This window comes from Pseudomonas rossensis, from assembly GCF_039888995.1.
Classification (GTDB): Bacteria; Pseudomonadota; Gammaproteobacteria; order Pseudomonadales; family Pseudomonadaceae; genus Aquipseudomonas; species Aquipseudomonas rossensis.
Map to the genome: position 1 here is coordinate 1 of NZ_JBBWCB010000009.1, position 55,217 is coordinate 55,217.

The 55,217-nt window shown below is 57.3% G+C and carries 56 protein-coding genes, 4 tRNA genes and 4 pseudogenes (1 of these 64 running past the window's edge); 43 read left to right on the forward strand and 21 right to left on the reverse strand.

What is annotated here, in order from left to right; translation table 11 throughout:
- Positions 1–242 precede the first annotated feature (242 nt).
- The 23 genes and pseudogenes from WLY71_RS04600 to WLY71_RS04710 all read left to right on the forward strand — a co-directional run bounded on the left by WLY71_RS04600 (position 243) and on the right by WLY71_RS04710 (position 25,329).
- Positions 243–803 (forward strand): CvpA family protein, encoded by a 561-nt coding sequence (locus WLY71_RS04600; protein ID WP_074875247.1) that lies wholly within the window; start codon positions 243–245, stop codon positions 801–803.
- A 41-nt stretch (positions 804–844) separates the two neighbouring features.
- Positions 845–2,350 carry an amidophosphoribosyltransferase gene (purF, locus tag WLY71_RS04605; protein ID WP_007905939.1) on the forward strand — a complete coding sequence of 502 codons (1,506 nt, stop codon included), beginning with the start codon at positions 845–847 and terminating at the stop codon, positions 2,348–2,350.
- Between the two features lie 64 nt (positions 2,351–2,414).
- Complete coding sequence (locus WLY71_RS04610) at positions 2,415–3,626, forward strand: O-succinylhomoserine sulfhydrylase (RefSeq protein ID WP_056744410.1); 1,212 nt, start codon at positions 2,415–2,417, stop codon at positions 3,624–3,626.
- Positions 3,623–4,399 carry an SDR family oxidoreductase gene (locus WLY71_RS04615; RefSeq protein ID WP_347802665.1) on the forward strand — a complete coding sequence of 259 codons (777 nt, stop codon included), beginning with the start codon at positions 3,623–3,625 and terminating at the stop codon, positions 4,397–4,399. Before WLY71_RS04610 ends, WLY71_RS04615 begins: the two co-directional genes overlap by 4 nt.
- Before the next feature lie 228 nt (positions 4,400–4,627).
- Positions 4,628–4,703 (forward strand) — tRNA-Val (locus tag WLY71_RS04620).
- Positions 4,704–4,758: 55 nt separating this feature from the next.
- Positions 4,759–4,835: transfer RNA gene (locus WLY71_RS04625), tRNA-Asp, on the forward strand.
- Positions 4,836–4,928: 93 nt separating this feature from the next.
- Positions 4,929–5,005, forward strand: a tRNA-Asp gene (locus WLY71_RS04630).
- Between the two features lie 380 nt (positions 5,006–5,385).
- The gene (locus tag WLY71_RS04635; protein WP_347802666.1) at positions 5,386–5,895 is read left to right on the forward strand and encodes a sigma-70 family RNA polymerase sigma factor; all 510 of its coding nucleotides are present in this window, start codon (positions 5,386–5,388) and stop codon (positions 5,893–5,895) included.
- Positions 5,892–6,841 (forward strand): annotated as a pseudogene (locus WLY71_RS04640) (FecR domain-containing protein). The gene WLY71_RS04635 and the pseudogene WLY71_RS04640 overlap by 4 nt, the downstream one beginning before the upstream one ends.
- Before the next feature lie 67 nt (positions 6,842–6,908).
- On the forward strand, positions 6,909–9,332 hold the full coding sequence (locus tag WLY71_RS04645) for a TonB-dependent siderophore receptor (RefSeq protein ID WP_347802667.1): 2,424 nt from the start codon (positions 6,909–6,911) through the stop codon (positions 9,330–9,332).
- 355 nt (positions 9,333–9,687) lie between these two features.
- Positions 9,688–11,064 carry a diaminobutyrate--2-oxoglutarate transaminase gene (locus tag WLY71_RS04650; RefSeq protein WP_347802668.1) on the forward strand — a complete coding sequence of 459 codons (1,377 nt, stop codon included), beginning with the start codon at positions 9,688–9,690 and terminating at the stop codon, positions 11,062–11,064.
- Between the two features lie 213 nt (positions 11,065–11,277).
- Entirely contained in the window at positions 11,278–13,062 is a 1,785-nt protein-coding gene (locus WLY71_RS04655; protein ID WP_347802669.1) for an IucA/IucC family protein, read from the forward strand.
- Positions 13,055–14,266 (forward strand): type III PLP-dependent enzyme, encoded by a 1,212-nt coding sequence (locus tag WLY71_RS04660; protein ID WP_347802670.1) that lies wholly within the window; start codon positions 13,055–13,057, stop codon positions 14,264–14,266. Before WLY71_RS04655 ends, WLY71_RS04660 begins: the two co-directional genes overlap by 8 nt.
- The gene (locus WLY71_RS04665) at positions 14,263–15,690 is read left to right on the forward strand and encodes a DHA2 family efflux MFS transporter permease subunit (protein WP_347802720.1); all 1,428 of its coding nucleotides are present in this window, start codon (positions 14,263–14,265) and stop codon (positions 15,688–15,690) included. The genes WLY71_RS04660 and WLY71_RS04665 overlap by 4 nt, the downstream gene beginning before the upstream one ends.
- Before the next feature lie 19 nt (positions 15,691–15,709).
- Positions 15,710–17,581 (forward strand): IucA/IucC family protein, encoded by a 1,872-nt coding sequence (locus WLY71_RS04670; RefSeq protein ID WP_347802671.1) that lies wholly within the window; start codon positions 15,710–15,712, stop codon positions 17,579–17,581.
- Complete coding sequence (locus WLY71_RS04675) at positions 17,575–18,348, forward strand: HpcH/HpaI aldolase family protein (RefSeq protein ID WP_347802672.1); 774 nt, start codon at positions 17,575–17,577, stop codon at positions 18,346–18,348. The genes WLY71_RS04670 and WLY71_RS04675 overlap by 7 nt, the downstream gene beginning before the upstream one ends.
- Positions 18,349–18,352: 4 nt before the next feature.
- A complete protein-coding gene (locus tag WLY71_RS04680) occupies positions 18,353–20,200 on the forward strand; it encodes an IucA/IucC family protein (protein ID WP_347802673.1) in 1,848 nt (615 codons plus the stop codon).
- Positions 20,190–21,113, forward strand: a complete 924-nt coding sequence (locus WLY71_RS04685; RefSeq protein WP_347802674.1) for an ABC transporter substrate-binding protein — start codon at positions 20,190–20,192, stop codon at positions 21,111–21,113. The genes WLY71_RS04680 and WLY71_RS04685 overlap by 11 nt, the downstream gene beginning before the upstream one ends.
- The gene (locus WLY71_RS04690) at positions 21,110–22,099 is read left to right on the forward strand and encodes a FecCD family ABC transporter permease (RefSeq protein WP_347802675.1); all 990 of its coding nucleotides are present in this window, start codon (positions 21,110–21,112) and stop codon (positions 22,097–22,099) included. Before WLY71_RS04685 ends, WLY71_RS04690 begins: the two co-directional genes overlap by 4 nt.
- The gene (locus WLY71_RS04695) at positions 22,092–23,123 is read left to right on the forward strand and encodes a FecCD family ABC transporter permease (protein ID WP_347802676.1); all 1,032 of its coding nucleotides are present in this window, start codon (positions 22,092–22,094) and stop codon (positions 23,121–23,123) included. The genes WLY71_RS04690 and WLY71_RS04695 overlap by 8 nt, the downstream gene beginning before the upstream one ends.
- Positions 23,124–23,135: 12 nt before the next feature.
- A complete protein-coding gene (locus tag WLY71_RS04700) occupies positions 23,136–23,927 on the forward strand; it encodes an ABC transporter ATP-binding protein (RefSeq protein ID WP_347802677.1) in 792 nt (263 codons plus the stop codon).
- A complete protein-coding gene (locus WLY71_RS04705) occupies positions 23,924–24,706 on the forward strand; it encodes an IucA/IucC family C-terminal-domain containing protein (RefSeq protein WP_347802678.1) in 783 nt (260 codons plus the stop codon). Before WLY71_RS04700 ends, WLY71_RS04705 begins: the two co-directional genes overlap by 4 nt.
- Positions 24,697–25,329 carry an RraA family protein gene (locus WLY71_RS04710; RefSeq protein ID WP_347802721.1) on the forward strand — a complete coding sequence of 211 codons (633 nt, stop codon included), beginning with the start codon at positions 24,697–24,699 and terminating at the stop codon, positions 25,327–25,329. The genes WLY71_RS04705 and WLY71_RS04710 overlap by 10 nt, the downstream gene beginning before the upstream one ends.
- A 61-nt stretch (positions 25,330–25,390) precedes the next feature.
- Here the strand turns inward: WLY71_RS04710 and WLY71_RS04715 are convergent, their stop codons facing one another.
- Positions 25,391–26,674, reverse strand: a complete 1,284-nt coding sequence (locus tag WLY71_RS04715; RefSeq protein WP_347802679.1) for an NAD(P)/FAD-dependent oxidoreductase — start codon at positions 26,672–26,674, stop codon at positions 25,391–25,393.
- Positions 26,675–26,857: 183 nt separating this feature from the next.
- On the opposite strand from WLY71_RS04715, the gene WLY71_RS04720 reads away from it, so the two are divergent.
- From WLY71_RS04720 to WLY71_RS04730, 3 genes and pseudogenes are all read left to right on the forward strand, one after another.
- Positions 26,858–26,934 (forward strand) — tRNA-Val (locus WLY71_RS04720).
- Between the two features lie 245 nt (positions 26,935–27,179).
- A complete protein-coding gene (locus tag WLY71_RS04725) occupies positions 27,180–27,470 on the forward strand; it encodes a hypothetical protein (protein WP_347802680.1) in 291 nt (96 codons plus the stop codon).
- Between the two features lie 857 nt (positions 27,471–28,327).
- Positions 28,328–28,444 (forward strand): annotated as a pseudogene (locus WLY71_RS04730) (IS3 family transposase); the annotation flags it as partial.
- A gap of 29 nt (positions 28,445–28,473) precedes the next feature.
- Here WLY71_RS04730 and WLY71_RS04735 read toward each other — a convergent pair.
- A complete protein-coding gene (locus tag WLY71_RS04735) occupies positions 28,474–28,692 on the reverse strand; it encodes a hypothetical protein (protein WP_347802681.1) in 219 nt (72 codons plus the stop codon).
- A 176-nt stretch (positions 28,693–28,868) separates the two neighbouring features.
- On the opposite strand from WLY71_RS04735, the gene WLY71_RS04740 reads away from it, so the two are divergent.
- Positions 28,869–29,573, forward strand: a complete 705-nt coding sequence (locus WLY71_RS04740) for a hypothetical protein (RefSeq protein WP_347802682.1) — start codon at positions 28,869–28,871, stop codon at positions 29,571–29,573.
- A 387-nt stretch (positions 29,574–29,960) separates the two neighbouring features.
- Here the strand turns inward: WLY71_RS04740 and WLY71_RS04745 are convergent, their stop codons facing one another.
- The 11 genes from WLY71_RS04745 to WLY71_RS04790 all read right to left on the reverse strand — a co-directional run bounded on the left by WLY71_RS04745 (position 29,961) and on the right by WLY71_RS04790 (position 39,201).
- On the reverse strand, positions 29,961–30,674 hold the full coding sequence (locus tag WLY71_RS04745) for a recombinase family protein (protein ID WP_347802683.1): 714 nt from the start codon (positions 30,672–30,674) through the stop codon (positions 29,961–29,963).
- Positions 30,675–31,173: 499 nt separating this feature from the next.
- Positions 31,174–31,656 (reverse strand): hypothetical protein, encoded by a 483-nt coding sequence (locus WLY71_RS04750; RefSeq protein WP_347802684.1) that lies wholly within the window; start codon positions 31,654–31,656, stop codon positions 31,174–31,176.
- Positions 31,657–32,254: 598 nt separating this feature from the next.
- Complete coding sequence (locus WLY71_RS04755) at positions 32,255–32,803, reverse strand: hypothetical protein (RefSeq protein WP_347802685.1); 549 nt, start codon at positions 32,801–32,803, stop codon at positions 32,255–32,257.
- Positions 32,804–32,819: 16 nt separating this feature from the next.
- The gene (locus WLY71_RS04760) at positions 32,820–33,206 is read right to left on the reverse strand and encodes a hypothetical protein (protein WP_347802686.1); all 387 of its coding nucleotides are present in this window, start codon (positions 33,204–33,206) and stop codon (positions 32,820–32,822) included.
- A gap of 1,338 nt (positions 33,207–34,544) precedes the next feature.
- Positions 34,545–35,435, reverse strand: coding sequence for a helix-turn-helix transcriptional regulator (locus WLY71_RS04765; protein ID WP_347802687.1), 891 nt, complete (start codon positions 35,433–35,435; stop codon positions 34,545–34,547).
- A gap of 242 nt (positions 35,436–35,677) precedes the next feature.
- Positions 35,678–36,037: a deaminase gene (locus WLY71_RS31255; protein WP_425589910.1), complete on the reverse strand. Its 360-nt coding sequence runs from the start codon at positions 36,035–36,037 to the stop codon at positions 35,678–35,680.
- Complete coding sequence (locus tag WLY71_RS04770; protein ID WP_347802688.1) at positions 36,034–36,390, reverse strand: hypothetical protein; 357 nt, start codon at positions 36,388–36,390, stop codon at positions 36,034–36,036. Before WLY71_RS04770 ends, WLY71_RS31255 begins: the two co-directional genes overlap by 4 nt.
- A 121-nt stretch (positions 36,391–36,511) precedes the next feature.
- Positions 36,512–36,664 (reverse strand): hypothetical protein, encoded by a 153-nt coding sequence (locus tag WLY71_RS04775; protein WP_347802689.1) that lies wholly within the window; start codon positions 36,662–36,664, stop codon positions 36,512–36,514.
- Positions 36,665–36,669: 5 nt separating this feature from the next.
- Positions 36,670–37,761: a Rha family transcriptional regulator gene (locus tag WLY71_RS04780; RefSeq protein ID WP_347802690.1), complete on the reverse strand. Its 1,092-nt coding sequence runs from the start codon at positions 37,759–37,761 to the stop codon at positions 36,670–36,672.
- Positions 37,762–37,819: 58 nt separating this feature from the next.
- A complete protein-coding gene (locus WLY71_RS04785; protein ID WP_347802691.1) occupies positions 37,820–38,122 on the reverse strand; it encodes a hypothetical protein in 303 nt (100 codons plus the stop codon).
- A gap of 122 nt (positions 38,123–38,244) precedes the next feature.
- A complete protein-coding gene (locus WLY71_RS04790) occupies positions 38,245–39,201 on the reverse strand; it encodes a tyrosine-type recombinase/integrase (protein WP_347802692.1) in 957 nt (318 codons plus the stop codon).
- Positions 39,202–39,666: 465 nt separating this feature from the next.
- Here WLY71_RS04790 and WLY71_RS31260 point away from each other — a divergent pair, with 465 nt between their 5' ends.
- Both WLY71_RS31260 and WLY71_RS04800 read left to right on the forward strand, forming a co-directional pair.
- Positions 39,667–39,927 carry a hypothetical protein gene (locus WLY71_RS31260; protein ID WP_425589911.1) on the forward strand — a complete coding sequence of 87 codons (261 nt, stop codon included), beginning with the start codon at positions 39,667–39,669 and terminating at the stop codon, positions 39,925–39,927.
- A gap of 152 nt (positions 39,928–40,079) precedes the next feature.
- Positions 40,080–40,274, forward strand: coding sequence for a hypothetical protein (locus tag WLY71_RS04800; RefSeq protein ID WP_111452631.1), 195 nt, complete (start codon positions 40,080–40,082; stop codon positions 40,272–40,274).
- A gap of 66 nt (positions 40,275–40,340) precedes the next feature.
- Here the strand turns inward: WLY71_RS04800 and WLY71_RS04805 are convergent.
- A pseudogene (locus WLY71_RS04805) lies at positions 40,341–40,433 on the reverse strand (carbonic anhydrase); the annotation flags it as partial.
- A 1-nt stretch (position 40,434) separates the two neighbouring features.
- On the opposite strand from WLY71_RS04805, the pseudogene WLY71_RS04810 reads away from it, so the two are divergent.
- A pseudogene (locus WLY71_RS04810) lies at positions 40,435–40,539 on the forward strand (DUF6124 family protein); the annotation flags it as partial.
- 131 nt (positions 40,540–40,670) lie between these two features.
- Here WLY71_RS04810 and WLY71_RS04815 read toward each other — a convergent pair.
- Positions 40,671–40,883, reverse strand: coding sequence for a hypothetical protein (locus WLY71_RS04815; RefSeq protein WP_033061943.1), 213 nt, complete (start codon positions 40,881–40,883; stop codon positions 40,671–40,673).
- Between the two features lie 305 nt (positions 40,884–41,188).
- Here WLY71_RS04815 and WLY71_RS04820 point away from each other — a divergent pair, with 305 nt between their 5' ends.
- Positions 41,189–41,644 carry a DUF2214 family protein gene (locus WLY71_RS04820; RefSeq protein WP_347802694.1) on the forward strand — a complete coding sequence of 152 codons (456 nt, stop codon included), beginning with the start codon at positions 41,189–41,191 and terminating at the stop codon, positions 41,642–41,644.
- Between the two features lie 180 nt (positions 41,645–41,824).
- Here the strand turns inward: WLY71_RS04820 and csrA are convergent, their stop codons facing one another.
- Positions 41,825–42,019: a carbon storage regulator CsrA gene (gene csrA / locus WLY71_RS04825; protein WP_007938114.1), complete on the reverse strand. Its 195-nt coding sequence runs from the start codon at positions 42,017–42,019 to the stop codon at positions 41,825–41,827.
- A gap of 250 nt (positions 42,020–42,269) precedes the next feature.
- Here csrA and WLY71_RS04830 point away from each other — a divergent pair, with 250 nt between their 5' ends.
- The gene (locus WLY71_RS04830) at positions 42,270–42,635 is read left to right on the forward strand and encodes an SPOR domain-containing protein (protein ID WP_347802695.1); all 366 of its coding nucleotides are present in this window, start codon (positions 42,270–42,272) and stop codon (positions 42,633–42,635) included.
- A gap of 105 nt (positions 42,636–42,740) precedes the next feature.
- On the forward strand, positions 42,741–43,652 hold the full coding sequence (locus WLY71_RS04835) for a siderophore-interacting protein (protein ID WP_347802696.1): 912 nt from the start codon (positions 42,741–42,743) through the stop codon (positions 43,650–43,652).
- A 56-nt stretch (positions 43,653–43,708) separates the two neighbouring features.
- Here the strand turns inward: WLY71_RS04835 and WLY71_RS04840 are convergent, their stop codons facing one another.
- From WLY71_RS04840 to WLY71_RS04850, 3 genes are all read right to left on the reverse strand, one after another.
- Positions 43,709–44,398, reverse strand: coding sequence for an endonuclease (locus tag WLY71_RS04840; protein ID WP_347802697.1), 690 nt, complete (start codon positions 44,396–44,398; stop codon positions 43,709–43,711).
- A 4-nt stretch (positions 44,399–44,402) separates the two neighbouring features.
- Complete coding sequence (locus WLY71_RS04845) at positions 44,403–44,693, reverse strand: DUF1654 domain-containing protein (protein ID WP_095128572.1); 291 nt, start codon at positions 44,691–44,693, stop codon at positions 44,403–44,405.
- A 173-nt stretch (positions 44,694–44,866) separates the two neighbouring features.
- Positions 44,867–45,955, reverse strand: coding sequence for an asparaginase (locus WLY71_RS04850; protein ID WP_347802698.1), 1,089 nt, complete (start codon positions 45,953–45,955; stop codon positions 44,867–44,869).
- Between the two features lie 349 nt (positions 45,956–46,304).
- Between WLY71_RS04850 and WLY71_RS04855 the strand changes: the two genes are divergently transcribed.
- From WLY71_RS04855 to WLY71_RS04890, 8 genes are all read left to right on the forward strand, one after another.
- Complete coding sequence (locus WLY71_RS04855; protein WP_347802699.1) at positions 46,305–46,766, forward strand: hypothetical protein; 462 nt, start codon at positions 46,305–46,307, stop codon at positions 46,764–46,766.
- Positions 46,767–46,962: 196 nt separating this feature from the next.
- On the forward strand, positions 46,963–47,919 hold the full coding sequence (locus WLY71_RS04860) for a sugar ABC transporter substrate-binding protein (protein ID WP_347802700.1): 957 nt from the start codon (positions 46,963–46,965) through the stop codon (positions 47,917–47,919).
- A gap of 56 nt (positions 47,920–47,975) precedes the next feature.
- Entirely contained in the window at positions 47,976–49,529 is a 1,554-nt protein-coding gene (locus WLY71_RS04865) for a sugar ABC transporter ATP-binding protein (RefSeq protein ID WP_347802701.1), read from the forward strand.
- The gene (locus tag WLY71_RS04870; RefSeq protein WP_008145645.1) at positions 49,526–50,503 is read left to right on the forward strand and encodes an ABC transporter permease; all 978 of its coding nucleotides are present in this window, start codon (positions 49,526–49,528) and stop codon (positions 50,501–50,503) included. Before WLY71_RS04865 ends, WLY71_RS04870 begins: the two co-directional genes overlap by 4 nt.
- A gap of 3 nt (positions 50,504–50,506) precedes the next feature.
- Positions 50,507–51,526 carry a LacI family DNA-binding transcriptional regulator gene (locus WLY71_RS04875; protein ID WP_347802702.1) on the forward strand — a complete coding sequence of 340 codons (1,020 nt, stop codon included), beginning with the start codon at positions 50,507–50,509 and terminating at the stop codon, positions 51,524–51,526.
- A 57-nt stretch (positions 51,527–51,583) separates the two neighbouring features.
- The gene (rbsK, locus tag WLY71_RS04880; RefSeq protein ID WP_347802703.1) at positions 51,584–52,501 is read left to right on the forward strand and encodes a ribokinase; all 918 of its coding nucleotides are present in this window, start codon (positions 51,584–51,586) and stop codon (positions 52,499–52,501) included.
- Positions 52,498–52,902 (forward strand): D-ribose pyranase, encoded by a 405-nt coding sequence (gene rbsD, locus WLY71_RS04885; protein ID WP_140679595.1) that lies wholly within the window; start codon positions 52,498–52,500, stop codon positions 52,900–52,902. The genes rbsK and rbsD overlap by 4 nt, the downstream gene beginning before the upstream one ends.
- Before the next feature lie 43 nt (positions 52,903–52,945).
- Positions 52,946–53,974 carry a nucleoside hydrolase gene (locus WLY71_RS04890; protein ID WP_347802704.1) on the forward strand — a complete coding sequence of 343 codons (1,029 nt, stop codon included), beginning with the start codon at positions 52,946–52,948 and terminating at the stop codon, positions 53,972–53,974.
- 38 nt (positions 53,975–54,012) lie between these two features.
- Here the strand turns inward: WLY71_RS04890 and WLY71_RS04895 are convergent, their stop codons facing one another.
- A complete protein-coding gene (locus WLY71_RS04895) occupies positions 54,013–54,219 on the reverse strand; it encodes a hypothetical protein (RefSeq protein ID WP_282483146.1) in 207 nt (68 codons plus the stop codon).
- Between the two features lie 132 nt (positions 54,220–54,351).
- Between WLY71_RS04895 and WLY71_RS04900 the strand changes: the two genes are divergently transcribed.
- Both WLY71_RS04900 and WLY71_RS04905 read left to right on the forward strand, forming a co-directional pair.
- Positions 54,352–54,657 carry a hypothetical protein gene (locus tag WLY71_RS04900; protein WP_008145652.1) on the forward strand — a complete coding sequence of 102 codons (306 nt, stop codon included), beginning with the start codon at positions 54,352–54,354 and terminating at the stop codon, positions 54,655–54,657.
- 166 nt (positions 54,658–54,823) lie between these two features.
- A complete protein-coding gene (locus WLY71_RS04905; RefSeq protein WP_347802705.1) occupies positions 54,824–55,144 on the forward strand; it encodes an I78 family peptidase inhibitor in 321 nt (106 codons plus the stop codon).
- A 72-nt stretch (positions 55,145–55,216) separates the two neighbouring features.
- On the opposite strand, the gene WLY71_RS04910 is transcribed toward WLY71_RS04905, so the two are convergent.
- Position 55,217, reverse strand: a 1-nt sliver of a protein-coding gene (locus tag WLY71_RS04910; RefSeq protein WP_007905882.1) for a cold-shock protein. It continues 212 nt past the right edge of the window; just 1 of its 213 coding nucleotides falls inside the window; its start codon lies off the right edge, out of view; only part of the stop codon is in view: it crosses the right edge, with 1 base visible at position 55,217.

The window sequence follows — 55,217 nt, forward strand, 5'->3', positions numbered from 1 at the left end:
GGGATTGATCAATCGAAGTATGCTTTTTCATGGACTCGCCCTCGCTGTCGTTGGCTGATTAGACTGCCACCGTGGCGCATTGACGCCTCGGCTTGGGCGAGTCCATCCAATTACAGGGGCGGGTGCAGCTTCGATAGGGGCTAAAACTATCGCCTCGATTTGGAATGCACTGACAATCGCAGCTTACCGATAGCCATGCGCTCTGCTAAAATGCGCCGCCTTATCCGTCTGTAGGCTGCACTGTGCCATTTACCTGGGTTGATTGGGCGATCGTTGCAATCGTCGCCATCTCCGCATTGATCAGTCTGAGCCGCGGCTTCGTCAAAGAAGCACTATCGCTGGTGACCTGGATCATTGCAGGAGTCGTCGCCTGGATGTTCGGTGGTTCATTGTCCGAGTACCTCGCCGGATACATCCAAACGCCGTCGGCTCGTGTGATCACGGGCTGTGCCATCATGTTTGTCGCCACGTTAATCGTAGGCGCAATGATCAATTATCTTATCGGCGAATTGGTTCGCGTCACCGGGTTGTCCGGGACCGATCGATTTCTCGGCATGGCCTTCGGCGCCGCGCGTGGCGTGTTGCTGGTGGTCGTGGCGGTCGGGCTGTTGAGCCTGGGGCCGGTACAGCAGGACGGGTGGTGGCAAGAGTCACAGCTCGTGCCAAAATTTCTATTGGTCGCAGACTGGTCTAAAAACCTGATTCTTGGGTGGAGCAGTCAGTGGCTTGCCAGCGGTATCAGCGTACCCGCTGAGATACCGTTCAAGGAACACCTCTTGCCGATGGCCAAAACGCCTCAGTAAGTGTTGTTCAGTTCAGATCCATTAAGTAGGGGTTGCGTCGCATGTGTGGCATCGTCGGTATCGTCGGTAAGTCGAACGTCAATCAGGCGCTGTATGACGCGCTAACCGTCCTCCAGCACCGCGGCCAGGACGCTGCCGGTATCGTGACCAGCCATGATGGCCGGTTATTCCTGCGCAAGGACAATGGCCTGGTGCGTGACGTGTTCCATCAACGTCACATGCAGCGCCTGGTCGGCCACATGGGTATTGGCCATGTGCGTTACCCGACCGCGGGCAGTTCGACCTCGGCCGAAGCCCAGCCGTTTTACGTCAACTCGCCTTACGGCATCACCCTGGCGCACAACGGTAACCTGACCAATGTTGAACAGCTGGCCAAGGAGATTTACGAATCTGACCTGCGCCACGTCAACACCAACTCCGATTCGGAAGTGCTGCTCAACGTGTTCGCTCACGAACTGGCCCAGCGCGGCAAGTTGCAGCCAACCGAAGAAGACGTGTTCGCGGCTGTTACTGACGTGCATAACCGTTGCGTCGGTGGTTACGCGGTTGTGGCGATGGTGACCGGTTACGGCATCGTCGGTTTCCGCGACCCGCACGGCATCCGTCCGATCGTCTTCGGTCAGCGTCACACCGACGAAGGCGTCGAGTACATGATCGCTTCCGAAAGCGTTTCCCTGGACGTACTCGGTTTCACCCTGATTCGCGACCTGGCTCCGGGCGAAGCGGTCTACATCACTGAAGACGGCAAGCTGCACACCCGTCAGTGTGCGACCAACCCGTCCCTGACCCCGTGCATCTTCGAACACGTCTATCTGGCGCGTCCGGACTCGATCATCGACGGCGTTTCGGTCTATAAAGCACGCCTGCGCATGGGTGAGAAACTCGCCGAGAAGATTCTGCGCGAGCGTCCGGATCACGACATCGACGTGGTCATCCCGATTCCGGACACCAGCCGCACCGCGGCCCTGGAGTTGGCGAACCACTTGGGCGTCAAGTTCCGCGAAGGCTTCGTGAAGAACCGCTACATCGGCCGGACCTTCATCATGCCGGGCCAGGCTGCACGGAAAAAATCCGTACGCCAGAAGCTCAACGCCATCGAGCTGGAATTCCGCGGCAAAAACGTGATGCTGGTGGATGACTCCATCGTTCGCGGCACCACTTGCAAGCAGATCATCCAGATGGCTCGCGAAGCCGGCGCCAAAAACGTCTACTTCTGCTCCGCGGCACCGGCCGTTCGTTACCCGAACGTCTACGGCATCGACATGCCGAGCGCTCACGAGCTGATCGCGCATAACCGTTCGACCCAGGACGTGGCTGATCTGATCGGCGCTGACTGGTTGATCTATCAGGACCTGCCTGACTTGATCGAAGCGGTCGGTGGCGGCAAGATCAAGATCGAGAAGTTCGATTGCGCGGTGTTCGACGGCCAGTACGTCACCGGCGACGTCGACGAGGCTTACCTGAACAAGATCGAGCAGGCGCGTAACGATGCCTCCAAGGTCAAGACGCAGGCAGTCAGTGCGATCATTGATCTGTATAACAACTGAGTAACTACCGGCCCTGAGGGGCCGGTTTTGTATCTACCAAACGAGCAAGGCAAGGAGTGACAGCATGAGTCAGGATTGGGATGCCGGTCGGCTGGACAGCGATCTCGAAGGCGTAGCGTTCGACACCCTGGCCGTTCGCGCCGGTCAGCACCGCACGCCGGAAGGCGAACACGGTGATCCGATGTTCTTCACTTCCAGCTACGTATTCCGTACCGCCGCCGACGCGGCCGCACGTTTTGCCGGTGAAGTGCCGGGTAACGTTTACTCGCGCTACACCAACCCGACCGTGCGTGCGTTCGAAGAGCGCATTGCCGCGCTGGAAAGCGCCGAACAAGCTGTGGCCACGGCGACCGGCATGGCCGCGATCATGGCGGTGGTGATGAGCCTGTGCAGCGCCGGCGATCACGTGCTGGTATCGCGCAGCGTATTCGGTTCGACCATCAGTCTGTTCGAGAAGTACTTCAAACGCTTTGGCATTGAAGTCGATTACGTGCCTCTGGCGGACTTGTCCGGCTGGGATGCGGCGATCAAGGCCAACACTAAATTGCTGTTCGTCGAATCGCCATCCAACCCGCTGGCTGAACTGGTGGACATCGCCGAGCTGTCGAAAATCGCTCACGCCAAAGGCGCGATGCTGGTGGTCGACAACTGCTTCTGCACCCCGGCGTTGCAGCAACCGCTGAAGATGGGTGCGGACATCGTCGTGCACTCGGCGACCAAGTTCATCGACGGCCAGGGCCGTTGCATGGGCGGTGTTGTGGCCGGTCGCAGCGAACAGATGAAAGAAGTCGTCGGTTTCCTGCGGACTGCCGGGCCGACCCTGAGCCCGTTCAACGCCTGGATCTTCCTCAAGGGCCTGGAAACGCTGAGCCTGCGCATGAAGGCTCACTGCGCCAATGCCCAGCAACTGGCCGAATGGCTGGAGCAGCAGGAAGGCATCGAGAAAGTCCATTACGCCGGTCTCAAAAGCCATCCGCAGCACGCGTTGGCCCTGCGTCAGCAGAAAGGCTTTGGAGCGGTCGTGAGTTTCGAGGTCAAGGGCGGCAAAGAGGGCGCCTGGCGCTTTATCGATGCGACCCGCCTGATTTCCATCACAGCCAACCTGGGTGACAGCAAAACCACCATTACGCACCCAAGCACCACCTCTCACGGCCGTCTGGCTCCGCAAGAGCGTGAAGCAGCGGGCATTCGTGACAGCCTGATCCGCATCGCGGTCGGTCTGGAAGACGTGGCCGACCTGCAAGCCGATCTGGCGCGCGGGTTGGCTGCCTTGTGATCGAGTTGTCCACGCCAAGCACTGGCACCAACGGCCGCGTTGCACTGGTCACGGGTGCTGCGCGGGGCATTGGTCTGGGGATCTCGGCCTGGCTGATCAGCGAAGGCTGGCAGGTGGTGCTGATTGATCTTGATCGAGTACGCGGTTCGAAAGTGGCGAAGGTGCTCGGCGATAACGCCTGGTTCATCGCCATGGACGTCGCGAACGAAGGGCAGGTGGCGTTGGGCGTCGCCGAAGTGCTGGGGCAGTTCGGGCGCCTGGATGCGCTGGTGTGCAACGCGGCGGTTGCCGATCCGCACAACATCACCCTTGAAAGCCTTGATCTGGCGTACTGGAATCGGGTGCTGGCGGTGAATCTCAGTGGGCCGATGCTGTTGGCCAAGCACTGTGCGCCGTACCTGCGTGCTCACAGCGGCGCGATCGTCAACCTGGCCTCGACCCGCGCCGGGCAGTCGGAACCCGACACCGAGGCTTATGCGGCGAGCAAGGGCGGCCTGTTGGCCCTGACTCATGCCTTGGCGATCAGCCTCGGGCCGGAAATCCGCGTCAATGCGGTCAGCCCCGGCTGGATCGATGCGCGAGATCCCTCCGCACGTCGTGCCGAACCTCTGACCGAGGCCGATCATGCCCAGCATCCGGCGGGCAGGGTAGGGACGGTCGAGGACGTGGCGGCGATGGTCGCCTGGCTGTTGTCGAAGAACGCCGGTTTTGTCACGGGCCAGGAGTTCGTGGTCGATGGCGGCATGACCAAGAAGATGATTTACAGCGAGTGATCCGCATAGGCGCACACATGTATTGAATGTGCCGCCGCCTTCGCGAGCAAGCTCGCTCCCACATTGAAACGCAATCCACCGTGGGAGCGAGCTTGCTCGCGAAAGCGGTCCGACTGTTGCTGATGCTGTTGCGAATGACACGATTTTGTCTTTTTCCGAAAAACTTCAATCCTGCTATTGACTTAGCTTCGGTACCTGCGTAAATTTCGCGGCCTCGGAGATGCAAACGGGTGATTAGCTCAGCTGGGAGAGCGTCTGCCTTACAAGCAGAATGTCGGCGGTTCGATCCCGTCATCACCCACCACTTCCGAGAGTCTTGCGAAAGCAAGATGGAAGCTTTTAAAAGCCTCCACCGACGCGCAGCGGTAGTTCAGTCGGTTAGAATACCGGCCTGTCACGCCGGGGGTCGCGGGTTCGAGTCCCGTCCGCTGCGCCATATTTTCCGAGTCAGAGTTTATTCTGGTTCGAGATTGAAAGCCTCGAAGCTTTCAGTCAGACGAGTTACTTGGACGCAAGTCCAAAGCGATACGCAGCGGTAGTTCAGTCGGTTAGAATACCGGCCTGTCACGCCGGGGGTCGCGGGTTCGAGTCCCGTCCGCTGCGCCATATCTGCCTCAAGGCCCACTGAACGCCTTGGAGCTACGAAGTAAGCCGCTGGCTGCTTCGAGTCGATAGCAAAGACCCTGGTCGAAAGACCGGGGTTTTTTGTGCCTGCGATTTGGCTTTTCATGTTTGACCCGTAACCACGGGCATTCGTGTCTGCCGGCCAAATGCGGCCGTGTGTCGAATTCTTACTCCTCTCGACGATTTCCCTCAATAACGCTCGGCCCTGATTAACCGGTGGCTGCGTGGCAGAAACACCTGTCTTTCATTTGCGTATTCAAGTTTTTCCTGGGAGCAAAACGCACAAAGCGCTTGGTTTGAAGTCTCAACACTAATTAGAATGAGTCGCATTTAAAATATTTCTTCGCGCAGGGTTCCTTTAGATGAGTGATGCAGCGATGCCGGCGGCGCAAACCTTCCACGACCTGTACCGCGACCATCGTGGCTGGCTCGAAAGCTGGCTGAGGCGACGCATGAACAATGGCCATGATGCGGCGGACTTGGGCCAGGATACGTTCGTGCGTTTACTCGCCAGCTCCCAGCACATCGCTGACCTGCAAGAACCCCGCGCCTATCTGGCGACAGTCGGCAAGCGGCTGCTGACCAACTTCTATAAGCGCCGCAGCCTGGAGCAGGCCTACCTCAGTGCGCTGGCGCTGCTGCCTGAGGACTGCGTGCCGTCTCCCGAGCAACGTTGGTTGCTGCTGGAAACCCTGCAAGCCCTGGACGAATTGCTCGATGGATTGCCGACCGCGGTGCGACGGGCGTTTCTCTGGAGTCAGCTGGAGGGCTTGGGTTATCACGAGATCGCCGAACGCCTGCAAGTCTCGGAGCGGACGATCAAGCGCTACATGGCGCAAGCCTATGAACATTGCCTGCTGGTGGAAATGTGATCGGTTCGGCACCTTCGGCTGAAGCCCGGCAAGTTGTTCGGGCTGCCGCTCAATGGCTGGCACTCATGGAGTCAGGCGCTGCCAACGAGCGCGATCGTGCCAATCTGCAGCACTGGCGTGACAGCCATCCCAGTCACGAACAGGCCTGGCAGAAAGCCCAACTCTTGCGCCAACGCTTTGCCGACCTGCCGTCAGCACTGGCCATGGCCAGCCTGGATCGGCCGCAGACGAGTCGGCGCACGGTGCTCAAGCGCGCCGTGGGGGCAGTGGCGCTGGTGCCAACCGCCTGGCTGATCAGCCGGCAGCTACCTCTGGATGTCTGGCGCGCTGACCTGCGAACGGCGACCGGGAGGGCAAAAAAGTCCAGTTGGCCGATGGCAGCTTGCTGCAATTGAACACCGCGAGTGCCGTCGATATCGACCTGAAGAACCGACGGCTGACACTTGTGGAAGGCGAAATAGCGCTGAATGTGCCCGGGACCTTGCCGCTGACGATCCAGACGCACTTCGGGCAAGTGGTCGTCAGCCAGAGCGAAGTGTGCGTTCGTCAGGGCCAGACGGGTTGCAAGGTGTCAGTGCTTAAAGGCGCGGTGCAGTTGCAGCCTTTGCGCGGGCCGGTCTTTTCGTTGCGCGCAGGCCAGCAAGTCAGCCTTCAGGCAATGGGTGCCGGACGCGTCGAACCTTTCGATGTGCTTGCGCCAGGCTGGCGCGACGGCGTGTTGATGGCGCAGAACCAGCCCCTGGGCGATTTTCTGCGCGAACTCAGCACCTATCGTCCTGGATTGTTGCGCTGGGAGCCGGAGCTCGAATCACTGCGCGTCACCGGCAGTTTCCGTCTGGAAGACACCGATCGCATTCTGACGTTGCTGGCGGCCAGCCTGCCGCTGGAGGTGCATAGGCGGACCCGCTACTGGGGTACGTTGCTGCCGCGCAAAAATAGTGTTTGAGGTGTGTCCCCTTTTTTCGCGTCGCTTGTCATTCAAGGTAAGTGAAACGAAATCAGAGAGATTCTCAATGCCCGTAGTGATGCCCTGCAGTACGCGTCTGGGTTCTTCCAGGCTGCGCCCGTTGTTGCACTTGAGTCTGTTGCTGAGTCTGAGTGCCTGTCCGTTGTTCATCACTGCCGGTTGGGCCGAAGACGCGCCTCGACGCAGTTATCAGGTGCCAGCAGGAAGCCTCAGTGCAGCGCTGACCCGTTTCGCCGGGCTGGCCGGGGTCAATCTGTCAGTAGACCCGGCATTGGTGGGCAGTCGCACCAGCCCTGGACTTTCCGGCGAATACGCGGTCGAGGAGGGCTTTGCCCGACTGTTGCAGGGTTCCGGTCTGCAACTGCAGCCGGTGGGCGAAGAGGCGTACATCCTGACGCCGGCGCCAGAAGGCAGCAGCCTGCAACTGGGCGCCACCTCGATTCTCGGTGCCATTGACCCGGTGGAGGGCGATCCGTATGCCGGCGGCCAGGTCGCGCGCCGCGGGTCGCAAGGCTTGCTGGGCTCGAAAGACTTTATGGAAACGCCGTTCAGCATGACCACCTACACCAGTGAGGTGGTCAAAAACCAGCAGGCGCGTACCTTGGGCGACCTGATCGCCAACGATCCTTCGGTTCGCGCCACCAACCCGGCGGGTGGGCGCTATGAGCAGTTCACCATTCGAGGGTTGAGCCTGTTCAACAGTGATGTTGCCTACAACGGCCTCTACGGCGTCCTGCCGACCTATACGATCGACATGGAGATGGCCGACCGCGTCGACGTCCTCAAAGGTCCGAGCCAGCTCATCAACGGCATCTCGCCGCGGGGCAGCGTGGGTGGCGGGATCAACGTGGTGCCCAAGCGCGCGACCGACAAGCCCATCACTTCGTTTACCGGTATGTACGCTTCCGACAGCCAGGTCGGTGGTGCCGTGGATGTCGGCCGGCGCTTTGGTGAAGACAATAAGTTTGGCCTTCGTTTCAACGGCGTGAAGCAGTCCGGCGACACCGAATGGGATCACCAGAATGTCGACCGCGAGATGGCCGTGCTGGGCCTGGATTTTCGCGGTGAACGCCTGCGACTCTCGACGGACATCGGGCGCACCGAGCGTGATACCGACGCCCCGCAGGAACGCGTACAGGTCGGCCCAAATGCGCAGGTTCCGCATGCCAGCGATATTCGCCGCAACTATGCGCAGCCCTGGAGCAAGGCGAGTACCAACGACACCTTCGGCACGGTGAACGCTGAATTCGATGTCAACGATTCCGTCATGCTGTACGGCGGTGTGGGCGCGCGCAAAAGTAACCATGACTTCCTCCGACATGCCGTTTCGGTCACCAACAACGCTGGCAATTTCAGCGTTCAACCGCGTGACTTCACCCGTGACGAAAATGTCCGGACGGCCACGGCGGGAGTGCGCAACTGGTTCCATACCGGCCCGGTAAGCCATGAAGTCAACCTGGCCGCCAGCTATTACTACATGGACTTCGAAAATGGCGGCGCCCGTTATGCTGCGGCCAACAGCAACATTTATAACCCCGTTGAAACACCAACGCCTGTCAGACCCACGCGACAGGATTCGGAGGTCTATACCGAGAACCGCTCCACCGGCGTGGCTTTGTCCGACACCCTGGGTTTCTTCGATGACCGGCTGCTGCTGACCCTCGGCGCCCGCTGGCAGCGCGTGAAGGTTGACGACTGGACCGATAACGTCAGAGGCGACACCGCCTACGACGAGGAAAAGGTTTCGCCGTCGGGCGGCATCCTGTTCAAGGCAACCGATAAGCTGTCGCTGTATGCCAACTACATGGAAGGCCTGAGCCAGGGCAAGATCGCACCGTCGACCTCGGTGAACGAGGACGAGATCTTCCCGCCGTTCATCAGCCGCCAGGTCGAAGTCGGTGCCAAGTATGACGCCGGTGCGTTCGCCGTCACCGCCGCCGTGTTCCGGATCAAGCAGCCGGCCTACGAGACCAACGCCACGACGCGCGTCTTCGGCCCGAACGGCAAGCGTGAGAACACGGGTGTGGAACTGAGTGTGTTCGGTGAACCGCTCGATGGTTTCCGTCTGCTCGGCGGTGTCATGTACATCGACAGCGAGTTGAGTAACACCACCAATGGCGCCTTCGACGGCAACCGGGCGCCGGCCACACCGAAATACAACGTCAACCTGGGCGCCGAGTGGGATGTGCCGACCGTACAGGGCCTGACTCTGACCAGTCGCGGCATTTATTCCAGCTCGCAGTACCTGGACCAGTCCAACAACAAGGAAATTGACTCCTGGGAGCGTTTCGACGTGGGCGCACGCTACGCGTTCAAGGTCGAGGAAAAGAACATCACCCTGCGTGCCAATGTCGAGAACGTGGCGGACAAGCGCTACTGGAGTTCGGCCGGGGCCTCGGATGACAGTGAGCCTGGTTTGACACTGTCGACCCCGCGCACCTACCTCCTTTCGGCGACTGTCGACTTCTGATCCACCCGTGTCATGCGCCCCAGGGATCGGGGCGCCATCGTTGGACCATGACCTGATTCGTATAGAGGAAGGACATATGCACCCCATCAGTTAATGAACATTCAAGACACTTGCGTATAAGTCGCTATCTGTCGGTAGCCTATACCGAAGTTGTCAGTTGCATTAAAAGATCATGGCTAGATCATGGCACTCCAGAAGTTCATACCAGGTTTATTAACTTGGTTTTTTGCGTGTCTGATGGTTTTTAAAGTAGTTAAAATCGCTATATGTAAATCTCCAAATAGGTTGTAAGAATTAGTTGCAACAACTTGTTAATGAGAATAAGTTTCATATCGAATTTAACGAGGGTGAAGCGATGTTGAATGATGGCGTATTGCACTCTAGTCCTTTGCAAAAAACCAATGCCGACTATCTGGCTCGACAAAGCAAGTTCGAATCTAATGTACGCAGTTATCCACGCAAGTTGCCGCTGGCCATCGCCAAGGCGCACGGGCTCTGGGTGACCGATGTCGAGGGCAATACTTACCTCGACTGCCTGGCTGGCGCAGGTACTTTGGCCTTGGGGCACAATCATCCGGCCGTCATGGCCAGCCTCGACAGCTTCCTCGCTTCAGGCCTGCCGATGCACACCTTGGACCTGACTACCGCGGTCAAGGACGCCTTCAGCGAAACCTTGCTCAGCCTGTTGCCGAACCAGGGCCGTGATTACTGCCTGCAATTTTGCGGGCCGTCCGGGGCGGATGCGGTGGAGGCCGCGCTGAAGCTGGCCAAGACCTACACCGGGCGCAACAACATCATCAGTTTCTCCGGGGCCTACCATGGCATGACCCACGGCGCCCTGGCCCTGACCGGCAACACCGCGCCGAAAAATGCCATCGCCAGCCTGATGCCCGGGGTGCAGTTCATGCCGTACCCCCACGAATACCGTTGCCCGCTGGGCATTGGCGGTGAGGCCGGGGTCGAGGCCTTGACCCACTATTTCACCCAGTTCATCGAAGACGTCGAAAGCGGCGTGTCCCTACCGGCGGCGGTAATCCTTGAAGCAGTGCAGGGTGAGGGCGGGGTCAACAGTGCCCCGGTGAGCTGGCTGCGGGCGATCCGCGAGGTGACGCGCAAGCACGGCATCCTGCTGATCCTCGACGAAGTGCAGACCGGATTCGCCCGCACCGGCAAGATGTTTGCCTTCGAACACGCCGACATCGAGCCGGACCTGATCGTCATGTCCAAAGCGGTCGGTGGTGGTTTGCCCATGGCAGTGCTGGGCATCCGTCGTGAATTCGACGCGTGGGAGCCAGGCAATCACGCCGGGACTTTCCGCGGCAACCAGATGGCCATGGCCGCCGGGCTGGCCACGTTGCAGGTGCTGCAACAGCAAAACCTCGCCGCCCAGGCCGAGCGCCGTGGCCAGTGGCTCAAGGACCGACTGGTCGAGTTGCAGGCGCATTACCCGGCCCTTGGCCAGGTGCGCGGTCGCGGCCTGATGTTGGGCGTCGAGATCGTCGACGAGCGCCAGCCGGCGGATCGTCACGGACATTTCCCGATGGATCCGGCGTTGGCCGTGGCCATCCAGCAACAGTGCTTCAAACAAGGCCTGTTGCTGGAACGCGGCGGGCGTAAGGGCAATGTCATCCGCTTGTTGCCGCCATTGATTATCGACGATGAACAATGCCAGCAAGTGATCCAGCGTTTTGATAACGCGATGGCTGCCGCTTTATTGCAATTGCGCCCTTGAATGAATCAATTGAAGTTGCGTTAGCGGTTCGCCGGATTGCAGCACTGATGACAGTGCTGCAAGTAACTTTGATGGTCGTCTGATTGTTTAAGCAGGTTCAGTGAAGTGATGTCGTTACGTGGGGTTTCGTCGGCCGTTAAACAGGTCGATCAGCAACTAATTTATTCGCCATATAACGTGTCCAGTGGCCTCACGGGCTACTGTGGAGCACCCATGAATCATCCAGATCGCAGTGTTTTATCGAATATGGTCAGTGAGTTGGCGACGACGCGTGCGTTGCTTAATTGTTTGATCAAAGAGTTCGCCTTGCCGGAAAACTGCCTCAGTTACAGTTGGCCGACGCAGATGCAAGGTATCGCCCCGGGCAGTTACCTTGAGGGCCTGGAATGGAAGGGCATTCCCCTGACCATCAACCTGCCCAACCAGCAGCAGTTCTTTGTGATGGTGGACCGCCGTGATGGTCTGGGCAGTCACCGTTACCTGTCGGATGTTTATGCCCGGCGTGGCGAGGGCGACTGGTCGTGCCTGAGGTTTGCCGAGTTCGTCGAGCAGTTGCTCGCGGCGTGCGAACACATGACCCGCGCCAGCAACGACGAGTTGCTGGATCAGGTGTTGCAAAGCCAGTTGCTGACCGCGGCCATCGTCGGCCACAACATGGACGGCCAGCACCCGGCACCGCTCAGCGGTTACCTCGCCAGCGAGCAGGGCTTGTGGTTTGGTCATCCGAACCACCCGGCACCCAAGGCGCGCCTGTGGCCAGCTCATCTGGCCCAGGAAACCTATGCCCCGGAATTCCAGGCCCGCACGCCATTGCACCTGTTCGAGGTGCCGCTGGAAGGATTGAACGTCGGAGCCAACGGCCTGAGCAAAGCCCAAGTGCTGGCCGGTTTTGCCGATCAAGCGCAGGCGCGGCCAGGGCACGCCGTTATCTGCATGCACCCGGTTCAGGCTCAGCTGTTCATGCAGGATGGTCGGGTTCAGCGTTTGTTGAAATCCGCGGCCATCGTCGATCTTGGCGCCACAGGGCTGATGGCCAACCCCACTGCGTCCATCCGAACCTGGTACATCGAGGGCCATGAGTTCTTCATCAAGGGCTCGCTGAACGTGCGCATCACCAACTGCGTCAGGAAAAACGCCTGGTACGAACTGGAAAGCGCACTGATGATCGACCGAGTCTTTCGTAACCTCCAACTGACCCGGCCCGAAACCCTTGGCGGGCTTTCGGTGGTGGCCGAGCCGGGCAATCTGAGCTGGGCGCCGCAACAGGCCAGCGAAGCCGATAACCACTGGTTCCGCGAACAGACCGGGGCGATCCTGCGGGAGAACTTCTGCCTCGTCACCGGCACCGATTGCAGCATCATGGCCGGTACGTTGTTCGCTCGTGGCCTGCATTTACCGCCGTTGGTGCATGAGTTCCTGAGCCGGTTCAACGGCAATGACCTCGACGATCAACAGCTGTTGAGCTGGTTTGACGACTATCAGGCGCTGCTGCTGCGGCCGGTGCTGGCGCTGTTCTTCAACCACGGCATTGTGATGGAACCGCATTTGCAGAACAGCGTGCTGGTGCATGACAACGGTCGTCCACAACGCTTGCTCCTGCGGGATTTCGAAGGGGTCAAACTGACCGACGAACTGGGTGCTTCCCGGATCGACGCAGAGGTTCATCCACGGGTCCGTGAGTCGTTGCTCTATTCCCGCCAGCAAGGCTGGAATCGCATCGTCTATTGCCTGTTCGTCAACAACTTGTCCGAGGCGGTACTGGCCCTGAGTTGGGAGCGTCCGCACCTGGCGCCGCTGATGTGGCAACGGGTGGAGCAGCAATTGATCAGCATCCGCGCCGAATTGACCCGCGCTGCGCCGGAGCTGGACGCACTGATCGCCGGTCAGCCGATTGCCTGCAAAACCAACCTGAAAGTCCGTCTGGCAGCCAAGGCTGATCGCCAGGCCAGCTATGTCAGTCTGGTGTCCCCGTGGGGCAAGGAGGCCAAACATGGATAAGCTGCCCGTCGCGGTATTGGCCGCCATCGACGAAGCCCGCCTACAACACGAAGACCCGCTGGCGCTGTTCATCTATGACCTGGACGCGCTGAAACAGCATGTGACGCAAGTGATGGCAGCGCTGCCCGAAGGCGTGGAGCTTTACTACGCGATCAAGGCCAACAGTGAACCGCAGATCCTCTCCACCGTCGCGCCGTTGGTGCACGGGTTCGAGATTTCCTCCGGCGGCGAGATCGATCGTCTCCAGGTCTGCCCGACGCGCAAACCATTCATCTTCTCCGGCCCCGGCAAACTGGACTCCGATCTGCGGTCGGCGCTGCAACATCAGGTCGAAGCGATTCACATCGAAAGCCTGAATGAAATCGTCCGCCTGCAACGGCTGGCACTGGAAGCGGGGCACGTGCAAGACGTCTTGCTGCGGATCAATCCTGAACTGCCGTCGCCGCTCTCCAGCAAACTGGCGATGGCCGGCACGGCCACGCCGTTCGGGATCGATGAGTCGGAGCTGGCCCAAGCGGTCAGTTGGGTCGATAACGCCAGCCACCTGCGGCTCAAGGGTTTTCATGTGCATGCGATGTCCCATCAATCGCAGGTGGAACGCCATGAACAATTGCTCGATCTGTACTTGCAGCGCTGGCCGCAATGGAAGGCGTTGTCGGCCGATCCCGCGGCGATCACCCACCTCAATGTGGGCGGTGGCATCGGCGTTAATTACCTCGGGCCGCAGCAATTCGATTGGCAGCGCTTGTGTACGCATTTGGGCCAGTCCCTTGCAGCCTGTGCCGATGCGCCCATCGTGCGCTTTGAGCCCGGTCGATTCATCAGCGCCTTCTGCGGCTATTACGTCATTGAAGTGCTCGATAAGAAAATCAGCCACGGCAAGCACTTCCTGGTCTGTCGGGGCGGCACTCATCAGTTCCGTTTGCCGGTTGCCCAGGGACATGATCACCCGATCATTCATCTGCCCCGGCAACGCGTAACACCGCCGGCGACACAACAGGACTGGACCGTCGTGGGGCAGCTCTGTACGCCCAAGGATGTGCTGAGCCGCGATTGCCCGCTCACCGGGGTGGAGATCGGCGACATGCTGGTGCTGCCGCTGGCGGGTGCCTATGGCTACAACATCTCCCATGCCGACTTCCTCTGTCATCCGCGACCGCCGCAGGTGTTTGTGCAGCAGGCCGGAGTTGCAACGTGGGACTGACGTTTGCCGTGCCGCGCTGGTTGGTGGTGGTCAATGTGTTGTTGGGCACGCTGACGGTCAGCCTGAACAACAGCTCGCTGAACCCGGCGTTGCCAGCGTTCATGGAGGCCTTTGATATCGGTCCGCTGTTGGCCACCTGGATTGTGGCTGCGTTCATGGTGAGCATGGGCATGACCATGCCCCTCACCAGTTTTCTCAGCCAGCGGGTGGGGCGCAAATCCCTGTATTTGTGGGGCGTGGCGTTGTTTGTCTGCGGTTCGCTGCTGGGGGCGCTGGCCAACTCCATCGCGCTGGTGATTGCCGCACGCGTGGTGCAAGGCATTGCCAGCGGGCTGATGATTCCGCTGTCGCTGGCGATCATTTTTTCGGTGTACGCCAAGGGCGAGCGGGGCAGGGTCACCGGCCTGTGGGGCGCGGCGGTCATGCTGGCGCCGGCATTGGGACCCTTGTGCGGGAGCCTGATGCTGGAGTGGTTCAGTTGGCGTTCGCTGTTCCTGATGAATGCGCCGATTGGCCTGCTGGCGCTGATCCTGGGTGTCGGTGTGCTGCCGGCCTCTGAAGCGGCAGAGCGCAAACCTTTCGACCTGGCGGGTTACCTGTTGATCGCGACGGGCATCGGCCTGCTGATGATCGCCGTTGGCCGCTTGCGTCACGCCGAGGCCCTCACTGATCCGCTCAACCTTGGCATGCTGCTGGCGGCCGTCCTGTGCCTGGTTGCGTTCGTGCGACTGGAACTGAACCGGGCTGCGCCGCTGCTAAACCTGCGCATCTTTGCCCTGCGCGGTTATCGCTTGAGCGTGATCATCGCCGTGGTGCAGTCGGTCGGCATGTTCGAATGCCTGGTGCTGCTGCCGCTGCTGGTGCAAGTGGTGATGGGCTACAGCGCTATCTGGACCGGCTTGTCGCTGCTGTGCACGGCGATGTTCGCCAGCCTGTTCGGGCATCTCGGCGGCAAGTGGCTGGACCGTCACGGCCCGCGCGGCGTGGTGCTCTGGGGGCTGCTGCTGACCGGGGGCGCCACGTTGGGATTGGGCATGCTGGGGGCTGGCGCTTCAATCGGTGTGGTGTTTTTTCTGATGATGGTCCGCGGCGCCGGGTTGGGCCTGTCCTATATCCCCATCACCACCGCCGGGCTCGATGCGCTGCCTGAACCGATGGTCACCCAGGGCGCGGCGATGAACAACATTTCCCGTCGTCTCGTCTCGTCACTGGCCATCGTGATCGCCTCGCTCTGGCTGGAGTTTCGCCTGGCCGCCGAGACGGCGGGCGGCATTGTTTCGGTGGCAACCCCGGGGGCGATCAGCGAGGTTTTCATGGCCACCGGCATCCTCATCCTGCTGGCATTGCCCTGTGCCTGGCGTTTTCCCGTTCACACATCCGACGAGGCGGCCGAGGCATTGCCCTCAGCCCTCGAACACCGTTAATTCTTTCACGGACAAGGTTATGACTATGGCGACTTCTTCACAGGCAACACCTCAGGCTCAGGATGGCGTGCCAGGCGTCTGGCTGGCGACGGCCGATCCGCGCCACTATCAGCAAGTGGAACAGCGCGTGGTGGGCCAGCTGCTGCAAACGCTGCTGTATGAAAACGTCCTGCCGTATCTCCATTCGCCACTCGATGGCGACCAGTACCGTTTTGTTGTCAGCGGCTTCGATGCGCAGCAACAACCGGTGGAGTACCACTGCAGCGGATTGCTCAGCGAAAGCTTCGAGCTGATCCGCCTCGACTATGCCAGTCTCGAACGCGTAGACGCGTTGGGCGCACGCAGTCGGCCGCACCTTCATCAAGCATTGGCGGAGCTGCTGAGTGAACTTCAGGACAGCCCGCACCTGCCACGCTTCACCCATGAGCTTGAACAAACGATGCTCAAGGATCTGCAATCGCGCAGCCAGGGCTATCAAGCGGCCAAACCTCCGTATCAGCTGGATGTCGATGCGCTGGAACAGCACTTCATGGACGCCCACAGCTATCACCCTTGCTACAAATCGCGCATCGGTTTCTCGCTCAAGGACAACGCCAGTCACGGGCCGGAATTTGCCGCGCCCATCGCGATTGTCTGGCTGGCGGTTGCGAAAACTTGCGGGGCGATGAATATCTCGCGGCACTTGGATTACGACGGGTTTATCCAGCAGGAATTCGGACTTCAGCGCTGGCAGCAACTGGCTGAGAGCCTTACCGATCAAGGCAAGTCGATGGGCGATTACTGGCTGATGCCGGTGCACCCGTGGCAGTGGGAAAACGTCATCGTTCCCGTGTTCTACCCAGAACTGGTCAGCGGTGAGGTGATCTATCTGGGCACTACGGATGACCGTTATCAGGCGCAACAGTCAATCCGCACCCTGGCCAACGTCACTGAAAAAAAGCGGCCTTACGTCAAGCTCGCGCTGAGCATGACCAATACCTCCAGCACCCGAATTCTGGCCCGGCATACGGTGATGAACGGCCCGATCATCACCGACTGGTTGCAGCAATTGATCGGCAGCGACAGCACCGCCCGCGACCTTGGCTTTGTGATTCTCGGTGAGGTGGTCGGCGTCAGCTTTGATTACGATCACCTGCCTGCTACGCGGATGTCCCAGGCCTACGGCACGATGGGCACGCTGTGGCGCGAGAGCATTCACCAGTACCTGCAAGACGACGAGCAGGCGGTGCCGTTCAATGGTTTGAGCTCCGTGGACAATCGCTACGGCAACGGTGAACAGACCCCGTTCATCGATGCCTGGATCGCTCAATACGGCCTGCACGCCTGGACGCGTCAACTCTTGCAGGTGGCGGTGTCGCCGATCATTCACATGCTGTACGCCGAAGGCATCGGCATGGAATCCCATGGGCAGAACATCGTCCTGATCGTCAAGCAGGGCTGGCCGCAACGCATAGCCCTGAAAGACTTCCACGACGGCGTGCGCTATTCACCGCAGCACTTGGGGCGCCCCGAACTGTGCCCGACCCTGGTGCCGCTGCCCGCCAGCCACGCCAAGCTCAACCGCAATTCGTTCATCCTCACCGACGACCTGGATGCGGTCCGGGATTTTTCCTGTGACTCGTTCTTTTTCATCGCCCTGGCCGAGATGGCGATTTTCCTGCATCAGCACTACCAGCTGGAAGAGGCTCTGTTCTGGAAAATGACCGCCGAGGTGATCACCGCTTACCAGGCCGAACATCCGCAACACAGCCCGCGTTGTGCAGCGTTTGATGTCTTCGCTCCGTTCTATGAAGTGGAGGAGTTGACCAAGCGCCGCCTGCTGGGCGACGGCGAACGTCGTTTCAAATCGGTGCCGAATCCGCTGCACGCGTTCCGGCCGCAATCATGCTGAGGACCAATCTGCTCAAGCAGAAGCTCAGAACAGGTGAGCCGGTCTACGGCCTGATCAGCTCGATTCCGTCGCCTGCGGCCATCGAACTGATCGCCGAGGCGGGTTTTGATTTTGTGATCATCGATATGGAACACGTGCTGATCAATCCCGAGACCGTGGAGAACATGATCCGCACCGCCGAAAGTTACGCGCTGACCCCGCTGGTGCGGGTGGCGGACCTCAACCCGAAAACCCTGCTGCGCCTGCTCGATGGCGGTGCCCAGGGCATTGTCTTGCCGATGATCGAAGGCCCCGAACCCTTGGCCGAAAGCATTCGAGCCTGCAAATACCACCCGCAGGGCACCCGCAGCCTGAATGCCGGTCGCCCCGGTGCGTTTGGCAAACACAGCCTGGCGGAGTACGTCGCGCTGGCCAACGAGCAAATCATGATCGTAGCGATGATCGAAAGTGCCGAAGGTGTGCGACGCGCGGCAGAGATTGCCGCGGTGCCGGGCCTGGACTTGATCCTCGAAGGGGCCGCCGATTTATCGCAATCGATGGGCATGCCCTGGCAGATCGACCGGCCCGAGGTGCAGCAAGCGCTGCTCTCCAGCTGGCAAGCGGCGAGTGCCGCGGGTGTGCCGTATTGCGCGATTCCACGTCAGCCGGGCGACCACGAACGATGGTTGGCTCGCGGCGTAAAAAGCTTTGTTTTGGGTGACGAGCGTGGCATCGCTTTTCGTGCCCTTCAGGCCAAATTGGCCGCCACTTCAGCAGAAGGAAAATAATCGGATGAACTTCACCGCAATGGCCGCCGACAGGGTGATGCAGGATTTGGTCGATTGTTTGCTGGCCGAACATTTTTTCGGGACCGAGCCGCTGAACCTGGTGGCGCCCTCGTCATCGGCCGATCAGCCGTTTACGGGGTTGAGCGCCGAACAACGGATCTGGGAATGGCCCAGCGATCCCCAAGGTTGCATCGTTATTGCCCTGCGTCCCGGTATAACCCAGCAATGGGAGAAAGTACCGGGCACGCCGGTTTGGGCGCGACAGAATGACCAACTGACCGCGCTGTCACCCGAGGCCTTCACGACCCAGGTGTTGGCAGGGATGACCGATCGCTACCCGGACAATGAAAAAGGCTTCGCCCTGTTTCTGGATGTGCTGCGCACTAGCGTCAGGCAAACCGAGTTGTCCCTGGCCCATCGGGTTGACAGCGAACGCTTGCTGGAAAAGAGCAACGCGGACTTTTTCCTGGCGATGGAGCAGTGGGCTTCGTTGCGTGATCGTCCCTACCATCCGCTGGCCAAAGCCAAGCAGGGTTTGGACGACGCGGAATATCGGCAGTATCAGGCGGAGTTCGCCCGTCCGGTGGCGCTCAATTGGGTCGCGGTCGACCGCACGTTGCTGCAATGCGGCGACGGTGTGACGGATCTGGCACAGAGTTATCCCGCCCAGTTCCTGTTGCCGCCGCTGTTGCAGGCCAACTTGCACCAAGAGCTGCAGCAGCGGGGCATTGCCCGAAGCCACATCGCGCTGCCGGTGCACCCGTGGCAGTTCGAACACGTGCTGGAGGCGCAACTCGGCGACGCTTTCACCAAGGGTGACTGCCATCGACTGGACTTCACCGACGGTGATTTTTTCGCCACCTCGTCATTGCGCTCGATGACCCCGTGCTTCAACAGTGCCGATTACCTCAAGTTGCCGATGGCCATTTATTCCCTGGGTGCGTCGCGTTATCTGCCCGCGGTAAAAATGATCAATGGCGGCTTGAGCGAGGCGCTGCTGCGTCAGGCACTGGGCAAGGATGAAACGCTGCAGCAGTCCCTGCATCTGTGCGACGAAACCAAGTGGTGGGCGTTCATGCCGCCGGACGCCACGCTGTTCGACGAAGCGCCGCGGCACCTGTCGGCCATGGTGCGCGGCTATCCGCCGGCGCTGCTCGAAGCCCCGGACTGTCGACTGGTGCCCATGGCTGCGTTGGGCACACCGCTGCCGGGCAGCAACCAGCACTTCTTCGATGACTGGATGGGCTACCGCCAACTGCCGGCCAATGCCGGATCGGTGATGACGCTGTTCCGCGAGCTGTGCCACAGCTTCTTTGATATCAACCTGCGGATGTTCCGCATCGGCATGCTGGGGGAAATTCACGGGCAGAACGCGGTGCTGGTGTGGAAGGCCGGTTACGCCCAGGGCCTGCTGTTGCGCGATCACGATTCGTTGCGCATCTTCGTGCCGTGGCTGGAACGCAACGGTCTGGCTGATCCGGCTTACCGGCTGAAGAAGGGGCACGCCAACACGCTGTACCACGAGCGCCCTGAAGACCTGCTGTTCTGGCTGCAGACCCTGGGTATTCAGGTCAACCTCCGCGCCATCATCGATACGCTGGCTGAGGTCTACTCATTGCCGGCGACCGGGTTGTGGACGGCGATGGGCGAAGTGCTCAACGAGTTGATCGACACCATCGAGTTTGACGCCGAGGCGCGGATCATGATCAAGCACCAGCTGTTCGAATCGCCGCACTGGCCGCAGAAATTGCTGCTCACTCCGATGATCGAACGTGCGGGTGGCCCTGGCAGCATGCCGTTTGGCAAAGGGCAGGTGGTCAATCCGTTTCACAGGCTCGATCGTGAAGCTTGAGCCGCGATGTCATCCCTCCAGGCGCACGCTGTTGCGCCTGTCCCTGGGGGCGCTCGCCCTCAGGTTTTCCACGCCAGCGTGGGCCGAGGCTGGCGCCGCGCCGTTGCGGGTGATCACCCTGTTTCAGGGCGCCACCGACTGTGCCGTGGTGTTGGGCGTGACCCCGTGTGGCGTGGTTGATTCCTGGAGCGAAAAACCGACCTATCACTACTTGCGCGAAGCACTGGGCGCTGTGCCCCATGTCGGCCTGGAAACCCAGCCCAGTCTTGAGGACATCGCGCTGCTGAAGCCGGACGTGATTATTGCCTCGCGCTATCGTCATGAACGCATTGCACCGTTACTCAAACAGATCGCCCCGGTGCTGATGCTGGAGGAAGTGTTTGAGTTCAAAAAGACCCTGGCACTGATGGGTGCTGCTTTACACCAGCAACAGAGGGCCGACGAGATTCTGAACCGATGGCAGCAACGCGTGGCACAACTGTGCGAGCAACTGCAGCAGACATTTGCCGGACGCTGGCCTCCCACGGTATCGATTCTGGACATCCGCGAAGACCACATCCGCAGTTACCTGCCGGCGAGTTTTCCGGGCTCCGTGCTCACCGAACTGGGATTCAATTGGAGTGACAGCAGCCGGGCGGCGAGCGGGGTATCGATCAAACTCACCAGCAAGGAAAGCCTTGCGGTGGTGAATGCCGACATCTTTTTTGTCTTCCTGCGCGCGCAGAACGGGGCGGTGCAGCGCAACTACGAGAGTCTGGTGCAACACCCGCTGTGGAAGCAGATGCGTGCCCCGCAGCAAGGACAGGTGTGGCAGGTCGATGGCGTCGCGTGGAGTCTGTCGGGCGGGATGTTGGGGGCGAACCTGATGCTCGACGACGTGGCCCGCGTGGCCGCCGCGCAGGTGGCCTCATGAGTCCGGGAGTAAAACTGTGCAGCGCGGGTGTCGTGTTGCTGCTGTGCTGCGTGTTGAGCCTGGCGGTCGGTGCGACCTGGATTCCACTGCCACAGATTGCAGCAGCGTTTGTCCATCCCGACCCGTTGAGTATCAGGCATGTGCTGGTGACCACCACGCGTCTGTCGCGCACTCTGATGGCGATTTCCGTAGGCGCCAGTCTGGCGGTCGCGGGCGCCCTGATGCAGGCACTGACGCGCAATCCGCTGGCGTCACCCGGGCTGTTCGGGATCAATGCCGGTGCGACTTTTTTTATCATCCTGTTTTCCTCGATCTTCTCGCTGTCATCCCCGGATGCCTGGCTATGGTCGGCGTTCATTGGCGCTGCTGTGGCGGGTTGTCTGGTGTGGCTGATCGGCAACATGGAGCAAGGCAGTCTCAGTCCGCTGCGCATCGTGCTGGCGGGCGCGGCGATCGCCGCGTTGTTCTCCGCCTTCAGCCAGGCGCTGCTGGTGGTGAATCAGGATGGCCTGGACACGGTGCTGTTCTGGATGGCCGGTTCGTTGACCGAACGCAACCTGTCGAGCGCTGCACCCTTGTTGCTGACTGATCTGTTCGGGTTGTCGGGGGCGCTGTTGCTGGCCGGGCAGGTCAACGTGCTGAACGCCGGGGAAGAAATTGCTACGGGGCTGGGGCAGCAAACCGGCCTGATCCGGCTGCTGATGAGCGTGCTGGTGATCTGTCTCGCGGGCAGCGCGGTGGCGTTGGCCGGCAGCATTGGTTTCATAGGTCTTCTGGTACCGCACATGGTGCGCAAAGGGTTGTCCATCGACCATCGCTGGTTGCTGCCTGGTTGTGCGCTGCTCGGCGCCATTCTCCTGCTGTTGGCGGATACCCTGTCGCGGGTATTGATCCTGCCGCAGGAGGTGCCGGTGGGGGTGATGACGGCGCTGTTCGGCGCACCGTTCTTCATTATGTTGGCCCGGCGCGGAGGCCGTTATGGATAATGTGGTGAGCTGGCGCCGAGGCGGGTATTCCCGGCGGGTCAACCTCTCCACGTGGTGGCGGTTGGCGGCGGCGCTGGTGCTGACGGTGCTGGTGATGCTCGGCTCGTTATCGCTGGGGAAAGTCATCCTTTCGCCCCTCGAGGTGATGCGAATCCTGTTTTCCAGTCAGGACGCCAGCCTGACGTTGATCGTCGAGCAACTGCGTTTTCCACGCATTGTGCTGGCGGCACTGGTGGGGGCTGCTTTGTCGGTGTCCGGGTTGATCCTGCAAAGCATCATCCGCAACCCGCTGGCATCGCCGGACCTGCTGGGCATCACCAGCGGTGCCAGCGCCGCCGCCGTGCTTTATCTGTCGTTCTTGTCCGCGACGCTGGGGCAACAGTTTCTGCCCTTGGCGGCGATGCTCGGTGCGGCTCTGGCAACATTGTCCATTTATCTGCTGGCCTGGAAGCAGGGGGCCTCACCGCTGCGGCTGGTGCTGATCGGCGTGGGCGTCTCGGCGATGTTGACGGCCGCGACCACCTTCATTCTGGTGTTCAGTCCGCTGACCACCACTCTGTCGGCCTACGTCTGGCTAACCGGTAGCGTGTACGGCGCCAGGTGGCCCGAACCGCTGGCGCTGGCTGGCTGGTTGTTGGGCATCTGTCCGCTGCTGGTGCTGCTGGCCCGTCAGGTGATGGTGCAACAGCTGGATGACCATCTGGCCCAAGGCATCGGCGTGCGCGTGCAATGGCTGCGGGCCGGTTTGCTGATGGTGAGTGTGGCGTTGGCCGGTGCGGCCATTGCCTGGGGTGGGGCGATCGCGTTTGTCGGGCTGATCGCGCCGCATATTGCCAAACGCCTGGTGGCCCCCGGTTTCGCTGGGCAGGCCGTGATGGCAGCCCTGGTCGGGGCAAACCTGGTGATGCTGGCGGACCTGGTCGGGCGCACGCTGTTTTTGCCCCTGGATCTACCGGCCGGGATCTTTGTCGCGGTGCTGGGCACACCCTTTTTTCTCTATTTATTGATTAAACAGCGTCATTAAGGAATTCAACGTATGACGTCGATTGCAAGTCGCGGCCTGACCCTGAGTTATCAGCGTCAGGTGATTATTGACGCGCTGGACATGCAACTGCCCAAGGGCAAGATCTCGGTGCTGATTGGCAGTAACGGCTGCGGTAAAAGTACCTTGCTCAAATCCTTTGCCCGACTGCTGAAACCGCAGCAAGGCTCGGTGATTCTCAACGGCGTGGATATCCAGCAAAAATCCACGGCGGCGGTGGCGCGTGAGTTGGCCATCCTGCCTCAGACACCGACGGCGCCGGAGGGCATCACCGTTCGCCAGCTCGTGGCCTTGGGCCGATACCCTTATCAGAGCTGGATGCAACAGTGGTCGTCCGAGGATGAAACCATGGTCAATCGCGCGCTGACGCAGACCAGTTTGCAGGCGCTGGCGGATCGGCCGGTGGATGCCTTGTCCGGTGGGCAGCGCCAGCGCGCGTGGATCGCCATGACCCTGGCCCAGGACACCGGCATCGTGCTGCTGGACGAGCCGACGACCTTCCTCGACCTGGCTCACCAGATTGAAGTGCTGGACCTGCTGCGCGACCTCAACCGGCTCGAAAACAAAACCATCATCATGGTGCTTCACGACCTCAACCTGGCCTGTCGTTATGCCGATCATATGGTTGCGGTGCATGAGCGTAGGGCATTTGCCCAGGGCCGGCCTGAGGACGTCTTAACCCAAGCGCTGGTCAAAACCGTGTTCGACCTCAACTGCAGGATTATTCCTGACCCGTTCTTTGGTACGCCAATGTGCATCCCGTTTGGTCGGGAATTGCCGCAATGAGTCTGGCTCGTTACTTCAGCGCGCAAGAGTGGAACGTGCTGGGCGGTGGGTTGCGGTTGAAGGACTGCGCCGAGCGCGACCCATTACGCTCGCTGATGGCGCGTGATCTGTTGCAGGACGATGTGTGCGAGCGTTTGCTGGACGCATTGAGCCCGGTCATTGGCTCACCGTCGCGGGCGATCACCGCCTCGCTGCTGGGCAAGCGCCTGTCGTTCCTGGCCACCGGCGCCTGTTTGTACGCCATGTCGGTGTACGACAAAGGGCTGCTGCTGTCGCTGGACAACACGGTGATCGAATACGGCCACGATGAAGGGCTATGGACGTCTTCGATGCCGTTGGTTCATTCCCTGCCGCTGACGTACGGGGCAGGTGAGCGCGAGGCCTGGCGGGAAACCCTGGTGCAGGCACTGTTTGCCGGGCTGTTGAAGCCGCTGTGGCAAACCTTCAACCGTGTGAGCGGCGTTTCACGACGCATCTTGTGGGAAAACACCGCGGTGCGCGTGTATTCGTTGTATGAAAAACGCATGGCAAAAATCGACGAGCCGTCGGTGCGTGAGCGCTATGAAGCCGACTTCGTGTGGTTGCTGACTCAGGCAGAGCCTTCACTGTTCGGCCTCGATTACAACCCGCTGAGCCATTTCCGCCGACCGCCGACACTGGTCGACGAGGGCCAGCGCAGCATTCGCTTTCGGCGAACCTGCTGCTTCTATTACCTGGCTACTGAGCCCGCTGAATATTGTTCGACCTGCCCACTGCTGCGTCCGGGGAAATGCCGATGAGTTATCAGATCAACCCTCGCCAGCAGCTCGTCGCCCCGGAGTTGCTCAACGCCTACCGGTCGATCCCTTCGTCGACCATCGGCCATTTTTCCGATCGGGGTTTCCTGCGGGGGATCAAGCCGCTGTTCAACGACATCCGCATGGTCGGTAATGTCGTCACCGTCAAAGTCTTCCCCCCGGATGGCAGCATTTTGCGTGAGGCGCTGTTGCTGAGTGAGCCGGGCGACGTGCTGGTGATCGAATGTGTGGGCGACGAGGAGTGTGGCTGCTGGGGCGAACTGCGCACCCTGGCCGGGCTGATCAAAGGGTTGGCCGGGGTGGTGGTGTCAGGTGCTGTCACGGATGTCAGCGCATTGCGTCGCCATGGGTTGCCGATCTTTTGCCGGGATGTCAGTGCGTACACGACTCGCGGCATTGGCGCCCATGGGGAAGTCAATCAGTCGATCAATGTGGGCGGGTTTCAGGTGCAGCCGGGAGACCTGGCCATTGGTGATGATGACGGTGTCTTCATCCTCGAAGCCCGGCGTGCGGCCGAGCTGCTTCCCGAGCTCTTGGCCAAAGAGGAAATGGACCAGCAGCGCAGGGACGGATTCTTGCAGAGGCTCAATCAGCGAAGGGGCTGACTTCCCGAGCTGAAATGAAAAGGGGCAACTGTGCAGTTGCCCCTTTTTTGCATCTAGTCGGTCAGAAGCCGAATTTGTCTCGCAATCCGTAATACCAGGCGCCCAATGCAGCAAACGGTGTACGCAGCAGTTGTCCGCCGGGGAACGGGTAGTGGGGCAGGTCGGCAAACGCATCGAAACGCTCGGCCTGGCCACGCAACGCTTCGGCCAACACCTTGCCTGCCAGGTGCGTATACGTCACGCCATGGCCGCTGCAACCCTGGGAATAGTAGATGTTGTCGCCCAGGCGTCCGACTTGAGGAAGACGCGACAAGGTCAGCAGGAAATTGCCGGTCCAGGCGTAATCGATCTTCACGTCCTTGAGCTGCGGGAAGGCCTTGAGCATCTTCGGCCGAATAATCGCCTCGATGTTCGCCGGATCCCGCGCGCCATACACCACACCACCGCCGAAGACCAGGCGCTTGTCGCCGGTCAAACGATAGTAGTCGAGCAGGTAGTTGCAGTCCTCGACGCAGTAATCCTGTGGCAACAGGCTCTTGGCCAATGCGTCGCCCAGAGGTTCGGTGGTGATCACCTGAGTCCCGCAGGGCATCGATTTGGCGGCCAGTTCCGGCACCAGATTACCGAGATACGCGTTGCCCGCAACGATGATGAACTTGGCCCTGACCTTGCCCTGAGGCGTATGCACCACCGGACTCGCGCCGCGCTCGATGCGCACCGCCGGCGATTGCTCATAAATAGTGCCGCCCAGCGACTCGACAGCTGCCGCTTCGCCCAACACCAGGTTCAGCGGATGAATGTGCCCGCCGCTCATGTCGAGCATGCCGCCGATGTATTGATCGCACGCGACCACTTCACGGATGCGACGCTGATCCATCAGTTCAAGCTGCGTGTGACCGAAACGCTCCCACAGACGCTTCTGGGATTCCAGGTGGCCCATCTGCTTGGCGGTAATGGCGGCGAACACACCACCGTCCTTCAAGTCGCACTGGATATTATATTTGGCAACCCGCTCACGAATGATCCGCCCACCTTCGAACGCCATCTGCCCCAACAACTGAGCCTGCTTGGGACCGACACTGCGTTCGATCACATCAATGTCGCGGCTATAACTGTTAACGATCTGGCCACCGTTGCGCCCCGACGCACCAAAACCTACCTTCGCCGCTTCAAGCACCGTGACCCGGAAACCGTTTTCCAGCAGAAACAGGGCAGAGGACAGACCGGTGTAACCGGCACCGATCACACAGACATCAGTCTCTACGTCATCCTGCAAGGCCGGGCGCGGCGGAACCGCATTGGCCGATGCGGCGTAATAGGATTCCGGGTAGGGGGTGTTCGCCATCCTGTAGCCTCTGTTTAATATATTTTACGAGTGCATCGATCCTACCCGAGATAAAAATCGACCGCCAGCCACCGCAAAATCTTCTTTGCAGCGACAAAATTAAATATTTTGCATATTCATAGGGTTAGCTCGAAAAAAGGTGTTGACACCCCTTCGGAATTCCGTAGAATGCCGCCTCACAGCAGGCACGTAGCTCAGTTGGTTAGAGCACCACCTTGACATGGTGGGGGTCGTTGGTTCGAGTCCAATCGCGCCTACCAAACAAAATCCGCTCTGCTGGGCGGTCTAGAAGGGCTCACCGAAAGGTGGGCCCTTTTTTGTTGTCTTGAATTCACGCAGAACGTTCACAAAATATAGGCTTCGTTCACACTGGGCAATGTGAACGCCTAAAGAGTCCGGTTCTGTCCCTCCATATCTCGACCCTCTTCACCACCTGTCATGTCCTACTTGAGCAACCATTTCCCCATCTGTACTGTACGCATAAACAGTATTTGGTGCGTGCGTGATGAAAGACGATTTGATCGATAACGGCGGCTTTGAACTGGGGATGCCAACCCGCACGGAGATGCTGATGCACCACTGTGATCTGTTGTGTGTGGAACTGGAGACGACACGTCGAGACTTAAGGAAGGCCCACAAGAACATCGCCGGACTGATAGTCATGTACCGGGATAGCTCGACCGAACTTGCTGTACTGAAGGTCGAACATGAGCGCCTGCGATGGACACTGAGTGACGTGTACCGGCGAGAGGGCGAGCGGGATACGTCACGGATGGGATACCAGTACGGGGACTAGCGTGTGGCCGATCACCCTAGGCACCAAAGCAAATAATCGATACGTACGGTGGAGACGTTGGGACAGTCCGAAGTACCATTCTTTGGCACGCACCAATCAACTAAAGGGAATAACAGACGATGGCCCCGGACGACCAGACAAGCAGCATGGTTACACTAGACGAAGAGCTATTCGCAGAGGTTAAGGGATTCGCCACTAAACTCGGCACGACGCCCAACGAAGCGGTGCACATCCTCCTTAGGATCATGCTCAAGACGCTGGAAACAGCTGGTGAGGGAAAGCCGCCATATCCGCCAAAGCCGCCGTCACTGTCGCTAGTGCCAGTTGAAGAAATCTTTGCACACGAGAAGTCGCACTTAACGTTAGTACCGCCGCCACGCAACTAGCCGAACTTTTGGATGACCCTATTAGCACCACTGACAACGCTAGTCAGCCCCCTACAAGGACGAAACGAGATGGCATTTAAACAAAAAGCGCTGCAGACCCCTAATCAAATCAAGGTCCGCATGAGCAAGGAAACCTATGAAGCGTTGGTTGAGAGCGCTGAGCGCCGGAAACAACAACACAGCCCGCTTGGGAGAATGATCATCACGGCTTCCCTCAATGCTCTGCGTGACGGTAACGCTCCGTTTACGCAAGCTTTAAAGGTGGCGGCAGAAATGGCTACTGGAATCCCAGAGGGCCGAGACCGCGAAGTCAAAGTGCGGCTCACCACAGAAGATTTCAAAGAGTGGCGATTGATTTCCAAGAAGTTGAATGTGCGACATAGCATCTTGGCTCGTGTAGCGATCAAAGAGTTTCTCAAAGCTGAAGGTGACGGGACGGAGCTGCCTTTAGACATGGGCAGTGTTGATTTGTCGGAAGAAGGCGGCGTCACCCCTCGGAGCAAGGCACTGACGCCTGATCAACAGAAAATCCAGGAACTTGAAGTCAGGATTGATCAGCTTGAACGAGAGAGGTCGATTTTAAAACAGGCCGCCACGATACTGATGGCCGAGTAACCCTAAGATTGCCGTAGCCTCATGATGGCGTCTGTGATGCCTTGAGCATTCGCGTCGAGCGTTTCCATGGCGGTCATCGCGTTAGCGGCAACACTCCCTACGCCATTCTCAGAGAGCCACTTAGTAATTTCTTCCATGGCCGCAGATATGGCATGCTGGTTATGCAGGAGCAGTGTCAGTGCGTCCGCTGTGGCGATGTTGGCTTCTGAGCTATCCGGCATGGCTATCGTCCTTGACTGATGGTGCGGTAATCCTAGTTCATCTTGCCGCTGGCTGGGTGAGCCGCCGACTACCCTACCTCATGGTAGGCCGGGACCTAGAGATATCATGGCTGTGCACTATCCACTGCATGATATGCAATTCAAAAATCTAATGGATATGTTCACGGGTGGTGGCGATGAGTAACGGAGAAAATTCGAAAACGACGAGCGCTGGTTTGATCCGGAATATTGGAGTTTATGCTGGCGATGAAATCAAGCGAGCTCCGATTGCTACAATGTCGATACTGGTTGGGGCCATTGGTGGTTGTCTCACGTTCTTCTTTGCGGGGATACAGCCGCATTCTCAGTTACAAATATTATCGCCGGGATTGAACGGTGTTGTTGATTCGCTTGGAGCCGTTGAGATTAGTAATATCTTGATGGTGATGTCTTTTTTTCTATTTGCGTCTTTTTTAGGTGCGGGAATTGTCAGGCTGGTCGCGAGAAAGCATGAAACTGCGTCGATCCTACTCTCCGTCTTAATTGCATCGGTAACCAATTTTGCAACGTTATTCTTAGTATATCTCGCACCGCCACGCGCCAGAAGTGAGCAGTTGTTTAATGCTGCACACGACAACATTTTTTATGCATCAATGATTGTGTATTTGGCAGTGTGTGGAGCGGCTGTATTTAGAGATATTTATCGTAGTATACGGCCAGGCCCCGAAGAGAAATCTACGAATAACGACCGCCAAGATACTGATGGCATTGCGTTTTTCTTCACCACAGCGATTCTCATTGCTCTCTGGGGCTGGGCAGTCTTCGCGGGGCAAAAACGATTGACCGACACATTTTTGCCAGACATCGCTCACTACGTCGAGATAACGCCGATTAAAAAATGAGTTAAGCAAATAAGCTTGAAGCGTTCGCACACGACCGGACTTGTTTAAATAAACTTGTAGGTGCTGTTGATAATTCCTATTGACCGTTCTCTGTCGGTCGTAAGCCACTTACTAATCCGTAGATACCCCGAACTTTTCAAATTCGACACTTGCCGTTGGCTAATATCGGTAGTGTTTGGCTGGCTGCGAATATCACAGGCCGGTATCGGGCGATTGGTGAAATTCAGGATTATGGCAGTCGAGTCTTAACCCCATAGGGCTGCGTATAAGGCGCCATAACGGCTAATTCTAAAATATGCTGTGGGCTTGGCTGGCTTATTAGCTAGAATGACATATACGCTGCTACAGGAGCTTGTAGAGCATATTGACCGGCTATAATCTGCTTCTTTACACTTTATCCTTGAATGACAGGTCAAGACGGGTCATGAGCCGGGATACAGTCATCGGCTGGAATGCCTTGCTTTTGGCCGTGGTCACGCCCTTAGAGTTTAAGCACTGAGCAATCGCCACAAAGGACGTGCAACCATCGTACAGGCACGCCTTGATGTGATGAGCGATTGCGTCCGCCCGGTTGTCAGCATTCTGTTTCTTCGCTTCCATTGCGGCGCCGTTGCCTACTTCCCAAGCCTTCGCACGGCCAGCGTCACGACGGGCAATCTTCGCCAGTGCTTCGATATCACCATTGGCGGCAAGGGTTTTCAACTCTGCCAGACCATCCTTCGTCCGCTTGCGGATCTTGATCAACTCTTCTTCGGCCAGCAACGACTTGATGTTGCGGACAAGGCGATTGCCGTGAACATCTTCAGCCTCGATGAACGTGAACTTCTTTTGCAGGGTAACGAAGTGGCCGTGGTCACGGGTCAGGCGGTCAACACGGTGGACGACCACCGGGCAATCCAAACCTTTCGCCATTGCCAGAGCTAGGCGGCATTGGGCTCGCTCCAGGGGGTCGATAGAACCTGACACGCCCTCATCCGTGAACTGGGCGACGATTTGCCAGTCGTGTGTCTCGGCGGCGATCTGGATAGCGGCAAACTGACCAGCTACCGACAGGCACTGATCGTCTGTACTCATCCTTGCGTAAGCCACTACCTGTTTCATTTTCTAGCCTCATTATCTCGGGTTGACCCATCTTAACATATTGCAGTCGTTCGACAACGAATTGTTAAAATGCTTCATTCGAGGGTTGTTGACCTGCTTGCTGGCCTGCTCGAGCTCGACGCCGAGGCATTGATCAGGGGGGGGCATGTGACGGTGCAACGACCGTTTAAGTGGCATTCAAGCCGCTGGGTGTATTGAGGCCGATCCTGCGATGCCGCCCCGCTGTGATGGAGGTCTGGCAATTCCTTGTGCTGTGATCAGGCTGGTGTGAGGAAATCTGGCGTTAGGGTGGGAAAGCCGCGTGTCGAGAGGACTTTGCTTGACCCGGCTGTAGTGTAGGTCCCGGAAGCAGGGGTTTTGACGTGCTACAAAATAATACTAACGGTCGCTGAGCCACTTAAGAGGAATAGATACTCGAATACTTGCTCGATAGTTCCGCGTTAATGGCCAGCGACAACGTTAGATTAAACTTCGACTAGCGGGCGTTTCGCCCAACAAGTTACACAGGCTGTCCAAGGGCTCGACGGACGTCATCAACGGAGCCGATCCAGTTAAGGCCACGGTCATCCATTGGCTGAAGGCCAAAGCGTTTGCCAAAAGCACTGGAGTTCTCGTTGGCGCATTCGATGGCGATATGCTGATAGCCAATCTCAGAGGCGAGTCCGATAATCAGAGTCAATAAACGGCGACCATGTCCATTGCGTGGATCTTTGAAACCTATCCGAGCAAGTACCAGTGTCTCTCGTGGCCAGCCAGTTTCGGGGTTAGGGAACAGTCTGAAATAAAGGTCGTACTTCAGCGTGAACGCATTAAGTGTCGCCCCGAGGCCTATGTTTGAGTGCTGCCTCACCCATCGTTCGGAGTAATTGAAGCTTTGCATCAGGAACGGCGCAAGATGAGACAAGAGGTGTGCAGCACCATCTTTTGCTTTCGTGTACCAAACATCTTCAGGGGCGCTGGGCGGTGGCTTTTTGGCAAACATTTCTGAAGTTCTCAGTTGTGGTGAATGCCTAAGAATAGAACAGGTGGTGATGGTGGGGTCAATACTTTTAGAAAACTTTTTATCTCGTACACTAATGTTTTTATATAACTGACACGTTTTCTATTACACTAATAAAAGTTTCTCTCCTGTTAGTGTCTTGGTTTCCCTTGGTGAGAAAGTTTCTCTAGTGTAAGAGATAATTAGTTTCGGTGGGCAATTAAGGTTTTGATGAACTATCTTGTTTGCTATTAGTAGGAATCTGACGACTCCATTTAATATGTTAAAGACCAGTGACATCTACAACCATCGGTGTTGGCGGGGGTGTTTCAGGCGTGTTTGCTGGTGGTGGATTGCCTAAGCCTCCCCATGGGCGTGATGCGATACCTATTTGTAAGACCCTGTAATGTCCGACCTACTCCGTGGGACGGTTACCTCGTCTTGCCCCGTTGATCCTGCTGTGCCGAATTGATGTAGCACCGGACCATGTATTCCACAAAATCACGCACGGGCATCTTGTGCTTGCGTGCGTCGCCGTTAAGTAAGAGGAACTCATCATCTGTGAATTTCACGCCCAACAGCTTTGTGGGGTATTCCGAAGTCACGCAGTCACCTCGTCAACCTTCTTTGTCTTAGGCTTGGATGGTTTCGCGTAGGCCGCGAGCAAATCCGCCAGTGCGGCATCTTGGATAGTAACCAACCTATCTGCTGCGGCTTTGGCTGCTGTTGCATCGGCTTCCCGCATCTCACGGGCTACAGTGAAAGCAACCTGACGCTTTGTTTCCTCAGCGTTCTGGATATACCGCTCTTCGTCGTAGTCAGCCCTGGCCTGCTCTATAATATTACTCAAGTCAGAATCAATAAGAGAGTCTGGCTTCCGAAGTTGCACATTGAGGTCAAGAGGCTTGGAGTAAGCTGTAACTACTTTATAGCCTTCAAGCAACAATTCGGTTAGATCCTTAAGGGCCACAGCTAGTGGTTGACCACTAGACCAACTTACGTGGACTCCAATTTTCGGGTGGAGCAAAGATTCGCTGCGGCGAAAGTAATCAACTTCTCGCTGTTCGATGAGTTTTTGTAAAGCCTCACCATCGTGTTTGATGAACTCGACAACTTCGGTGCCATAGTTATATTGCTTTGTAGTAGTCATATCGGGTTTCCTTGGGTTACTTGCGTGAACGGTGTTTGCGAAGGGCGCTGATAAGGCTAGCCTTGGCCTTGTTTTTATTGGTCTTTGGGTTGGTGGTACTACGCTCGCTATCGCCGTTAGAAGGCTGCTGTGGGGCCATGGGAGCGAACTTGGTAGCTGGTGTTGTCTCTGTCTTTGTTTTTGTCGTTGCTAGTCGGGCCCGGTGAGCCTCTAAGTCGCTGATAGTGGCTACCATCCCGGCTGGGAGTACGGCGTCTTCCAAGGCGTTCAAGAAGGTCAGTTCGTCTTGGGTCGCTTGGACATAATCAACCTTGTCCGATACAGAGGTTGGTTGTTCCAAGAAGTACGAAAGAATTGCTTGGTTAGTCTTATCGACCTCAAGCCAGACTGTCTTGTTGTTCATTAAGCGGCTCCCTGTGCTAGTTGGCTGGTGTTCTCCAGTTCCTGGGCGATGAACTGATCTTCTAGTTGTTCAACCGTAAACTTGTTGTTGGCTCGCCAAGTTTTGACTTGGCACTGAACTGAACAGAACCGAGATAGGCTGGACCTAGAGAAGAAGTTGCGGCTGCAAGACTCACAGCAGTGTTTGCGAAGCGGACGGCGTTTATTAACCATGTTAGTTACCTCTGAATGAATGTCAGCCTTTATTCAAGACAAAAAGAACCCGTTCCTCAGACTTGAGGTTGCGGGCGATTGGTACTGCCAGTGTGTGCACTCGTTATGGGCAAGTGCTTATTGCTCTATTGCAGAGCGAATTAGTGGCCAGTTTCGTTGCACCTCTGGCCGAGGCTTTACAGTGAAGACTTTTGAAATCTCGGAAAGTCTAAGTCTATCGCTGTGCAACTAAACCGATCATTCTGCTTCGGAATCGGGAACGAAGTAATGCGACATAGTTGGGAAAGGAATGGTCCTAACTATGACGTAGCAGGGGGGGATGTTTTGGGGGTATTGAAAGAGAGTGGGTAAGTTGTTACTTCCACTAAGAGAATGATACCACACTTTGGTGTAGTGTCAATACATTCATGTAAAAAAAGTTGCTTTTATTTTTCTCTTGTGGGTGGGTTTAGGCTCCCGGTTAGTTCTAATCGCTCCACTGTTCCTTCCACTATTGGTTTTACACTTAGTTGTCTCGGTGGCAGATGAAGATCCTGATATTCACGCCCGGTAGAGTAAACTCAGCAGGGGTAATGTGTGGCGTTCCGCCACGGAGCAACATATCTTATGCCTCTCGGCATGGTACAAGCGGAGAACAGGGTGGTGCAGCACCATTCCACCCCTACTGGTAGAGGTTATTCCCTTGCCAGATTAGCTGTGACGTTTGCGTCACGTAGTAATCTTCTATTCAGTATTTTAGTTAGTTAATAACTGTAGAGGTTAAAGAAGGGAGGATAGGGGGTGACCCCCTCCCGCTCTTGCTCTGAACTGTGCATGTATAACTTGTGCCCACAGGCACGGACTTATTCCCTGTGTTATTTCCTGTTGGGTTGCTCAATCGTGGCTCACGCCACAAGTTACTAAGCAAGGTTGAGAGCAAAAGCAAAGCGGGGAGGGCTGTCCGCCCCATCTCCCCTTGAACCTATAGAGTTGTCATCCGTGCCTGAGGGCACAGGTTATTGACGGTAACGTCACAAGTGAAATATATTATAGAAGTAGTTAATCTCAAAGCTCTGCTTTGGCGATTCGTTCACTCACCATGCTGAACATGGCGAGTTCACTCTATATATCTGTCGCTAATCAACGATCATTGACCCCCTGCCACTACTGCTGCCTGTGCCTCGTGGTCCCACTTCTTGACTGTGTTCTTGGATATGCCAAGTTCCCTTGCGGTGGTCTTGGTTGGAACCCCTGCCCTGATCATCTCCAGCGCCTGCTTCTTCTTAGGGTGCTGTGCGGTGGCAGCTGGCTTAGTCTGTTCGTCCTTGATTTCCCAGAACTTGTCGAAGTCAATATCCGCATCAACGGATCGCAGAATGTCAGGGTGGCGCTCAAGGTGCAGTGCGATACCACGCAGTGCAGTTCTCGCCGCTTCGACCACTCTTTGTAGCTGTCGCGTGCCAATGGGCTGCCTGTCATGGTTAAGAAGATGCTCTGCCGCTGTTGCTACTGAAAGCTCTGGTAGTCGCAGCAACTTCTTCACATCCGCGAGAGCAACGCTGTGCTTTCCTTTTATTAAGCCAGGTCCGGTACATATAGCCCCGAAAGCAAAGTCGTCCAGCCAAGGCGTGGGTCTGCCTTCCAGTCTGAGGGTGCTCAATGCAGCGGCCAGCGGGTTGTTAATGACTTGAGGTTTCTTCCCGGCCTTGGACTTGTGCTCGGCCTGCTGAATAGGTTGCATCGGGATCAGGTCAACAACCGGAGCGAGATATTCAGATGGAGTCTGTTTGCATTCCTGGGGCAGGGGACTGCCATCCTCGGCAATGTACCAGTTGCCCTTAACGCGGTCAGACTCTCCAGGATTTTCCGGGGCTGGCTCTGGTATATATGGCGTCCTTATATAGTCGCCATAATACTCTTTTGTGACTTTATCGTAGATAACGTCCCCGATAGTTGTAGTGCGTGCTGACGCCACCTTTGTGCGAAGTTGCTGAGTAGGGCATTCGCTTCTTGCCGGCGTAGTAGTGCTCGTTTTCATATATGTTATTCCTAGTGCTAGTTCAGTTCATAGGCAAACCCTCGGTGTGTTCCGGTATTGTCGGTTGGGAACGCGTGACCCTTATTGCGGACGCACGAAAACCGCTTCTGTCCAGTGGCCTATTGGGCTTGAGCAAGCGGGGTGGCGTCTATTAGTAGGGAGAGGTGTTGCGGGTCAGCCTTTGCGGCTGGGTTGCGAATGATAAGGGCTTTTGGCGAAAAGTCAAGCCGAAGAGTGCGCCTTTAGTCGGCCGTTGAGTAGATAAAACTTCTTTGCAGTACGCCGCTTACAGCAACTGCGGCGATAGTCGCACACAGATAACAACTGGAGTGTGTGCAGAACATAGTTGCACCAACTGCACTCTCTGAAGAGTGCACAAGGCCCATCAAAGCGTTCTTCTCGCTATGCCGTACCTCTGGCTTAGTTTTGTTGTTGCCATCCTCTAATGGGCCGTGCAAGTGCTCTGGTAGTGCGTTATACCCGCACGAGATGATACGATTGCCTTTAACAATCACCGTCCCCACTTTCAACCGTTCTCCAACACTACAGCGAGCAAATGCGTGGGCGCAGTCCATATATGCCCGCATGTGCTTTGGCTTCATTCCTTGTAGTCCAAGATGTAACGAACTCGCCGTTCAACTCTTTCTACTTGAATCTTCCACTTCGGCGGGTGGAACTGAGAAGCAAGTTCTCGTTCAGTTAGTTCAAGAATATTACCGTAGTCAGTAAAGATGGTGTGCAAGTCCACGGGCTGGCCATCCCACTCCACCGTAGTAACCGCCAAGATGAGTGCATTCCCCATCCGGCGACCATCCTTAGTTGAAAGTTGGGCATATTGCACCCATTCTCCATCTGCGGTGTCGCTTGCCCAGTGCGGAAGGTAGTGCCAGCGAACCACCTCTTCCGACAAGCCGAGTAACAATGCTTCTGCTGCGATTTCTGCCTGACTAATCATTTCTTTTTCTTCTTCTGTTCAGCTAGAAGTTTTGGTAACGAGTAACCCATAACGGCCAAAATGTTATTGATTCTCCAAAGTTCGGCATTATTGCGTTTAAGCTGTTCAATATATAAACCCTTCATTTACGTCCCTCTAGTTTCCGCCAAGCGGCATCAGTTTCCTTCAGAAGTGCTTCAAGTTCGGCCCACTTCTTCTCTTTGTACAGTTCCAAGGCTTTACTCCCCGGAGCAAGCCAATGCCCCGGTTTGTATTCAACAGCGTCTTTGAACATGGCCTTTAGTCCTTAGTCAGGCCTTGGCGACCGTGTTTTTCAATCAGCTCGCGAATGAAAATAAGTCCCTTGCCAGTCACCATAGTAAGAGGGCTAAATTCAGTCTTACCTGTGTACGGGTGCGGATACGGCTCTAATACTACTGTGAAGCGCCCTGCATCCTTCTGTACTTGATATGGTGCGTTATGGTCTTTTCCATGCTCAATGAGAACCTTATGTTTCCGCAAGTATTTGTACAGACTGTTTCTGCCTACACCTAACTCGTCCGCAACTTGCTTCATGGTCTGACAACCTTCAGCTACAGCAACATCCTCGTAGAACCCTACCTTCGATGCGTCCTCAGCAATTTTCTGATCGAGAACTTTCACCGTCTCCAGTGCAAGTACACGCCCTTCGAATTCCGAGGCCCATGCACGAGCGGCCATCGCTGGGTTAGTGAAGTCAGGCAGAGCGAGAGCTTGCGGCTTAGCTGCCTGTGCTTCCAGTTCTCGCCAGCGGTCGATTACAGCGGCACGCATTGCGGTGCTGTAGCCGGTGAGCAGGATGTCTACTTCCCGGCGTTCCATCACATACGCCTTCGAACGGCGACCACCGCTGGAGGCTTCAAACTTCTCCTGAATTTTCAGGGAAAGCTCTTCGGCCATCTTTTTGATGTCCGCTCTCACGTTGTCGTGGCGCTTGCCCGTCAGTTCAGCAATCTCCAAGCTGCTCATGGTCAGGGGCTCGCCCTGTACACCTGGCTTGGCTACCTCGGGAACAAGGGTAAGCACTGGTCGCGATACTTCCGGAGCGTGCGTCGTTACGGGTACAGACGTGGCCTCTACCCGGTGCCAGTGATCAACGACTTTGGCACGGATGTCGAAACTGTACCCAGCAAGCAGTTGATAGAGTTCACGTCGAGGCAAATTAAAGAGTGGTCGCCAACGGCTGCTTACATCCTTGTATTTTCCAGCGAATCGGTGCTGCCCTAAACCTAACCGACTCAACACGAGGCGGATGTCGCGAAGAACATGAGAGTGTTGTTTGCCGGTAAGTTCGGCAATCTCCACACTGCTAATTGTAACCAGTGGTTCGATGCTAGTTGCTACTTGATTCATATATCCCTATGCCCTCCATGGGCTCATAAAGGCGCCCGCCATGCAGGCGCCAAACTTGTTATGCTGCGTTTTCTTGCTCATCGAAGTACTTCTGCATCGCTGCTTGGTATTCCGCCATTTGTTCTTCTTCCCGCTCAGCCCGGTAAGCCGCGTACTTCGGAAGTCGCTCACGCAAGTCATCTGCGTGGAAGTACAAGTCTTTACCGTTATCGAGGATGGCCACGAACTCTTCATCAGTCAGGAAGCCCTGATAAGTTCGGTATACCCACTCCCGGTTAACACGCTCAGTAAACGCAACGCTGGTGCGAATTACAGACTCTGGTCCGTACCCCGGAGAGTAAGAGCAGGCGTGAACCATCATCGTGCTGCTGTCGTGGATAATCCAATCATCCGCTTGCAGAGCGATTGCCGATGCAGCACTAGCACAGTTAAAACCAATGCTGAGGGGAAGCCAACGCGATTGCGTTGGCTGAAGGGCTGGAATCAGTCGATAAGGTGCAGAACGTCTCTGACATTCAGATGTGAGTATCGCGCTACGGATCGTGTATCCCGGTGGCCTGACACGATCATTATCTGGGCGTTGTTGAACCCCTTTTTTGCGACGTTCGTTATTCTGGTGTGCCTTAGCTGGTGCAGTCGAACACTACTGTCCAAGCCTGCCTTTACTCGTGCCAATCGCACGGCCTGAGAAACTGCATGTGGAGTGACCGGGAAGATCAGGTTGTTCGGGTGACGTTCTACGGTCGCACACAGTTGTGCGAGTTGGAGAATTTCCACTGCACGGTGGGTGAGGGGGACTGACCGTGTGCCGTTCTTCCCATCAATCACATCGGCAATCCGCTCTTTGAGGTGCAGGCAGTCTTTGGTCAGCTTTAGGATCTCAGAGCGGCGCATGGCAGTCTCATATGCCAATTCGACAATGGGTTTCATGATGGGTGACAGCTTTGCCAGTAACCGCTCAAGCTCGCTTGCACTAATCACCTTGTCTGAAGACCGACCAGGCTTTGGGAGTGCGATAGAACTGACAGGGTTGGGGATGTCGATCAGTAGGCCTCGTTTGGCGAACCTGTAAAAGCGGGACATGAATGCAAGTTGCGTTCTGCACGTGGACGGCTTCACCTTCTTCAATCGCATAATCTTGAAGTCATTAATCATTTGCGGCGTGATTTCGTGAATGGGCTGGGTGAAGTGCCTGCCCAGATGTTCCACGATCTTCAGGGCATGGTCGTAGCTGCCCTTACCCTTGAGCATCGTCTCGCAGTAGGTCATGCCCAACGTATATATAGTGTGATGCTTGCGATCCACCGTAACGGCTTCGATTTGTTTCGCCCATGACTCTGCTTCGGCTTTGGTGCTGAAGGTTTTCGATTGGGGAGATTTACCCTTTACCCGGACCTGAGCGTTCCAGTTGCCGGACGGAAGTAAGCGGAAATTGGCCATTGTTGACGCCTCATGATGTGAATGGGCGTTCTGTGGAATCCAAGAGCAGCAGGGCTTGCAGCTTGCTCAAGCAGACATTGACATGGTGGGGGTCGTTGGTTCGAGTCCAATCGCGCCTACCAAACAAAATCCGCTCTGCTGGGCGGTCTAGAAGGGCTCACCGAAAGGTGGGCCCTTTTTTGTTGCCTGCGATTTGCAAAACTTTTGCAAAACCCCCACTCAAAACGCCAGCTCGGCACCCACCTCCAGGTACTCGACCTTCTTTTCGTCGTGTCTTCACTTTGCCGGTGGCCCGCTTGATGACGTGATAGGCGTTCTCGCCGAAGCGAACCGCGCTTACTGGTGCCCCCTTGCCGATCAGCGCGTTGTTAATTCAGGCTTTGGATTTGGCTTGCTGTATCTGATCTGTGAATCATTGAGCGGCCTCACGGTCATATCGCTGACCTTTGCATTCAGGACGTTCAAATGAAGCGTGCAGTAATAATGTTCATGGCCATTTCAGGCTCTCTCCTGTTGGGAGGCTGTGGGCCTCACTGGGACGACGGAGAAAGGTACGGTCGAGATCGTGATCGGGGTCATGATTACCGTCGTGGATATGACCGAGGTTATGACGATGATCGAGGGTATGACCGCAGATATGATCGTCGTGATAATGATCAGGGGTATGAACGCAATCACGGTCGTGATCATGATCATGATCGTGATCGTGACGATAGAGACGACTGAAGGCGCTGGCCATCGGCTAGCGAGAAACGGCGGTGACAGGCTCTCCTTGGGCCGGTCAATGATCACCTGGTTTGCCGATTAGCTTCAGCGGCACGGGTTGCCAGTGATTCAGGCGTAAGATAGCGGTGCTACCTCATCAAAAGGAGCCGCATATGATCGCCGACCAAATGAACAAGCCGGTATCTGAGGACAGAGCTGTTTGGGATCAATACTTCTGCGCTGCGTTGATTGCGGAAAGCAATCTGACGGCACCGGTTGTAGGAGGGGCTACTCATGAAGACAGGCAGAATCTGTTGATTGAAAGGGCCAAAGCTCTCGCCGACAAGATGATGGAAAACAGAAAATAACCAGACCCCAGCCATCGCGCTGGGCTCTTCACATCTGGATCTCGGCATCGGTGCAGCGCTACTAAGTCAGGCAATCAAGTCTACTTTGCCTCTAGCAAGGCGATAGACGCCTCCCACGATCTTCAACGTGCCCTTGCTGGGCACATCTGTCAGCGCCGGCCTAATGGAAGGCCCGCAGCGCAAGACGATGCCGGTGCTGCAACAGGTGATCATGATGGGTGAGTTAGCGGTCAATCGCGTACTGGATAACCACAAGCCTGGGTAGTCGCCAGGCACTGTAACGAGGGGATTGCCCCCTCGTTACAAATGTTGCATGAAGAGCATGAATCACTACTGGTGTGGTTCATCTCAACAACGTCGGACCAGTGTGGTAGGTCCAACCAACTAAAACCAATCTTACCTGGCGTTCAACTTCTTCAGTTCTTCATAAGTCGCCGACTGTACAAACCAGAAGCCGGAGATGATGCACCACGTCAGGGTGCCGGTAATGAAAACGCCTGCCCCGGACCAGAAGCCCTGAACGAAGATCATGACCACTGCGGCGATCCAGATAACGGCCAGTGCGACGTACAGAACTACGTTGTTTACGCCAATTACGAACTCTTTCACGTCTATTCCCTTTTGAATGATTATCCTCTGGCTCCTTACGCAGGGGCCAGTGGGCGGCATGATAGGGAGATAGCTGGCTGTTCGCCAGTCGTGTCACGGCCTGTTACTCAAATCGACCAATAAGCAAAATCATCCTCCAGCACCCGCGCCGAAAAGAACCACTCAAAACACCTCACCCCATCCTCACTGGTGACGCCATACCGCCCGCTATGCAACTGCATGATTGACGTGCCTGGCAGGCAGATTTCCAGATTTTGGACTACTACTGACAAGCCCATTTCCTTATCCCTGTCAGGAGCATCCCTATGCTGTCTCACTGGTTTCTTGCGGCGATCCACCTCTTGGCTGTTGCCTTGGGCCTCTGGGCGGTGCTCACCCGAGGGACGGCGTTAAGCCGCCTGGTCGTCGGTACGGCGCAGGTTCGCAGCGTGCTGGTTGTCGATAACGTATGGGGCATCTGTGCGGGTATTTTGCTGATCACAGGTTTGATGCGGGCCTTTGGTGGGTACGAAAAAGGCACCGACTATTACCTTCATCAGCCGTTGTTCCATCTGAAGATGACGCTGTTCGTGATCATTCTGCTGCTTGAAGTGGCACCCATGATCACCTTGATCAAGTGGCGGATCGCCTTGGGCAGGGGCGCTTCGATTGACCAGGGCCGAGCCCAGCTGTTTGCACGCATCAGCCATATCGAAGCGCTGTTGTTGATGTTGATGGTGATTGCGGCCACCGGCATGGCGCGCGGTGTGACATTCGGCTAATAACGGCGTGATTCGTCGGGGTTAAAGCGAATAATCTGACAGCCACGGCGTGGCCGAAGCCGGTAGCATCGGCTTCACGTAATGGGGGGAGGAGGCGAGTGCTCAGCAAAATGCCGAGCATGAATCTTTAGCCAGCCATTGTGCTGTAACGAACGGGCTGGCTACTGACTGCAACAGGATTCAGGGAGTCTGCGGTTTGTCTGGAGCGGTGAGGCCAGCCTGAATGCGCTGATAGATTTCTTCGCGATGAACCGCAACGTCTTTCGGGGCATTGATGCCAATTCTGACTTGCTGGCCGCTAACGCCCAGAATGGTGATCGTAATGTCATCACCAATATTTATGCTTTCACCGACTTTGCGGGTGAGTATCAGCATGGTCTTCTCCTTGATTGCTTTGTAGGGCACCTGATTCGGACAGTGCAGAGGTCGGTGGTATATATAGATTAGTGCGAAGTCTCACGGTTTGGGTGCCTCTTTCTGACGCGCAGATGCTGCATTAATTCCCAAGGCGTAACTATACAGAGGCCGCAACCATCATTCTCGTTGTTTTGAGCCCATTTTGCGGCACTCGGGAAGTATTCATGAATGCTAAAATCGCCGTTTTAAGCATTCTGAGGGAAGCGTTGTGCGCAAAATGGTCTTGGTAATCGCGGTATTGGCGCTGGCGGGATGCGGTGAGGGCAAGAGTGTTGACGCGCAAAAGCCGCAACCGGCGGCTGCGACTGCACCTTCGACGGCATCCGCGCCACAATGGGATCTCGAAGTTCGGGGCGAAACACCTCAGGCGGTCAGCGATTTGAGCGGCTGGCTGATTGAGCACAGTTTCGTTTCCAATATCGTCAAGGAAAATGGAAAGACCCGGATTCTGCTCGGGCCATTCAGTTCGAAAGCCGAGGCTGAGGCCAAACAGACAGAAGTGCGCACGGCGCTCACCCGGGCTAAGAAACAGAACATCGAATTGCTGGTCGTCGAACATCCAGTGACCCAGTAGCAGTCCTTTTCCAGGCTGCTTTCGACGGAGCGCCTTAAAGGGGATCCACATTGACTCGTTTCTAGACGTAGTCACTGTCGATTCCCAGTAGGAGTTCCCCCCCCCATGGCCTCCGCCACCCCTTACAAAATATTCGACGCAGTCCTGCGGCACAAAAAGGCGCTGAGTCCTCATTTGATGCGCGTCACTCTGGCCGGTCCGATGGTTACCGAAATGGCGACCTGGGCACCCGACCAGCGCGTGAAGCTATTCTTTCCGGCTGTAGACGGTTCGCCTGCAAGGCTCGCTCATGGCGATGGCTGGTATTCACGTTACCGCTCTATGCCGGTTGCCCAGCGCCCGGCGATGCGCACTTACACCATCCGACATTTGCGTGCCGAGCAGGGCGAAGTGGATATCGACTTCGTGTTGCACGGCGAAACCGGCCCTGCATCCCGTTGGGCAATTCATGCAGTAGCGGGTGAGCCGATCCAGATCGTCGCACCTGATCGCCAGTTTTCGGCGGATGACGCGGGCGGTTTCGAATGGAAGCCGCCTAAACAGCTCAAGCACCTGTTATTGGTCGCCGATGCCACGGCCTTGCCCGCTGCGCTTGGCATTCTGGATGAGCTGGCAGCGCTTGCCGTGCCACCGATAACCCAGGCGTTTTTTGAAGTAGACAGTGTGGACGATGCGTTGCCGGTTCCTGACTGGCCCGGGCTTTCAGTTGAATGGCTGATTCGAGATCACGCTACCGCGACTGGAGTGGGTTCGCTGATGGTCGGCGCGGTCTGTCGGGCCATTCTGCCGTCATCCGCTTCGAAAGCATTCGAAGTGGTGGAACTGGCGGAAGTCGATGTCGACGAAGACATGCTCTGGGAGACGTCCGAGTCTGCCCGTGATGGCTTCTACGGCTGGATCGCCGGGGAAACGGTTGCGGTGATGAGTCTGCGTAAATACTTGATCAAGGAATGCGGCATTGCCAAGGAATCACTCAACCTGATGGGCTACTGGCGCTACAACAAAGCGGGCGGTTAGAAACGAACAAAGGCCTCGGGTGTTAAACCCGAGGCCTTTATGTTTTCAGCGAGCGCTTAACCGCAGGCTTTCATGTCGACCGGGCCGACAAACTCGTTGCCGCGTCCCATGACGCACGCCACGCTTTGGTTGCGCTGTCGTTCCCAGGCCTCTACCGGATAGGTTTTGTTCCAGGCTTCGTAGAGCTGTCGATCCTGTTTCGACAGGCGCAAACCATATTGCTTGCTCATGTAGAAATACGTTCGGGCGATCATGCCGCGTATGGACGGGCGGGGCATGACCTTCTTCGCCTTGAAGTCGACCTGGGTCAGGCACGAGCCATATTGGCCCGACTGCACCGGCAACCAGCCGAAACTGAAGTTGCTGCGATCGCCATTCACCTCACCAATGCTCGGCACCAGATTGTGCAGGTCGGCTTCGGCCTTCTGGTAGGTCGGATCGTAACGCGTGCAGTTCTTGCGCCCACCTTCTTGCCAGCACTGACGCTGATGGCCGATCTGCCAGGCCGGAACAATGTGCTCCCACTCGATGCGGGAAGCGCGCTTGGCGTTTTTGCGCGGTACATAACCGCAGGCTGCGAGGTTGACCTTGTTGCCGGTGTATTTGCACCCGCAATAGAACTCTGTGGATTGCGGTGCGTAGAGCTTCCAGGCAACTTTCTTGGCTTCGTTGAAGGTACGTGGGGCGCCAGCCTCGGCGCCGAGGGTGATGAACAAAAACAGCAAAGCAAACCAGCGGACACTCATTGACTCAATCTTCCTTCGGCACAACCCAAAAAATCTGCACCCCGCCATCGTCGCGATAGGCGAGGGTGACGTTGTCGTTCTCGTCGATTTCTTCGAGCAATTGTTCCCACTCATCCACAGGTTCGTCCGGTAGACGGAAGATCAAGGCTGCTTTGGCTTTTTGAGCGGTGGGGGAATTGATGATTTTTTGAACGCGCATACCCATGCGTTCATAGGAGTCAGGAGAGGCAGAGGTGGTGGCCACGGAATTATCCTTATTAAGCTGTACGTGCATACAGTATTTAACTGTAAGCATTTTCGCAACTGCTTAAAATTCAAGAAAATCCTCTGACAGCAATTTTTTCCGTTTGGTGTAGGACGAAGGGAAGTTTTTTATCGAAATATCGGAAGGGGGTGTGAGTCACCACTCCCCTGGGTTGGTGAGTGGTGAAAGCAGTGCCCGACCGGAACCGGTCGGGCGAGGGCGAATCAGTATTCCCAGAACATCCGTTGCAGCTCTTTGCTGTCGTTGGTCTTGGTCAGTGCGACCATGGCCAGGATGCGGGCTTTTTGCGGGTTCAGGTCATGCGCCACAACCCAGTCGTACTTGTCGTCTGGCTGTTCAGCGTTACGCAGTACGAAGCCGCCGACGTTGACGTGGGACGAACGAATGATTTGCACGCCGTCCTTGCGCAGGGCTTGCAGCGATGGGACCACACGGGACGAGACTGAGCCATTTCCGGTACCGGCGTGAATGATGGCTTTGGCGCCAGACTGAGCCAACGCTTTGTAAGCGGTATCACTGACATTGCCGTAGGAATAGGCGATTTCGACGTCAGGCAGGCTCTTGATGGTTTTGATGTCGAATTCCGAGTCCATGGTGTGACGCTTGGCCGGCAGACGGAACCAGTAGGATTTGCCCTCGACCACCATGCCGAGTGGGCCCCAGGCACTTTTGAACGCCTCGGTCTTGATGTTGATCATTTTGCTGACGTCGCGACCCGACTGAATTTCATCGTTCATGGTCACCAGTACGCCTTTGCCGCGTGCCTCTTTGCTGCTGGCCACGGCCACTGCGTTGTACAGATTCAGCATGCCATCGGCCGACATAGCGGTGCCTGGGCGCATGGAGCCGACAACGATGATTGGCTTGTCGGTTTTTTCCACCAGGTTCAGGAAGTAGGCGGTTTCTTCCAGGGTGTCGGTGCCGTGGGTGATGACGATGCCGTCGACGTCCTTGCTGTCGGCCAGCTCAGCCACGCGACGACCCAGTTGCAGCAGGTTGTCGTTGGTGATGCTTTCGGACGCGATCTGCATGACCTGTTCGCCACGAACGTTAGCCAGCTGGCTGAGTTCCGGAACCCCGGCGATCAATTGTTCGATGCCGACTTTTGCCGCTTGATAGGTCGCGCTGTTAGCGGCGCTGGCGCCCGCGCCGGCAATGGTGCCGCCGGTGGCCAGAATCACCACGTTCGCCAGTTTCTGTTGGGTTTCGACTTCTTTTGCCTGAAGGGCAGTAGGCAGGAGTAGCAAGAGGGCCAAAGCGCCCGGAACGAAGGTCTTGAAAGCAGATGTCATTATTTTTCTCTCTAGTAGTGAGACGGTGCTGATGCAGGTTCATCTAGATGCGCCCCAAGCGGATCTGAACGCTTGGGGTGAATGAGATGAGCAGGATCTGTACCAGTCGTACTTTGAATGAGGAAAACTTTTAACTTGATGATTTGTATCAGTATTTATTTTAGTCGCCAGAATGGTTACACAGTCTGTTGTCCGGGTTTCCGAACGCGTTGAGCGTTTGTGTTCGGCTCTCCGAAAAGTACTACGACCTCTGTAGAGCAAATCGCCTTGCAAGATTGCGAATCAGTGCTAATGAAACCCGCGCTTCGGTCGATGTTCCTTTAAAGGATCTTTCTACTCAGGAGTTCACATGTCGTTATCCATTGGTATCCCAAACGCCGCAGGCGTCACCATCGGCGGCAAGTCCGCCGCTACGATTCAAGCGTTGAGCGATCAGACGGTCGATGCCGCGAATCAAGCGTTGGGTACGAAGGAAGGTGAGGGCAACCAAGTCAAGACTGGCCCTTTGGGGTTGGATAAAAGCGCGGGCGCGCAGACCGAAACCCCAGACGAGAGCAGCCAGAGTGTGGCGGTGAAAGTCCTGCTCAAACGCATGCAAGAGCTACAACAGCAACTGCGCGAGCAACAGCAACAATTAGCCGCAGCTCAGGCGGCGTCTTATCCGACACCGGAAGCCAAGGCCACTGTGGTCATGGCAGTTCAAGGGCAGATTGCCGACACCAATGGTGCGTTGCTGGAAGTGTCCGCGGCCCTGGTCAAGGAAATGGCCAAGGGTTCCAGCACCGGAACGGTGGTCAACACCACGGCATGACTTGAATGCCCGGCTTTTGCCAGTCAGTTCAAATAAATGGTCGTTTCTGGTCGTTGACAAATGTCGGCAGGGTTCGCATAGTTCGGTCTACGCAAACGTTTGCGCGATGCTCCCGGTGGTTATCCATCAGTGAGCGCAATGAAGCCTGCGCCAGCGCAAGCGTTGCTCACAATAATCATAAGATCGGAGTGAACCCATGAAGCTGCCATTCGCTGGACGTCTTCTCGCTGTCGCTATGCTGGCTGCCGCATCCGTCGCGTTACCTGTCTCTTCGGCCTTCGCCGAGACGCCTGAAAAACCCAAAGTCGCGCTGGTCATGAAATCCCTGGCCAATGAATTCTTCCTGACCATGGAAGACGGCGCCAAGGCCTATCAGAAAGACCACTCCGGCGATTTCGAGCTGATCTCCAACGGCATCAAAGATGAAACCGACACGGCTGGCCAGACACGCATCGTCGAGCAAATGATTCTGGCCAAGGTCAATGCGCTGGTCATCGCGCCGGCTGACTCCAAGGCCATGGTTCCAGTGATCAAGAAAGCCATCGATGCCGGTATCACCGTGATCAACATCGACAACCAGCTGGACCCGGCTGTGGTCAAAAGCAAAAACATCACCGTACCGTTCGTAGGCCCGGATAACCGCAAAGGCGCGCGTCTGGTGGGCGAGTACCTGGCCAAGCAACTGAAGGCCGGAGACGAAGTCGGCATCATCGAAGGCGTTTCAACCACCACCAACGCACAGCAAAGAACCGCAGGCTTCAAGGATGCGATGGAAGCGGCGCAGATCAAGGTCGTCTCTTTGCAGTCCGGTGACTGGGAAATCGACAAAGGCAACAAGGTTGCTGCCTCGATCCTCAGCGAATACCCGCAAGTCAAAGCCCTGCTGGCCGGCAACGACAGCATGGCCGTCGGCGCAGTATCCGCCGTGCGCGCAGCGGGCAAGGCCGGCAAGGTGCAAGTGGTCGGTTACGACAACATCAACGCCATCAAGCCAATGCTCAAGGATGGTCGCGTTCTGGCCACCGCTGACCAGTTTGCAGCCAGGCAAGCCGTGTTTGGCATCGAGACTGCGCTGAAGATCATCAAAGGTGAGAAAGTCGACAGCGGCACCAATGGCGTGATCGAAACTCCGGTAGAGCTGGTCACCCAGTAGTCCTTCTGGCGACACAACGGTGCTCGCCCGTCGGGGCGAGCGCATGGAGAGTTTTTATGTCAGTTTCCGCCCCGAACGCTGTCCTCTCGGTCAGCGGTATCGGTAAGACCTACGCCCAACCGGTCCTGACCGGCATCGACCTGACGCTGATGCGCGGTGAAGTGCTGGCGCTGACCGGCGAAAACGGCGCGGGAAAAAGCACGCTGTCGAAGATCATCGGCGGGCTGGTCACACCGACCACCGGCCACATGCAATTCCAGGGGCAGGATTACCGCCCCGCAAGCCGCACTCAGGCCGAAGACCTCGGCATCCGCATGGTGATGCAAGAGCTCAATCTGTTGCCGACCCTGTCGGTGGCGGAAAACCTTTTTCTCGACAACCTGCCCAGCAAGGGCGGCTGGATCAGTCGCAGGCAATTGCGCAAGGCAGCGATCGAAGCCATGGCCCAGGTCGGCCTCGACGCGATTGACCCGGACACGCTGGTGGGCGAATTGGGCATCGGTCACCAGCAAATGGTGGAGATCGCCCGCAACCTGATTGGCGATTGCCACGTGCTGATCCTCGACGAACCGACCGCGATGTTGACGAACCGTGAAGTCGAGATGCTGTTCGAGCAGATCACTCGTCTGCAAGCTCGCGGCGTGTCGATCATCTATATCTCGCACCGTCTCGAAGAACTGGCGCGGGTCGCCCAGCGTATTGCGGTACTGCGCGATGGCAACCTGGTTTGCGTCGAGCCGATGGCCAATTACAGCAGCGAGCAACTGGTGACGCTGATGGTCGGTCGTGAACTCGGCGAACACATCGACATGGGCCCGCGCAAGATCGGCGCTCCAGCCTTGACGGTCAAAGGGCTGACCCGTTCCGACAAGGTTCGCGACGTGTCGTTCGAAGTGCGCGCTGGCGAGATTTACGGGGTTTCCGGTTTGATCGGGGCAGGGCGCACCGAGTTGCTGCGCTTGATCTTCGGTGCTGATACAGCGGACAGCGGCACGGTTGCACTCGGTTCGCCAGCACAGGTCGTTAGTATTCGTTCGCCGGCTGACGCGGTCGGTCATGGCATCGCCCTGATCACTGAAGACCGCAAGGGCGAAGGCTTGCTGCTGACCCAATCGATCAGCGCGAATATTGCCTTGGGCAATATGCCGGTAATTTCCAGCGGTGGCATCGTCAACAATGGTGACGAGATGGCGTTGGCCCAGCGTCAGATCGACGCCATGCGCATCCGCAGCTCCAGCCCGACGCAACTTGTGTCGGAACTGTCCGGCGGCAACCAGCAGAAAGTCGTGATCGGCCGGTGGCTTGAGCGTGATTGCTCGGTAATGCTGTTCGACGAGCCAACGCGTGGCATCGACGTCGGCGCCAAGTTTGACATTTATGCCTTGCTCGGTGAGCTGACCCGTCAAGGCAAAGCGCTCGTGGTGGTGTCCAGCGACCTGCGTGAACTGATGTTGATCTGCGACCGCATCGGCGTGCTCTCGGCGGGACGTCTGATTGACACCTTTGAGCGTGACAGCTGGACCCAGGATGATTTGCTTGCCGCCGCGTTCGCCGGCTACCAAAAACGTGATGCGTTGCTCAACGAAGCAGCGCCTAGGGATCTCGCATGAATACTGCAGTGACTGCCGGCAAACGTAGTGGCAACTTTTACGGCCTCGGTACCTATCTGGGACTGGCCGGTGCCTTGCTGGCAATGGTTGCGCTGTTCTCGGTTCTAAGTAGCCATTTCCTGTCCTATGACACCTTCAGCACCCTGGCCAACCAGATTCCGGACTTGATGGTGCTGGCGGTCGGCATGACGTTCGTGTTGATCATCGGCGGTATCGACCTGTCGGTGGGCTCGGTGCTCGCGCTCGCGGCGTCAACGGTCAGCGTGGCAATTCTCGGTTGGGGCTGGAGCGTGTTGCCTGCGGCGCTGCTCGGAATGGCGGCGGCAGCACTGGCCGGGACCATCACGGGTTCGATTACTGTGGCGTGGCGGATTCCGTCGTTCATCGTGTCCCTCGGCGTGCTGGAAATGGCCCGCGGTGTGGCGTATCAGATGACCGGATCGCGCACGGCCTACATCGGTGATGCCTTCGCCTGGTTGTCCAACCCGATCGCCTTCGGCATCTCGCCGTCGTTCATCATTGCCTTGCTGATCATCTTCATTGCCCAGGCCGTGCTGACGCGTACCGTGTTCGGTCGTTACCTGATCGGCATCGGCACCAACGAAGAGGCGGTGCGTCTGGCAGGGATCAATCCGAAGCCCTACAAGATCCTGGTATTCAGTCTGATGGGGCTGCTGGCCGGTATTGCTGCGCTGTTCCAGATTTCCCGTCTGGAAGCGGCGGATCCGAATGCCGGCTCCGGGCTGGAGCTGCAAGTGATCGCCGCGGTCGTGATCGGCGGCACCAGTTTGATGGGTGGCCGAGGTTCGGTCATCAGTACGTTCTTCGGGGTTCTGATTATTTCCGTATTGGCGGCCGGTCTCGCGCAGATCGGCGCAACTGAACCCACCAAACGCATCATCACCGGCGCGGTGATCGTGGTGGCGGTGGTGCTTGATACTTATCGCAGTCAGCGCGCAAGCCGGCGGACCTGAGTCATGGCAACGATCAAGGATGTGGCAGCGCTCGCGGGAATTTCCTACACCACGGTTTCCCACGTAGTGAACAAGACCCGGCCGGTGAGCGAAGAGGTGCGGGTCAAGGTTGAGGCAGCAATCAAAACTCTCGACTACGTGCCCAGTGCCGTGGCCCGGTCTCTCAAAGCCAAAACCACGGCGACCATCGGTCTGCTGGTGCCCAACAGCCTCAACCCGTACTTCGCCGAACTGGCGCGCGGCATCGAGGATTACTGCGAGCGTAATGGCTACTGCGTGATTCTCTGTAACTCCGATGACAACCCGGACAAGCAACGCAGCTACCTGCGCGTACTGCTGGAAAAACGCATCGACGGGCTGATCGTCGCTTCGGCTGGAGGTGACGCGGGGCTGGCGGAGGGCCTTGCAGGCGTGCGTACGCCTATGGTGATCGTCGACCGTGGACTGGAAGGTGTGAATGCCGACATGGTGCGGATCGATCACGAATACGGCGCCTATCTGGCGACCCGCCACCTTCTGGAATTGGGGCACCGGGACATTGCCACTATTGGCGGCCCGGCGAGTACCAGCGTGGCTCAGATGCGCCTGGCCGGTTATTGCCGTGCCCTGAAAGAGGCAGGTGTCGAAGTATCCCGCGAGCGCATGCTGGAAAGCGACTTCACCAGCACCGGCGGTTACAGCGCCGCCGCGATGCTGCTGGAAAAGAACCCGCCGAGCGCGATCTTCGCTGGTAACGACATGATTGGCATCGGTGTGCTGCGAGCGGCGGCCGAGCGCAATATTCGCGTGCCGACGGAGCTGTCGGTGATCGGCTTCGACGATATTCAGATGAGCCGCTATGTGTACCCGGCGCTGACCACCGTGGGGCAGTCAATCCTGCAACTTGGCGAGATGGCGGCCGAAGTGCTTTTAAGAAGAATCGCCACGCCGGATATGGCCACCGATCAACGGATCGTGACGCCCAGTATTGTCCTGCGGGAGTCGACTGCGCCGCTGGCCGGCGTGTTCGCCCAGTTCCGTTGAAATAGAAAGCCGCTAAATCAAAAGCACCGCTGAAACAGAATTGATGAGTAGTGACGTATGCCCGCAAAAGTAGTGGTTATAGGCAGCCTGAACATGGACCTGGTCACCCGGGCGCCACGGTTGCCCCGTGGCGGTGAAACGCTGATCGGCGAGTCGTTTGCCACGGTTTCCGGTGGCAAGGGCGCGAATCAGGCGGTCGCAGCGGCGAGGCTGGGCGCGCAGGTGTCGATGGTCGGTTGCGTGGGCAGCGATGCCTACGGCGAAGAGCTGCGTGGGGCGCTGTTGGCCGAGCAGATCGATTGCCAGGCAGTCAACATCGTCGACGATTCCAGCGGCGTAGCGTTGATCGTGGTCGATGACAACAGCCAGAACGCAATCGTGATCGTTGCCGGTGCCAACGGAGCGCTGACTCCAGAGGTGATTGATCGATTCGACCCCGTATTGCGGGCGGCGGACGTGATCATCTGTCAGCTGGAAATCCCGGATGCCACTGTCGGTCATGCGCTCAAACGCGGCCGTGAGTTGGGTAAGACCGTGATCCTCAACCCGGCGCCGGCCAGCCGCCCACTGCCGGCGGACTGGTACGCGTCCATCGATTATCTGATTCCCAACGAAAGCGAGGCCTCGGCGCTGAGTGGTTTGCCAGTGGATTCTCTGGCATCTGCCGAAACCGCTGCATCCCGGTTGATCTCCTTGGGCGCCGGCAAGGTCATCATCACCCTCGGTGCTCAAGGTTCGCTGTTTGCCAACGGCAAAGGCTTCGAGCACTTCCCGGCGCCGAAGGTGAAATCTGTCGATACCACGGCGGCTGGCGACACCTTCGTTGGTGGTTTCGCCGCTGCACTGGCGGCCGGCAAAAGCGAGGCCGAAGCGATCCGTTTCGGCCAGGTCGCCGCGGCGCTGTCGGTGACCCGTGCTGGCGCGCAACCTTCGATTCCCACCTTGTCCGACGTACAGGCCTTTAAAGCACCATGAAAAAGACACCTTTGCTCAACGTCGCGTTGTCGCGGCTGATCGCATCCCTGGGCCATGGCGACAAGGTGGTGATCGGCGACGCAGGTCTACCGGTGCCACCAGGCGTTGAACTGATCGACCTGGCCCTGACCCACGGTATCCCGGATTTCGTCAGCACGTTGAAGGTTGTGCTCAGCGAAATGCAGGTCGAAAGCCATGTATTGGCCCAGGAGATTCTGGACAAAAAGCCTTCGGCATTGGCGACGCTCGATGAGCTGAATGCCGAAGGTGCGCTGGGTCGGCGTGAGCTGCTCAGTCATGACCAATTCAAAGTCCTCAGCCGACAGGCACGGGCGATTGTTCGTACAGGTGAATGTCAGCCGTACTGCAACATCGTGCTGGTGGCAGGGGTTACGTTCTAACTCGCTGTTGTCTTTCTGTTATCCCACGCACAAGGAGTGCGCTATGCACCGCTATGCTCAGAAACTGCACCACCTGCTCCGGAGTCTGCTGCTCTTGTCCCTGATTACCGCAACAAGCGCCCAGGCGGCGGAAAAGATCGACTTGATCATCGACACCGACCCGGGTGCCGATGACGTGGTTGCCTTGCTGTTTGCTCTGGCATCGCCGCAAGAGCTGAACATTCGTGCGTTGACCACCGTCGCCGGCAATGTGCGTCTGGACAAGACTTCGCGTAATGCGCGGCTGGCCCGCGAGTGGGCAGGTCGCGAGGAGGTGCCGGTCTACGCGGGCGCACCGAAGCCGCTGATGCGTACGCCGATCTATGCCGAGAACATCCATGGCAAGGAAGGACTGTCGGGTGTCACCGTTCATGAGCCGAAGAAAGGCCTGGCCCAGGGCAATGCGGTCAATTACCTGATCGATACCTTGAAAGCCGCCAAACCCCATAGCATTACCATCGCCATGCTCGGTCCACAGACCAACCTGGCCCTGGCGCTGATCCAGGAACCTGAGATCGTTCAGGGCATCAAGGAGGTGGTGATCATGGGCGGTGCACACTTCAATGGCGGCAACATCACCCCAGTGGCTGAGTTCAACCTGTTCGCCGATCCGCAGGCTGCGGAAGTGGTATTGAAAAGCGGCGTGAAGCTGACCTACCTGCCGCTCGACGTGACCCACAAGATCCTAACCAGTGAAGCGCGTCTTAAGCAGATTGCCGCGATCAACAACAATGCCAGCAAGCTGGTGGGCGATATTCTCAATGAATACGTCAAAGGCGACATGGAACACTACGGCATCCCGGGTGGCCCGGTGCATGACGCGACGGTCATCGCCTACCTGCTCAAGCCTGAGTTGTTCACCGGTCGCTCGGTAAATGTGGTGGTTGATAGTCGCGAAGGCCCGACGTTCGGCCAAACCATCGTCGACTGGTATGACGGCCTGAAAGCGCCGAAGAACGCTTTCTGGGTAGAAAGCGGCGACGCCCAGGGCTTCTTTGACCTGCTGACCGAGCGTCTGGCTCTTCTGAAGTAAGCCATAGACCCGCAGGTGCCAGCCTGCGGGTTTTACTTTCACTCGCTATCTATCAGGCCCATATAGTCGGTGGGGTACTTCTCGAATATCTGTGCGATGAATGTCTGGGCGGCTTGCGTCCCCAGTTCCTTGACCAATAGATCGATACCAATGATTGCCAACTCTTCCGGGCTGCCCGGGCTGTAAGAGCTGTGGCCCTGTGGCCACTTGGCTTTGATGTCGGCGTCGATACTTACGGTGGTCATGATGGCGCTCGTGAAGTCGGGAAAGTCTGAGTGTCGAGTTAACCATTTTGCGCGGCTTTTGGCACTCCGACTTAGGCATGAGGGGAGGGCTATGCGACACTTGGTCTTTGACGAATTTTCAAGGACTGTGCTGTGCAGATCGATTTGAACACTCCTGACGGCTTGACCCTTGAGGCGGTACGTCAGCTGCTGGCCTCTGCCAGCGACGATGAGCACACTCAATTGCGAGTCACCAAGGGCGGCATCGCCTACATTTCGTCAGGTGTTGTGGGCGGCACTGATATCAGCGGGCTGTTGTTTCGTCTGGAGACGTGGGCCAAGGGTTCCGGTTATGTAGGATTGGTCGCGGCCAGTGACGAGGTCTGGGTCATGCAGATTTTCAATGCGCTGAAAGAGAACTGGCCGAATCCGCCGTTCGACTACATTGACGTCTATTGAACGCTGTTCATATTCAGTCACGATTGAGTGGTAAACGGCAGGGCGATGCTCAGGCAAACTCGCCGCGTGTCCGAATAGAAGGCAGGGTGCTAGTACTCCCTGTGAAACCAAACGCCAGATTGGCGGTCGCACGATCTCAGCTTAACTATTGAAAAAAGGAGGCTTCATGCCTTGGAAGCTCGCGTCATTGGGTACTTTGTTGGCCGTTGCCATGCTGGCCGGTTGCAGCACTACCTCCACCGAGTCGACAACAGATCCTGTCACGACGACTGACACGGGTCACAGCCGTTGTGAGGCAAAGGCTGCCGAATTCACCATTGGCAAAAAGGTTTCGCCTGAACTGCTGGAGCAGGCGCGTACTCGCGCAGGCGCGCAGAATGCACGGTTCCTCTTGCCCTCCGACATGGTGACCCTGGAGTACCGCTCCGATCGCCTGAATCTGAATACCGATGCCAATCGGGTCGTCACCCGCGTCAACTGCGGCTGATCGCTTCGGGCTTTTGTTTCGCCCATAAAAAACCCCGTCACGTGGACGGGGTTTTTTTAGTGCGGCTGAAAAT

What these genes read in the sequence shown, in the direction of transcription:
- WLY71_RS04650 (WP_347802668.1), top strand. Translation starts at nt 9,688, where the DNA reads ATGTTGAATGATGGCGTATTGCACTCTAGTCCTTTGCAAAAAACCAAT.
- WLY71_RS04755 (WP_347802685.1), bottom strand. Translation starts at nt 32,803, where the DNA reads ATGACTACTACAAAGCAATATAACTATGGCACCGAAGTTGTCGAGTTC.
- WLY71_RS04760 (WP_347802686.1), bottom strand. Translation starts at nt 33,206, where the DNA reads ATGAACAACAAGACAGTCTGGCTTGAGGTCGATAAGACTAACCAAGCA.
- WLY71_RS04905 (WP_347802705.1), top strand. Translation starts at nt 54,824, where the DNA reads ATGCCTTGGAAGCTCGCGTCATTGGGTACTTTGTTGGCCGTTGCCATG.
- WLY71_RS04735 (WP_347802681.1), bottom strand. Translation starts at nt 28,692, where the DNA reads ATGCCGGATAGCTCAGAAGCCAACATCGCCACAGCGGACGCACTGACA.
- WLY71_RS04715 (WP_347802679.1), bottom strand. Translation starts at nt 26,674, where the DNA reads ATGGCGAACACCCCCTACCCGGAATCCTATTACGCCGCATCGGCCAAT.
- WLY71_RS04790 (WP_347802692.1), bottom strand. Translation starts at nt 39,201, where the DNA reads ATGGCCAATTTCCGCTTACTTCCGTCCGGCAACTGGAACGCTCAGGTC.
- WLY71_RS04780 (WP_347802690.1), bottom strand. Translation starts at nt 37,761, where the DNA reads ATGAATCAAGTAGCAACTAGCATCGAACCACTGGTTACAATTAGCAGT.
- WLY71_RS04645 (WP_347802667.1), top strand. Translation starts at nt 6,909, where the DNA reads ATGCCCGTAGTGATGCCCTGCAGTACGCGTCTGGGTTCTTCCAGGCTG.
- rbsD (WP_140679595.1), top strand. Translation starts at nt 52,498, where the DNA reads ATGAAAAAGACACCTTTGCTCAACGTCGCGTTGTCGCGGCTGATCGCA.
- WLY71_RS04690 (WP_347802675.1), top strand. Translation starts at nt 21,110, where the DNA reads ATGAGTCCGGGAGTAAAACTGTGCAGCGCGGGTGTCGTGTTGCTGCTG.
- WLY71_RS04660 (WP_347802670.1), top strand. Translation starts at nt 13,055, where the DNA reads ATGGATAAGCTGCCCGTCGCGGTATTGGCCGCCATCGACGAAGCCCGC.
- WLY71_RS04745 (WP_347802683.1), bottom strand. Translation starts at nt 30,674, where the DNA reads ATGAAACAGGTAGTGGCTTACGCAAGGATGAGTACAGACGATCAGTGC.
- csrA (WP_007938114.1), bottom strand. Translation starts at nt 42,019, where the DNA reads ATGCTGATACTCACCCGCAAAGTCGGTGAAAGCATAAATATTGGTGAT.
- WLY71_RS04750 (WP_347802684.1), bottom strand. Translation starts at nt 31,656, where the DNA reads ATGTTTGCCAAAAAGCCACCGCCCAGCGCCCCTGAAGATGTTTGGTAC.
- WLY71_RS04850 (WP_347802698.1), bottom strand. Translation starts at nt 45,955, where the DNA reads ATGACATCTGCTTTCAAGACCTTCGTTCCGGGCGCTTTGGCCCTCTTG.
- WLY71_RS04870 (WP_008145645.1), top strand. Translation starts at nt 49,526, where the DNA reads ATGAATACTGCAGTGACTGCCGGCAAACGTAGTGGCAACTTTTACGGC.
- WLY71_RS04800 (WP_111452631.1), top strand. Translation starts at nt 40,080, where the DNA reads ATGATCGCCGACCAAATGAACAAGCCGGTATCTGAGGACAGAGCTGTT.
- WLY71_RS04705 (WP_347802678.1), top strand. Translation starts at nt 23,924, where the DNA reads ATGAGTCTGGCTCGTTACTTCAGCGCGCAAGAGTGGAACGTGCTGGGC.
- WLY71_RS04700 (WP_347802677.1), top strand. Translation starts at nt 23,136, where the DNA reads ATGACGTCGATTGCAAGTCGCGGCCTGACCCTGAGTTATCAGCGTCAG.
- WLY71_RS04655 (WP_347802669.1), top strand. Translation starts at nt 11,278, where the DNA reads ATGAATCATCCAGATCGCAGTGTTTTATCGAATATGGTCAGTGAGTTG.
- WLY71_RS04875 (WP_347802702.1), top strand. Translation starts at nt 50,507, where the DNA reads ATGGCAACGATCAAGGATGTGGCAGCGCTCGCGGGAATTTCCTACACC.
- WLY71_RS31255 (WP_425589910.1), bottom strand. Translation starts at nt 36,037, where the DNA reads ATGAAGCCAAAGCACATGCGGGCATATATGGACTGCGCCCACGCATTT.
- WLY71_RS04710 (WP_347802721.1), top strand. Translation starts at nt 24,697, where the DNA reads ATGCCGATGAGTTATCAGATCAACCCTCGCCAGCAGCTCGTCGCCCCG.
- WLY71_RS04680 (WP_347802673.1), top strand. Translation starts at nt 18,353, where the DNA reads ATGAACTTCACCGCAATGGCCGCCGACAGGGTGATGCAGGATTTGGTC.
- WLY71_RS04635 (WP_347802666.1), top strand. Translation starts at nt 5,386, where the DNA reads ATGAGTGATGCAGCGATGCCGGCGGCGCAAACCTTCCACGACCTGTAC.
- WLY71_RS04840 (WP_347802697.1), bottom strand. Translation starts at nt 44,398, where the DNA reads ATGAGTGTCCGCTGGTTTGCTTTGCTGTTTTTGTTCATCACCCTCGGC.
- WLY71_RS04770 (WP_347802688.1), bottom strand. Translation starts at nt 36,390, where the DNA reads ATGATTAGTCAGGCAGAAATCGCAGCAGAAGCATTGTTACTCGGCTTG.
- WLY71_RS31260 (WP_425589911.1), top strand. Translation starts at nt 39,667, where the DNA reads ATGAAGCGTGCAGTAATAATGTTCATGGCCATTTCAGGCTCTCTCCTG.
- WLY71_RS04835 (WP_347802696.1), top strand. Translation starts at nt 42,741, where the DNA reads ATGGCCTCCGCCACCCCTTACAAAATATTCGACGCAGTCCTGCGGCAC.
- purF (WP_007905939.1), top strand. Translation starts at nt 845, where the DNA reads ATGTGTGGCATCGTCGGTATCGTCGGTAAGTCGAACGTCAATCAGGCG.
- WLY71_RS04610 (WP_056744410.1), top strand. Translation starts at nt 2,415, where the DNA reads ATGAGTCAGGATTGGGATGCCGGTCGGCTGGACAGCGATCTCGAAGGC.
- WLY71_RS04865 (WP_347802701.1), top strand. Translation starts at nt 47,976, where the DNA reads ATGTCAGTTTCCGCCCCGAACGCTGTCCTCTCGGTCAGCGGTATCGGT.
- WLY71_RS04740 (WP_347802682.1), top strand. Translation starts at nt 28,869, where the DNA reads ATGAGTAACGGAGAAAATTCGAAAACGACGAGCGCTGGTTTGATCCGG.
- WLY71_RS04845 (WP_095128572.1), bottom strand. Translation starts at nt 44,693, where the DNA reads ATGCTTACAGTTAAATACTGTATGCACGTACAGCTTAATAAGGATAAT.
- WLY71_RS04855 (WP_347802699.1), top strand. Translation starts at nt 46,305, where the DNA reads ATGTCGTTATCCATTGGTATCCCAAACGCCGCAGGCGTCACCATCGGC.
- WLY71_RS04695 (WP_347802676.1), top strand. Translation starts at nt 22,092, where the DNA reads ATGGATAATGTGGTGAGCTGGCGCCGAGGCGGGTATTCCCGGCGGGTC.
- rbsK (WP_347802703.1), top strand. Translation starts at nt 51,584, where the DNA reads ATGCCCGCAAAAGTAGTGGTTATAGGCAGCCTGAACATGGACCTGGTC.
- WLY71_RS04775 (WP_347802689.1), bottom strand. Translation starts at nt 36,664, where the DNA reads ATGTTCAAAGACGCTGTTGAATACAAACCGGGGCATTGGCTTGCTCCG.
- WLY71_RS04765 (WP_347802687.1), bottom strand. Translation starts at nt 35,435, where the DNA reads ATGAAAACGAGCACTACTACGCCGGCAAGAAGCGAATGCCCTACTCAG.
- WLY71_RS04670 (WP_347802671.1), top strand. Translation starts at nt 15,710, where the DNA reads ATGACTATGGCGACTTCTTCACAGGCAACACCTCAGGCTCAGGATGGC.
- WLY71_RS04860 (WP_347802700.1), top strand. Translation starts at nt 46,963, where the DNA reads ATGAAGCTGCCATTCGCTGGACGTCTTCTCGCTGTCGCTATGCTGGCT.
- WLY71_RS04785 (WP_347802691.1), bottom strand. Translation starts at nt 38,122, where the DNA reads ATGATGGTTCACGCCTGCTCTTACTCTCCGGGGTACGGACCAGAGTCT.
- WLY71_RS04675 (WP_347802672.1), top strand. Translation starts at nt 17,575, where the DNA reads ATGCTGAGGACCAATCTGCTCAAGCAGAAGCTCAGAACAGGTGAGCCG.
- WLY71_RS04895 (WP_282483146.1), bottom strand. Translation starts at nt 54,219, where the DNA reads ATGACCACCGTAAGTATCGACGCCGACATCAAAGCCAAGTGGCCACAG.
- WLY71_RS04820 (WP_347802694.1), top strand. Translation starts at nt 41,189, where the DNA reads ATGCTGTCTCACTGGTTTCTTGCGGCGATCCACCTCTTGGCTGTTGCC.
- WLY71_RS04890 (WP_347802704.1), top strand. Translation starts at nt 52,946, where the DNA reads ATGCACCGCTATGCTCAGAAACTGCACCACCTGCTCCGGAGTCTGCTG.
- WLY71_RS04725 (WP_347802680.1), top strand. Translation starts at nt 27,180, where the DNA reads ATGAAAGACGATTTGATCGATAACGGCGGCTTTGAACTGGGGATGCCA.